Here is a 57,671-nt window from a genome sequence, read left to right as displayed (position 1 = left end):
CCCGGTGCCGGCCGTGCCGAGGAGGCGGTCCAGGGCGGCGTCGACGTCGGCGACCGTCAGGGTGGGTTCGTCGGCCGGGTCCCCCATGGCCGACCGCATCCCGCTCCAGCCCACTCCCACCCGTCCCTGCCGCGGTTTTGCGATGAGCAGGCCGACTGCAGTGGCAATCTCCCCGGGTTCAAGCCGGCGCAGCAGGCCGGCGAGTGCCTCGACCTTGGCGAGCCGGGAGCGTGTGGATGCGACAGCATCAGTGGTTTTCACGAGCTCGTCGAGCAGCATGGCACCAGTCTGCCATGGGCAGGCAGGGCGTCCGGCGGCTGTCCGCCGAGGCGCCGTCCCGGTTCCGGACAGGGTGCAGTCCCGGCTCTGGACAGGGTCCGGGCGGAGTTCCACAATGGGCGGGTGGGCATCATCGTCGCAAACCTGTTCATGACCCTCGACGGCGTCTACCAGGCTCCCGGCGGCCGCGAGGAGGACACCGAGGCCGGTTTCGCCTTCGGCGGCTGGCAGTTGCCGGTGTCCGATGACGAGTCTGAAGCGGACATCGAGGCCGGGATCGGCCGCATGGACGCCCTCCTGCTTGGCCGGAAGACCTACGACATCTTTGCCGCGTACTGGCCGCACCAGTCAGGCGACATCGGCGGCGCGCTGAACCGGGTGCCCAAATTCGTGGTCTCCGGATCGCTGACCGACCCCGGCTGGGCCGGCACCACCGTACTGCCGGACGCCGAGGCAGCGGGCAGGCTCCGCGAGGAGTACGGGGAAGTGCACATGTTCGGCAGCGGCGTCCTCATCCGTTCCCTGCTGCAGGCGGACGTGCTGGACCGACTCCGCATCTGGCTCTATCCGCTCACCCTCGGGCAGGGCAAGCGGCTCTTCGACGCCGGGACCATTCCCGCCACCTTCCGCCTCGCCGAACCGGCACGCTCCTTTCCGAAAGGGGCGGTGTCGCTGGTCTACGAGCGTGCGGGCGGAGTCGAGACCCAGGACATGCCGGGAACCTGATGGGAAGGGTTATCGCATCCATCACCACCTCAGTGGACGGCTTCATCACCGGTCCTGACGACGGGCCGCGCTACGGCCTGGGCAGGGGCGGCGAACGCCTGCACTACTGGGTGATGGGCGGCCCCTGGACCTACGACGGCGGGCACGAGTTTGCCATGCACGGGCCGGACAAGGAGTTCTACGACGAACTCGTGGCAGGCACCGGAGCGGGAATCGTTGGCAGGGGCATGAACGACGCCGCAGGCGCCTGGGCGGGACCAACCCCTTCCCGGGGCCGCTCGTCGTGCTCACGCACCGCCTGGCGGACCAACCTCCACCGGAGTCCGGGTTCACGTTCGTTGCGGGGCTGGACGAGGCACTGGAGCGGGCGGCCGCTGCGTCCGGAGGCAAGGACGTCTCTGTTGGCGGCGGCGCTGACGTGATCCGGCAGGCTCTGGCAGCCGGCCGGGTGGATGAGCTGGTGCTCTCCACCGCCCCGGTGCTCCTCGGCGCGGGAAAGCGGCTGTTCGACGGCTTCGACCGGGACGTCAATCTTGAGATCCTGCAGACCGTCAGCTCGCCATTCGCCACGCACGTGCGCTACGCGGTACGGAAATAGGCGACAAAAACCGGCCCAGCAGATGCCGGGCCGGTTTTTGTGTGCGCGGGCCAAGGGCCCACACGGGCGAGGGACCCAAGTCGAGCGAAGCGGGATTTGGGAGCCGGTGGGGATTTAGTGGCTGTGACCTGCGTGCTCGTCTTCCTCAGCGGCCTTCTCCACAACCAGGGTCTCGGTGGTGAGGACCAGGGCAGCGATGGAGGCTGCGTTGCGCAGGGCGGCGCGGGTGACCTTGACGGGGTCGATGACTCCGGCAGCGATCAGGTCCTCGTACTCGCCCGACTTGGCGTTGAAGCCGCTGTTGGTTTCGAGCTCGGCGACCTTGGAGGTGATGACGTAGCCGTCGAAGCCGGCGTTCTGGGCGATCCAGCGCAGCGGCTGCACCAGTGCGCGGCGGACGATGCCCACAGCAGCGGCGGCGTCGCCTTCCAGCGCCTTCACGGCGGGGTCCTCATCCAGTGCCTTGAGGGCGTGGATCAGGGCGGAACCGCCACCGGCCACGATGCCTTCTTCGAGGGCAGCGCGGGTGGAGGACACGGCATCTTCGATGCGGTGCTTCTTTTCCTTCAGCTCAACCTCGGTGGCAGCACCCACCTTGATGACGCCGATGCCGCCGGCCAGCTTGGCCAGGCGCTCCTGGAGCTTTTCACGGTCCCAGTCGGAGTCGGTGCGGGCCAGCTCGGCACGCAGCTGCGCAACGCGTGCGGACACGTCCTCGGCTGAACCTGCGCCGTCCACGATGGTGGTGTTGTCCTTGGTGACCGTGATGCGACGGGCAGTACCCAGCACCTCCAGGCCAACCGTGTCCAGGCTCAGGCCCAGCTCCGGGGAGACAACCTGTGCACCGGTGAGGGTGGCGATGTCCTGCAGCATGGCCTTGCGGCGGTCACCGAAGCCCGGAGCCTTGACGGCAACGACGTTCAGGGTGCCGCGGATGCGGTTGACGATCAGCGTGGACAGGGCCTCGCCGTCGACGTCCTCGGCGATGATGAACAGCGGCTTGGAAGCCTGCAGCGCCTTCTCCAGCAGCGGCAGGAAGTCCTGCAGCGAGGAGATCTTGCCCTGGTTAATCAGGATGAGGGCGTCCTCGAGGACGGCTTCCTGGCGGTCCGCGTCCGTGATGAAGTACGGGGACAGGTAACCCTTGTCGAACTGCATGCCCTCGGTCAGGACCAGTTCGGTCTGCGTGGTGGAGGATTCCTCGATGGTGATCACACCATCCTTGCCCACCTTGCCGAAGGCCTCAGCCAGGAGCTCGCCGATTTCTTCGCTCTGTGCCGAGATGGCGGCGACGCTGGCGACCTGGGTGCCCTCGACGGGGCGAGCGTTCTCCAGCAGGCGGGCGGCGACGGCTTCAACCGAAACCTCGATGCCGCGCTTGATCTGGCCGGGAGCAGCGCCGGCAGCTACGTTGCGCAGGCCTTCCTTGACCAGTGCCTGGGCCAGGACCGTTGCGGTGGTGGTGCCGTCGCCGGCAACGTCGTTGGTCTTGGTGGCGACTTCCTTGGCCAGCTGGGCACCAAGGTTCTCGTACGGGTCGTCCAGTTCCACTTCGCGGGCGATGGTGACGCCGTCGTTCGTGATGGTGGGCGCTCCCCACTTCTTGTCCAGGACAACGTTGCGGCCGCGGGGGCCGAGCGTTACCTTGACGGTGTTGGCGAGCTTATCGATGCCGGCTTCAAGAGACCGGCGGGCAGCGTCGTTAAACGCAAGCTGCTTTGCCATGGTTTTGTCCTTTCAAGACAGAACCCCGCGCAGCTGGCCAGCAGAAGGCATGACCAGCGGCACGGGGATCCGGGAAGTTACTTTACGACGATCGCCAGGACGTCGCGGGCGGACAGCACGAGGTACTCGGTGCCGCCGGTCTTGACTTCGGTTCCACCGTACTTGGAGTAGATCACGACGTCGCCCACGGCTACGTCGACCGGTACGCGGTTGCCGTCTTCGAAGCGGCCGGGGCCTACTGCAACAACTTCGCCTTCCTGCGGCTTCTCCTGTGCGGAGTCCGGGATCACCAGGCCGGAAGCCGTGGTCTGCTCGGCTTCGAGCGGGCGGACAACAATACGATCCTCAAGAGGCTTAATCGAGACCGACACTCGGACCTCTCCTTTTCGTCAGCAAATTCGTGGACTTGGAAAGCTTTCCGCCCTGGCTGGCAACCGTCGTCGCGGTGCCGGCAGCAGCCTGGCTGGCAGCTCTTCATGTATTAGCACCCTCCTAGGGAGAGTGCTAATGAAGACTCTATGTCCGGGTTAGCACTCGGTCAAGGCGAGTGCCAGCGTTTCGTCTTCAGCGGACACATCCGCCCTGTACATTGAAGCGGTGCGAGCCGCCGTGTACCTGATCCTTGCGAACCTGTTCTGGGCCGGAAACTTCGTCGTGGGGCAGTCGGCCATGAAGACGATGGACCCGCTCCAGCTGACGTTCTGGCGCTGGGTCCTGGCCGCCGCACCGCTGCTCCTCCTGGCGCACTTCGTGGACAGGCCGGACTGGAAAGGGGTGCTGCGCCGCTGGCCGGTCCTGCTGCTGCTGAGCGTGCTGGGGATGAGCGGCTACACCCTGCTGCTGTACAGCGCGCTGCAGCACACCTCGGCCCTGAACGCGTCCCTGGTCACCGCCGCCAACCCGGCACTGATCATGGTGCTGGCTGTCGTCTTCCTTCGCGACCGGCCCCGCCCGGTGAGCTGGCTGGGCATCGGCCTGGGCCTGGCGGGGGTCGTCCTGGTGCTCACCGGCGGTGACCTGCAGCGGTTGCTGACCTTCTCCATCAACACCGGGGAACTGCTGATCCTGGCTGCCATCACGGTCTGGGGCTTCTACACGATCATCGCCCGCAGGCTGTCCCTGCCGGCCATCACGTCCACCGCGGTGCAGGTTGCACTGGCCGCCGTGGTCCTCGCCCCCGTGGCCGCGGTGGCAGGCGCGGGGCTGCCGTCCACTCCCGCGGAAAGCTGGTCGCTGGCGTTCATCGCGGTGTTCCCGTCGCTGGGCTCCTACCTGCTGTGGAACCTGGCCCTGAAACGGACCACCGCCGCGAACGCGGGCAACTACCTGAACCTGATCGCCGTCTTCACCGCGGTCATCACGGTGCTGCTGGGCCAGCCCATCACCCTCGCGCAGGTAACGGGCGGCATCCTGGTGATATCAGGCGTACTGCTCACCAGCGCCGGGCAGCAGCCTCAGCGGCCCAGGTCCTCGAAATCCACTTCCTCGCCGCCGTCGGAATCCCGCGTCCCCTGATTCCTGCCCCGGTACAGCACCGCGGCAGCGCCGGCCGCGGCCAACAGCGAGGCGACCAGGAACACGATGCTTCCGGTCCGTGCCCCGGTATACAGCCCGCGGATATCTCGGGCCTCCTGGGTATCGTCCTCGATGTTGTTGCCGCCTACCGAGTAGACGGTGGCGTTGAACGAGTCCAGGAAAAAGATGATCACCAGCAGCGCCAGGCAAACAACGGCCACCACCGACGCCGCGATCAGCGCCGGGCGGGCGTACCTGCAGGACCCCGGTCCGTGGGCTGCTGTTCTCCGGACTGCTGGGGGCCTGCGCTGTCTTCCATGCTTTCAACCCTATCGGCATCCCGCAGGACGCTCCTCCACTAGGCTGGAACGCATGCCCAACGCTCCCCAGGACCAGATCGCGCCGCTGCTCACCCCGGAAGGCTGGGACCTGCTGGCCTCACTGGGTCCATACCGGGAGGACGCGTCGTTCGAGCTGAATTCCGCGCTGCGCAAGGCGGGGCACTCCCCCGAGCTGGTGTCCGCCGTCCTAACCCAGTCGCGGCTCCGCACCAGGGCCGAGGCCAAGTTCGGCGAGTTTGCCAGCCAGATGCTGTTCACCCAGGCCGGGCTGGAGCAGGCCACCCGCCTGAACGTTGCAGCCCGCCACGCGCAGCGGTTCGCCGAAGCGGGCGTCAGCCACGTGGCAGACCTGGGCTGCGGGCTCGGCGCTGATTCCCTTGCACTGGCGTCGCTTGACCTCACGGTCACCGCGGTGGAACAGGACGAGACAACTGCCGCCTGCGCCACCGTAAACCTCATCCCCTTCCCGAACGCCACCGTGGTCCACGCGGACGCCACCGCCGTCCCGCTGGACGGGATCGACGGCGTGTGGCTGGACCCCGCCCGCCGGGTCACCTCCACCTCCGGCACCACGCGCATCTGGGACCCCGAGGCCTTTTCGCCGCCGCTGTCCTTCGTGGAGTCCCTTGCGGAGTCGGGCATGGCCGTGGGCGTGAAGATGGGCCCGGGCATGCCGCATGAATCCGTGCCGCAGGGCTGCGAAGCCCAGTGGGTGTCCGTGAACGGGGACGTCACCGAGGTGGCGCTGTGGTTCAATGCCGTGCGCCGCGCCGACGTCCGCCGCTCAGCACTGGTGCTGGGGCCAAACGGAGCAGCCGAGCTGGCCAGCGCCGCGGATTTCGGTGCCGGACCGGCGGCACCGGTGGGTCCCGTGGCGGGCTACCTTTACGAACCGGACGGCGCCGTGATCCGGGCGGGCCTCGTGGCCGACGTCGCGCAGGAGCTCGGCGGCCACCTGGTGGACGAGCACATCGCGTACATCTGCGCCCCCGCACTGGCGGACACCCCGTTCGCGCGTGCCTACAAAGTGCTGGATGTCATGCCCTACAACGTCAAGGCGCTCAAGGCCTGGGTCAAGCAGGAAGGCATCACGGTGCTGGACATCAAGAAGCGCGGCACTGCCGTCACCCCGGAGGAACTGCGGAAGCAGCTGCTGCCCGGCGGCAGGAATGCCGGTAAGAAGGGCGCCGGAAAAACAGCCACCCTGGTCCTGACCCGCATCGGGGAGGACCGGGTGGCCATCGTGGTGGAGCCGGTGGCAACCGGCACCTGAGCCGGCCGGCTATCAAGCACTGCGGGCTACTGGGCCCGCATGAACTCCTCGGCGGCCCGCACTTGTTCCGGGGTGGGCCGCACGCCCGTATAGAGCACGAACTGTTCCAGCGCCTGGATGGTGGCCACCTCCGCCCCGGTGATCACCGGCTTGCCTGCGGCGCGGGCCGCCCGGATCAGCGGGGTTTCGGCGGGCAGCGCCACCACGTCGAAGACGATCCTGGCGCTGTCGATGGCTTCGGCGGGGAACGCCAGCGTTTCGGCGTCCGCCCCGCCGGCCATGCCAAGGGGGGTGACGTTGATGATCAGGTCCGCCGTGCCGCCGTCGAGCGCTGCCCGCCATTGGAAGCCGTACTGGCCGGCGAGCGCGCGCCCGGTGGCCTCGTTCCGCGCGATCACCGTGACGTCCTTGAAGCCGGCGTCCCGGAGTGCCGCCACGGTGGCCTTGGCCATGCCGCCGGCGCCCTGAACCAGGACGGAGTACTTTGTGGGCACGGAATTGCTGGCGAGCAGCTGCTCGATGGCGGTGTAGTCGGTGTTGTAGGCCTTGAGGTGGCCGTCCGTGTTCACGATGGTGTTCACCGAATCGATGGCCTTCGCGGAGGGGTCCATCTCGTCAACAAGGGCGATGACGTCCTCCTTGTACGGCATGGAGATGGCGCAGCCGCGGATGCCCAGCCCGCGGACCCGGCGATGGCCTGCTCCAGGTTGGTGGGGGCGAACGCCTTGTAGATCCAATTGAGCTCGAGCTGGTCATACAGGTGGTTGTGGAACCTGGTCCCGTTGTTGCTGGGACGGGCCGAGAGCGAGATGCAGAGAGTCATGTCTTTATTCAGAATGGGCACCTGACTATTAAACGCGCTCAGGCGGGGCAGCCGGTTCCGGCAGGGACATTCCCGACGGCGGCGGGCAGCTTTCCGGGTGCCGGCGCCTTCCTGCCAGCACGGCGGCGAGGGCGTCGAAGGCGGCGTCACTGCGGCCGTAGAGCGCCAGCCGGACCGGCGCCGGGGAGGCCTGCAGCGTCCACGGGGCGTCCAGCGCCACCTCGATGTCTCCGCCGGCGGGCTTCCCGCCGTACCCGATGAGGTTGACCAGCGGCCCGGTTCCCACGCTGAGTCCTGCCCGGGCGGCGGCGGCCTCGAACCGTTCCTTGTCCCCGGTCCTCCGCCGGCCACCCGGACAGCCCCCGGAACAAGCGGCCCGCCGCACGGACCGGACACCACTGTTACGGCCGAGGCCGAGACCCGGGCCGAAACCGGTGCAGCGCTGCCCGCCGGCGCGGCTGCGGGTGAACCCCGCCGGCCCTGCCAGGTCATCATGGTGGCCACGCGCCGGGCGGCCTCATCCAGCCGCTCCGCGGGAAGGGACCCGGACTTCACGGCCTCGACGATGGCGGCGTGGGCCTGTCCGACGTCGGCGGGCATCAGCAGCAGGTCGGCGCCGGCGGCCAGCGCCATCACGGCGGCTTTGCCGCCGGGATACTGTTTGGTCACCGCACCCATGTTCAGCGCGTCCGTCACCGCCACACCCTCGAAGCCCAGCCCCCGCAGGGCTGCGTAGGTGGGGCAGAGAGCGACGCCGGGACGCCCGGTTCCAGCGCCGGCACGGCAATGTGCCCGGTCATCACCATCGGGGTTCCGGCGGCGATGGCAGCCTGGAAGGGCTTCCAGTCCCGCGCGCGGAGCTCCTCCAGGCCGGCGGGCTGGACCGGCAGGCTCAGGTGCGAGTCCGCGGTCACGGATCCGTGCCCGGGGAAGTGCTTCACCGCGGGCAGGACTCCGGCGGCGAGCATGCCCTGCGAGAACGCCGTCCCGTGCACGGCGGCGGCCGCCGGGTCCGCGGACATGGACCTCGCCCCGATGGTGGGGTCCGTCGGCCCCATGGTCACATCCGTGTCCGGCGCGAAGTCAACGTTGAAGCCCAGCCCCGCCAGTTCCCCGGCCAGTCCCTGCCCAGCCTCGCGGGTCAGCCCTTCGCTGCCCGCGGCACCGTAGCTCATGGGTGCGGGCCACTCGGTCAAGGGAGGGCCGAGCCGCGCCACCAGGCCACCTTCCTGGTCTACCCCGATCATCCCGGGCCAGGGGTCGCCGTCGGCCGCTGTGGCCTGGGCCAGCCGCTGGTTGATGGCGCCCATGCGGGCCAGGTCCACCTTCCCCTGCGGGTCGCGGGGAACGTTGTCACCCATGATGATGGATCCGCCCAGGTGCAGCCGCTCAATGGTGCCGGCATGCGCCTCCGCATTGGTGCCCTGGAAGAACGGCATCAGTACCTGGCCGGCCTTTTCCTCAGGCGTCATGCCCGCCACAGCCGCGGCGGCGGCGTCCTGGTCGCGCTGTTCCGGGCCCCAGCCCAGGGGCCGGGAACCGGGGTCGGGTGCGGGGGACGCCGTGGCGGGCGCCGTCGTCGGACCCGCTGGCGCCGACGGTGACACGGTGGCGGACGGTGCCGAGGTGGAAGGTGCCGACGACGGTACAGGGCCGGGTGCGGCGGTGCAGGAGGCCAGTGCTACGACAGAAACTGCGGCTAAGAGTGGGAGGATTTTGTGTGGACTGTCACGCAGGCGTTGAAACGGGGACATCATTACTAGGCTACCCCTGAGCTATAGACTTGAAACACCCGTTCGCCTGCCGTGAGCGGCGCCCGCCCGCACCGGACAGTAAGGACACGCGTGAAGATTGACTTCGCTTCATCGAGGCAGTCAACCCTCGGTGTCGAATGGGAACTCGCGCTGGTGGACGGCAAAACCGGTGAGCTCGCATCCGTCGCCAATGAGGTGCTGCGCGGTGTGGTGGACCGCCATCCGGAACTGAACGAGGACGACGAGCACCCGCACATCAAGCAGGAACTGCTGCTGAACACGGTGGAACTCGTCACCGGAATCTGCGAGACGGCCGCCGAGGCGAAAGAGGACCTGAGCCGGTCCCTTGCCGCCGTCCGGGAGATCACCGACCCATGGGCGTGGAACTGTTCTGCGCCGGCAGCCACCCGTTCAGCCCGCCGCAGCTGCAGCCGGTGACCGACAAGGCCCGCTACGCCAAGCTGATCGACCGCACCCAGTGGTGGGGCCGGCAAATGGTGATTTACGGCGTGCATGTGCACGTGGGGCTGGACCGGCGGAGCAAAGTCCTGCCGGTGCTGGACGGGCTGGTCAACTACTTCCCGCACTTCCAGGCACTGTCCGCGTCCAGCCCGTTCTGGGGCGGCGAGGACACCGGGTATGCGTCCCAGCGTGCCCTGATGTTCCAGCAGCTGCCCACGGCGGGCCTGCCGTTCCAGTTCCCGTCCTGGGAGGAATACGAGTCGTACGTCCAGGACATGTTCACCACGGGCGTGATCGACACCCTCTCCGAGATCCGCTGGGATATCCGGCCCGTGCCGAACCTGGGCACCATCGAAATGCGCATCTGCGACGGCCTGGCAACCCTGGAGGAAGTGGGCGCCATCGCCGCGCTCACCCAGTGCCTGGTGGACGAGTTTCCACCATTCTGGACAACGGCGGCAGCATTCCCACCATGCCGCCGTGGCATGTCCAGGAGAACAAGTGGCGGGCCGCCCGCTACGGCATGGACGCCATCATCATCCTGGACGCCGCCGGCAAGGAGCAGCTGGTGACCGACCATCTGCTGGAAACCCTGAACCGGCTGGAACCGGTGGCAGCGAAGCTGCGCTGCTCGGATGAACTGGCGGACGTTGAAAAGATCATCCGCCGCGGGGCCGGCTACCAGCGCCAGCGCCGGGTGGCAGCCGAACACGGCGGGGATCTCCAGGCCGTTGTCCTGGACCTGGTCAAGCAGATGCGGAACGGCCCCACCGCCTGACCCGATGCCCCAGGCAAAACCCCTTGCTCTATCAGTTGTGGTCCCTAAAACCCGGGTTTAGGGACCACAACTGATAGAGCAAGTGATGCTTTTAGGCCGGGAGGGACACCGAGGTCACCGGCAGGGACGAGTCCGGGGCGAAGCCGATCCCGCTGGGGGCGATCCCCGCCATCACTAGCTGCGCGCCAAGGGCGGCCACCATGGCCCCGTTGTCCGTGCAAAGATCCAGCGGCGGCACGTGGAGCCTGATGCCGGCCGAGGCACAGCGCTGCCCGGTCAGCTCCCGGAGCCGTGAGTTGGCCGCCACCCCGCCGCCCAGCAGGACGTCCTTGATGCCGTGTTCCCGGCAGGCCAGCACGGCCTTGGACGAGATGATGTCCACCACGGCTTCCTGGAACGCTGCGGCGATGTCCGCCACCGGGATCTCCCCGCCGCGGGCCTCGAACTGCTCGACGCAGCGGGCCACGGCGGTTTTCAGGCCGCTGAAGGACCAGTCGTAGCGGTGCGGGCCCGGCTCGTCCGCGGTGCCCATGTACTTGGGCTGGCTGAGGCCGCGGGGGAAGCGGATCGCCTTGGGGTTGCCGGTGCGGGCCACCTTGTCGATGACCGGGCCGCCGGGGTAGCCCAGGCCCAGGATGCGGGCCACCTTGTCGTAGGCCTCCCCCGCTGCGTCATCGATGGTGGAGCCCAGCAGGACCACGTCGTCGGTGATGCTGTTGATTTTCAGGATCTCGGTGTGGCCGCCGGACACCAGCAGCGCGCCAAGGTTCTCCGGCAGCTGCGGCGCCTTGCCGTCCTTGCCGTCCAGCAGTCCCACACCCACGTGCGCCACCAGGTGGTTGATGGCGTACAGCGGTTTGCCCGTGGCCACGGCCAGGGCCTTGGCGGCGCAGACCCCCACCATCAGGGCGCCGGCGAGGCCGGGCCCGGAGGTGACGGCGATGGCGTCCACCTCGTGCAGGGTGACTCCGGCGTCGGACAGCGCCTGTTCCAGCGTCGGAACGAAAGCGTCCAGGTGCGCCCGGGAGGCGATCTCGGGGATGACGCCGCCGAAGCGGACGTGCTCGTCCATGGACGAGGAGACGGTGTTGGTCAGGAGGGTGGTGCCCCGGACGACGCCGACGCCGGTCTCGTCGCAGGACGACTCGATGCCCAGGACCAGTGGCTGGGTGCGGTTCATGGCTGGTTTCCTTCGTGTGTTTCCTCGTCGCCCATGAGCTGGAGCCGCATGATCAGGGCGTCGACGCCGTCGCGGTAGTAGCGGGGGCGGACGTGGATCTGCTCGAATCCGAAGCGCAGGTACAGGCGCTGCGCCCGCGGATTGTCCGCGCGCACCTCCAGGAGGACGTCCGCCGCGTTGCGGCGGCGTGCCTCGTCGATGAGGCCGGTCAGCAGTGTGCTGCCGATGCCGCGCCCCTCGTAGCCGGGTACGACGGCGATGGTCTGGACGTCCGCGATGGGCTCGATGCACATGAGCCCGGCGTAGCCCACGATGCCCTCTTCGCTTTCGGCCACGAAGTACCGGCGGGTCTCCGGCTGGGCCAGCTCGTCATAGAACATCTGCAGCGGCCACGCATCCACCGGGAAGAGGCGCTGTTCCAGGACGCTGACGGCGATCACGTCGTCTACCGTCATGTCACGCACGATGATGCCGTCCAAGCGGGGATCCGAGGCTGCGCTCACAGGGCCCTCTTTCGGGTCCGGGGACCTGGGCATCGGATTCCCGGAGGTACAGCGGCGTGGAGTCCAGGAGGCCGTTGCCGGCGGCCAGCCGGGCCAGCGCGAACTGGCCCAGGTACAGGGCGTCCGGCTGTTCCTGCACGAAATCCGGGTCCGCCTGCAGGGTGTCCGCGTAGAGTCCGGCCCCGGCGCCGAAGGCCGGCAGGTCCGGCAGGTCCGCGGCGATGCCCACGTGCGGGCCGTCCTCGAGCCGCGGCAGCTGCCCCTCAGCCAGGGTGTAGCGGGCCCAGTAGACCTCCTTGCGGCGGGCGTCCGTCACCACCAGGAATCGGCCGGGGCAGCTGTGGATTCCGCCACCTCCAGGGCCACGGCGTCCAGGCTCATCAGCCCGTGCAGCGGCTTGCCCAGACGAACGCGAGTGTGCGCGCCGTCGCGATGCCGGACCTGAGGCCGGTGAAGGGACCGGGCCCGACACCCACTACCAGGGCGTCGATGTCCTGTCCCGTGACGCCGGCTGCGGCAAGCATGTCCTCGATGCCCGGCGCCAGCACCTCGGCGTGGCTGCGGGTGTCCTCGGTGGAGAAGCTGGCCACCACGCCCTCCAGCGCGTCATCGGAGACGAGCGCGGCGCTGGCCACGGCGGAGGTATCGATTGCAAGGATCAGCATCAATTGTTCCCTTCGGCGGTGCCCAGCCCGGGCGGGGCCGGCCAGCGCGGGCCGTATCCGCGCATGACGATGGTGCGCGGCTCGTCCGTGTCGTCTGTGTCGAAGTCCAGGCCCTCCGCGGTGGAGGGTCCCGCGGCAGCCAGCCCGATGGCGCGGTGCAGGTCGATTTCCAGCCGGCTTTCGCTCAGGTGCTCCACCCGGTCGTGCCCCCATTCCACCACCGTCACGGACGAGTCCATGGTGTTCTCCAGGTCGATGTCGTCAATCTCCGCGGCCGAGCCGAGGCGGTAGGCGTCCACGTGGACCAGGTCCGGGCCGCCGGGCCGGGGGCCTTCGGGCAGGTTGGGGTGGATGCGGACCAGGACGAACGTGGGCGAGATGATGCCGGCGCGGACGCCCAGCCCCTCTCCCAGGCCCTGCGTGAAGGTGGTCTTGCCGGCACCCAGCTCGCCGGAAAGCACCAGCAGGTCCCCGGCCTCCAGCAGCCCGGCAAGGCGGGCGCCTAGCTCGTGGGTCTGGTCCGCCGTCGCCGCGGTGAAGGTCTTCTCCCAGTTGGGCAGAGTGCCCTGTTCGACGGCGGTCACGCGGCTCCCCCGGTCTGCAGGGCGGCCGCGTGCCGGCCCCCGGACGTGTCCTGTTCGTTGATGAAGCGCCGCGGCACCCGGGGGCTGATCCGGGTCACGATCTCGTAGTTGATGGTTCCGGCGGCGCGGGCCCAGTCGTCGGCGGTGGGGCCGCCGTCGTCACCGCTGCCGAACAGGACGGCTTCCGCGCCCAGCAGCGCGGCACCGGCGGGACCGGTGTCGCCAAGGTCGATCACCATCTGGTCCATCGCGATCCTGCCCACCACGGGGTAGGTATGGCCGGCCACGCGGACGGGGCCGCCGGTGGCGATGCGGGGAATGCCGTCGGCATAGCCCACCGGAATCAGAGCCAGGGTGCTGCGGCCGGTGGTGTGGTAGCGGAGGCCGTAGGAGACGCCCTGGCCGTCCGGTACCTCCTTGCACTGGGACACGCGGGTCCGGAATGTCATGGCCGGCCGGAGCCCGAGTTCCGCGGAGGTCTGGCCTTCAAAGGGTGAGAGCCCGTAAATACCCAGGCCGGTGCGGACCAGGTCGAAGTGGGTGTCCGGCCGGGACAGCGTGGCGGGGGTGTTGGCAAGGTGGCGGACCTCCGGGTCCACCCCGGCGTCCTCGGCAACGGCCAGTGCCTCGCGGAAGGCTGCCAGTTGCTGGTCCGTTTCGGGCCGGTCGGGTTCATCGGCCACGGCCAGGTGGAGAAGATGCCCACCACCCGCAGCAGGCCCTGGTCCTGGTAGTCCATGGCCTCGCCCACCAGCTGGTCCCAGGTGTCGAGCGTGGCGCCGTTGCGGCCCAGGCCCGTATCGACTTTCAGATGCACCCGGGCCGGGCGTTCCTGCTCCCGGGCGGCCGCCACAATGCGGTCCAGTTCCCAGCCGGAGCAGCCGATATCGACGCCGGCGGCCACCGCCGCGCCGAAGTTGCTGTCCACCGTGTGCAGCCAGGCAAGCAGCGGGGCGTCGATGCCGGCGGCCCGCAGCGCCAGGGCCTCGGAGATGTGCGCCACCCCCAGCCAGGAGGCGCCGGCTTCGATGGCTGCGCGGGCCACGGGAACGGCGCCGTGGCCGTACGCGTCGGCTTTGACGACTGCCATGACCTTCGCGGGGGAGGCGGCGGCAGCGAGCCGGCGGACGTTGTGCCGGATGGCGTCCAGATCGATCACGGCGGACCGCTCGTGGTGCGGGTCCGGTCCGGGGGCACCGCTGAATTCACCGGTTGTTGCGGGGTAAGTCACCTTAGTGATTCTAGTGCGGGCGGTTCCGGCCGAATAATCACGCGGACCGCGAGGGTTTCCGGAACGCGTTGGCGCGCCGGGGCACCTGCCGGTGCGCCGCCGTCGGGCGCTAAGCGTCCGAGAGGTGTGCGATGGTGGCCGCCGCCCGGCGCTGGGCAGCGAGCGGGACGTCCTGGACGATCTCCGCCAGGAACCCGAAGCGGCGCAGCCACTGGCTCATCTGCCGCTCCGGCCGCGCGTTGGCACGCTTCCACCAGTCGGCGATGTCCCCCCAGCCGGGGGCGGCGAGCGAGCCGCCCACTTCCTGCACCGCCAGCGAGGCGCACAGGTTCGCAAACCGTAGCCGGTTCCCCAGCGGCCAGCCGGCGAGGCTGCCCACGATGAACGCGGCGTCAAAGCAGTCACCGGCGCCGGTGGGATCGTAGGCCTTGACGGGGAGGGACGGCACCCACTCCTCCTCCCCCGTTTCCGAGTCCACCGCCATCGCACCCTGCGGGCCGAGCGTCACCACGGCAACCGGGACCCGGTCCGCCAGCGCGTACAGCGCCGTCCACGGATCGTCCTTGCCGGTGAAAGCCATGGCCTCCCGCTGGTTGGGCAGGAACGCGTGGAAATACTGCAGGTTCTCCAGCCGGACCGGCGCCCATTCCCCAGTGGGGTCCCAGCCGACGTCACCGAAGAGCTTGACGCCCGCCTGGTGCGCGGCCTTGGCCCAGGGCTCCACCTCCACGCCCACCTCCGCGATGCCGGCGAGCGCCGGCGGCGGCGTGCCGATCAGTTCGGAGGACGTTACCGGGGCGGCGTGGCCGTGCGTCACCATGGACCGGTCCTTTTCCACGCACAGGGAGACCGTCACCGGCGAATGCCAGCCGGGGACGCGCCGGGACAGGCTGAGGTCCACGTGTTCCTGGCTGGAGAGGATCTTCCAGTTGAAGTCCCCGTACCCGTCGTCGCCGAAGGCCGCCGCGAGGCCTGTCCGGAGTCCCAGCCGGGCCGCGGCGATGGCCTGGTTGGCAACGCCCCCGGGGCAGCTGCCCATGCCGTCGCTCCAGATTTCGGTGCCCGGTTCCGGGCCGTGCGGCAGCCCGGTGAAGATGATGTCCTGGAAGACGGTCCCGGCCAGGAGGACGTCGAACCCCGGCTCATCGGGCGACCGGACGGCAGCCAGGGGGTCGAACGGGCGGGCAGGAATGGCGTCCATGCCCGGCACGATACGCCCTGCCGCCGACATCCGGTAGGGGATGCCCGGCTTTCTGCGGTGATGCGGGAGGGCGCAGGCCTAGACTGCTGGGTATGCGGCTCCTCATTGTCGGCGGCGGCGGGTTCCGGGTGCCGCTGATCTACCGGGCACTGGCTTCCGGCCGTTTCGCCGGGCTGGTCAGCGAACTGGTTCTCTACGACGTCGACCCCTCCCGCCTGGCCGCCGTCACCGCCGTGCTCCGCAGCATGCCCGGACCGGGGCAGGCCCTCCGGTCCGTGCCACCACCAGCCTGCCGGACGCGTTGGCCGGAACGCAGATGGTGTTCGCGGCGGTCCGGCCGGGCGGCACCGCGGGCCGGGTGGCGGATGAGAAGGTGGCCCAGGACCTCGGGCTGCTGGGCCAGGAGACCACGGGCGCCGGCGGCATCTCCTACGCCCTGCGCACCATTCCGCACATGCTCGGGCTGGCCCGGCAGATGAGGGAACACAGCCCGGAGGCCTGGCTGATCAACTTCACCAACCCGGCCGGCATGGTCACCGAAGCGCTGGTTCCGGTGCTCGGTTCCAGGGTCATCGGAATCTGCGATTCGGCGGGCGGGCTGGTGCAGCGGGCGGCGCGGGCTGCTGGCGTGGCGCTGCCGGATGGCCGGCTCGACGGCGTGGGCTACTACGGGCTGAACCACCTGGGCTGGCTGTACCGGCTGGAGTCCGGCGGCCGCGACGTCCTGCCTGGCCTGCTCGCTGATCCCCGGGCGCTGCAGTCCTTCGAGGAGGGCCGGCTTTTTCCGCAGCCCTTCCTGGCCGGGCTGGGCGCGCTTCCCAACGAGTACCTCTACTACTATTACCGGCTGGACGACGCGCGGCGGGCGATGCGGGCCATGCCCGTCACGCGCGGGGAGTCCATCCACCTGCAGCAGCAGGAGCTGTATCCGCGGCTGGCTGCCGCCGGCACTGATGCGTACCGGCTGTGGGAAGAGGCGCGCCGCTCGCGCGAGGAGGGCTACCTGGCCGAGGCCCGGGCTAATGGCGAACAGCGGGACGAGGATGACCTGGCCGGCGGCGGCTATGAGCGCGTTGCGCTGGCAGCAATGCGCGCCCTGTCCGGCGCCGGGGACACCCAGCTGATCCTGAACACGCGCAACTCCGTGCCCGCCGCTTCCAACGCCGCTACGGCTGAAGCACCCGCTGCCCGTGCCGCCATTTCCGGGCTGCCGGCGGACGCCGTCGTCGAACTTCCCTGCACGGTGACCCCCGACGGCGCGCTGCCGCTGGCCCAGGCGGAACCGGGGAAAGAGCAGCTGGGGCTGCTCCGCCGGGTCAAGGAGGTGGAACGGCTCACGGTCCTGGCGGCAACGGAGGGCACCCGGGACGCTGCCCTGGCGGCGTTCGCGCGTCATCCCCTGGTTGATTCGCCGGACCTGGCCTCGGATCTGCTCGCCGGGTACGAACACGCCTTTCCTGCGCTGCGGAAATTGTGGGGCGGGGGCGCCGCCTGACACACAACGGCGGGCGTTAAGGGTAGGGAGTAGTGTTTTATCGAACGCCCAATGATCCGGCGCGCACAGTACGAGCCGGCGGCCGGAAGGAGGTCCCGTGGCATTGATCCGCAGGGTCGCTTTACTCTCCCTCCACACCTCCCCCATGGAGCAGCCGGGGTCCGGTGACGCGGGCGGCATGAACGTCTACATCCGCGAACTCGCGTCCGCCCTCGCCGAGGCAGGCGTTGAGGTGGAGATCTTCACCCGAGCCACCTCCGCAGGCCAGCCCGCCGTCGAGCACCCCGATCCCGGTGTCTGCGTGCACAACGTCCTGGCCGGGCCGCCCCGGAAGATTCCCAAGGAGGAACTTCCCGGACTCCTGCACCAGATGGTGGCCGAGATCGAACAGATCCGCCGCCGGCAGCCGCACGGCCGGTATGACGTCATCCACTCCCACTACTGGGTGTCCGGGATCGCCGGCCTGGAGCTGTCCGAGCTGTGGGGCGTTCCGCTGGTCCACACCATGCACACCATGGCCAAGGTGAAGAACCTGCTGCTGGAGTCCGGCGAGCAGCCCGAGCCGCGGCGGCGCGAGCTGGGCGAGCACCGGATTGTGGACGGGGCGGCGCGGCTGATCGCCAACACCAGTTCCGAGGCCGCGGAACTGGTGTCCCACTACGGCGCCACGTACGACCGGATCGACATCGCCCCGCCCGGCGTTGATCTGGGCACCTTCACGCCGGCGTTCCGGGCCCGGTCCCGGGCCAACCGGGGCATCGGTCCCGGCACCTTCCACCTCCTGTTCGCCGGCCGCATCCAGCGGCTGAAGGGCCCCCATGTCCTGGTCAAGGCCGCGGCCTTGCTGCGGCACCGGCGCCCGGACATCGACCTGCGGCTCACCATCCTGGGCTCCCTGAGCGGGAACAAGGAGTTCAACCTGCGCCGGTGGATCTCCGAAGCGGGAATGGACGACGTCGTCACGCAGCTTCCGCCGGTCAAGGCACCGGAGCTTGCTGAATGGTTCCGGGCGGCGGACGTTGTGGTGATGCCGTCCTTCAGCGAATCCTTCGGCCTGGTGGCGCTGGAAGCCCAGGCCTGCGGCACTCCGGTGGTGGCCACCCGGGTGGGCGGGCTCTCCCGGGCAATCTTCCACGGCCGCACCGGGCTGCTCGTTGACGGGCACCATGCCGCGGACTGGGCCGACGCCCTGGAGACCCTCTACGACGATCCCGCCACCCGGGAGGACATGGGGCGGGCCGCCGCCATCCGCGCCCAGAACTCCGGCTGGTCCCGCACCGCCGCCATCACGCTCGAAAGCTACCACGCCGCCGTCGAGCATCACGTGGGGCACCGGCTGGCGCCGGCCGTCCCGGCGTCCTGAGCTACCCCGGCGTCCTCGCGGGCACGGCGTCCTGACGGGCCCGGCGTCCTGAGGGACCTGGCGTCGTAAGGGGCCCGGCGTCCTGAGGGACCCCGGCGCGGCCGGGGCTTGGGCCGGCGTTCCCGGGGTACGTTACCTGTGACGCACAGGAAAGGACGATGATGTCTGGCTTCCCCTCCGACCTTGAAATAGCACGCGCCGCGCGGATCCGGCCGATTCCGGAAATAGCTGCCGCCGCGGGGATCAACGCCGACGCGGTGGAGCTCTACGGCCGGTTCAAAGCGAAGATCGACCCCGCCCGGCTGGACGCCCCGCCGCCGGCCGGGAAGGTGGTGCTGGTTTCGGCCATGTCCCCCACCCCCGCGGGCGAGGGGAAATCCACCACCACTGTCGGCCTCGCCGACTCGTTGGCCCGGGCCGGGCACAAAGTGATGATCGCGCTCCGGGAACCGTCGCTGGGACCCGTCCTGGGCATGAAGGGCGGCGCCACCGGCGGCGGGCTGTCCCAGGTCCTGCCCATGGATGAGATCAACCTGCACTTCACTGGCGACTTCCACGCGATCACGTCGGCCAACAACGCCCTGATGGCGCTGGTGGACAACCACATCTACCAGGGCAACGCCTTGAACATCGATCCCCGGCGGATGACCTTCAAACGGGTCCTGGACATGAACGACCGGGCTTTGCGTGAAGTGGTGATCGGACTCGGCGGGCCCTCCAGGGGGTTCCCCGGCAGGACGGTTTCGACATCACCGTGGCGTCCGAGATCATGGCCGTCTTCTGCCTGGCCTCGGACCTCACCGACCTCCGCGGGCGCCTGGGCAGGATCACGTTCGGCTATACCTACGACCGCGCTCCCGTGACCGTGGCCGACCTCGGCGTGCAGGGGGCACTCACACTGCTCCTGAAGGAAGCCATCAAGCCCAACCTGGTGCAGACCATCGCCGGCACGCCGGCCCTGGTCCACGGTGGTCCGTTTGCCAACATTGCGCACGGCTGCAACTCGCTCATCGCCACCCAGACTGCCCGGCGGCTGGCGGACATCGTGGTGACCGAGGCCGGCTTCGGCGCCGACCTGGGCGCCGAGAAGTTCATGGACATCAAGGCGCGGACCGCTGGTTTGGCACCGTCCGCCGTCGTGGTGGTGGCCACAGTGCGGGCGCTGAAGATGCAGGACGGGATGGCCAAGGACCAGCTGACCCGTTTGGACCTCGCAGCGCTCGAGGCCGGAGTGCCCAACCTGCGCCGGCATCTGCGGAACGTGGAGAAGTTCGGCGTTACTCCCATCGTGGCCATCAACAAATTCGGCCTTGATTCACAGGAGGAGCTGGACTGGCTGCTGGCGTGGTGCGCTGCCGAGGGGGTGCACGCTGCTGTCGCTGATGTGTGGGGGCGCGGCGGTGGCGGGGACGGCGGGGACGAGCTCGCGGCCCTCGTCGCACGCGTGGTGGCGGGGCCGAACAATTTCCGGCACCTGTACCCGCTGGAGCTGTCTGTGGAGGACAAGATCCGGACCATCGTGCAGGAGATCTACGGGGCGGACGGCGTCGACTTTTCCGTGCCGGCCCTGAAGCGGCTGGCCGACATCGAGCGGAACGGCTGGTCCGGGCTGCCGGTGTGCATGGCGAAGACCCAGTACTCCTTCACCGACGACGCCTCCCGGCTCGGCGCCCCGAAGGGTTTCACCATCCACGTGCGTGACCTGCTGCCCAAGACCGGCGCGGGTTTCATTGTGGCGCTCACGGGTGCGGTGATGACCATGCCCGGCCTCCCGGCCGTCCCCGCGGCCCTGCGCATGGACGTGGACGACGCCGGCAACCCGGTCGGCCTCACCTAACCCCGCCTCCCCCGTTGCTCTATCAGTTGTGGTCCCTAAAGCAGGGGTTTGGGGACCACAACTGATAGAGCAACAGGGGGTGTGGATAAGTTCTGCGAGGGTTGGCCGCCCCGGGTAAGAATGTTTCGCATGCGCCCCGTGCAACCGTTACCCGTTCACCTCAGGTCTGCTCCGTTCACTGTCCTCGAGGCGCGTGCGGCGAGCCTGAGCCCAGGGAGGCTCCGCTCATCGGACCTCGCATCCGGTGGACGTCTGCTGTATATGCCGTCGGGTTGGGAGTTTGAGTTGCCTGCCATGGCGCGGGCCCTGTCGGCTGCGACCCCCGGTGCCTGGATTTCCCACCTCACCGCAGCTGTCCTTTTCGGTTTGTGGCTTCCTGCCTGGTTTCAGGACTGCCGTGAGCTGCACCTGAGCAAGCCCAGAGCACTGCCACCAGTGCGCCGTGAGGGCGTGGTGGGCCATACCGTACTTGCTTTCGCGGACGAGGTGGTGTTCTGGGAGGGCACTTGGATTTCCACTCCAGCGCGAACGTGGCTTGACCTGGCCCGGCTTGTTCCGCTTGAGGACCTTGTTGCTGTCGGTGACCAATTGGTTCGCCAGCCGCGGCCCGGATTGGAAGTACGGGCGGAGCCTTGGTCCAGTCTTCCGGAGCTGCAGCGGATGCTGACCCGGCACCCGAAGCTGCAGGGCATCGTCAAGGCACGCGCCGCCGTCCACCTTATTCGCGCTGGCGCGGACTCTGCCCCTGAGACGTTTTTGCGGCTGGCTCTGACGGAGGCGGGACTGCCGGAGCCCGAATTGCAGATGCGTATCGTGCAGGATGACCCCTATTCACCTGCCGCCGATATGGGTTACCGCCGGCAGCGCGTTGCCATACAGTACGACGGCGGCCATCACCTGACACGGGAACAGCAGTCACGCGACAATCGGCGGGATGCATATTTTCACTCAGCCGGGTGGAAGTACTTCAAGTTCAATGCCGACGACCTGGCCCAGAACTTCCGCCGTGCCGTAGGGCAGGTCCGCGCCGCCCTCCGCGAGCCTTAAACAGCGTTGCTCTATCACTCTTGGTCCCCAAACCGGGGTTTTAGGGACCAAAAGTGATAGAGCAACGGAAGGGGTTAGCGCTCCAGGTCGCCGCGGATGAAGGCTTCCACCTTTTCGCGGGCGAGGTCGTCGTTGAACTGCTCCGGCGGCGACTTCATGAAGTAGCTCGAGGCGGAGAGCAGCGGACCGCCGATGCCGCGGTCCAGGCCGATCTTGGCGGCGCGGATGGCGTCGATGATCACGCCGGCGGAGTTGGGCGAGTCCCAGACCTCCAGCTTGTACTCCAGCGAGACGGGGGCGTCACCGAAGTTGCGGCCCTCGAGGCGGACGAAAGCCCACTTGCGGTCGTCGAGCCACTGGACGTAGTCGGACGGTCCGATGTGGACGTCCTTCGCTGCCAGCTCGGCCTCGACGTTGGAGGTGACGGCCTGGGTCTTCGAGATCTTCTTGGACTCCAGGCGGTCGCGTTCCAGCATGTTCTTGAAGTCCATGTTGCCGCCGACGTTCAGCTGGTACGTGCGGTCCAGGGTGACGCCGCGGTCCTCGAACAGCTTGGCCATGACGCGGTGCGTGATGGTGGCACCGATCTGGCTCTTGATGTCGTCACCCACGATCGGCACACCGGCAGCGGTGAACTTGTCAGCCCACTCCTTGGTGCCGGCGATGAAGACGGGCAGGGCGTTGACGAAGGCGACGCCGGCGTCGATGGCAGCCTGGGCGTAGAACTCGGCAGCATCCTGGGAACCGACGGGCAGGTAGCAGACCAGGACGTCAACCTTGGCGTCCTTGAGGGCCTGGACCACGTCCACGGGCTCTTCGGTGGACTCCTCAATGGTCTCGAGGTAGTACTTGCCCAGGCCGTCCAGGGTGTGGCCGCGCTGGACGGTAACGCCGGTGGGCGGCACGTCGGCGATCTTGATGGTGTTGTTTTCGCTGGCCAGGATGGCGTCGGCCAGGTCGTGCCCGACCTTCTTGCCGTCGACGTCGAACGCGGCGACGAATTCAACATCACCCACGTGGTACTGGCCGAACTCAACGTGCATCAGGCCCGGGATGGTGGTGTTGGGGTCGGCATCCTTGTAGTACTGGACGCCCTGGACCAGCGAAGCGGCGCAGTTGCCTACGCCGACGATGGCAACACGGATCGGATGTGAAGACACGGAACTCCTTTGAGGACAAAACGTCAGCCGGCCGGGGTGCGTCGGGGAGGATCGCGACGGCGGCCGGCTGGTACGGCGCCGCGCGGCGCCTTTTCATAGTACCCAACAGCGCGGGACGGGGCATTGTTCCCCCGTCCCGCGCTTCAACAATCAGGAAACCGGCTGCTTCCACAGGTTGATGTCCGATTCGACGGCAAATTCGTCGATCGCTGTCAGCTCCTCGGACGTAAAGTCCAGGTCGTCGATGGCGGCCAGTGAGTCCTCCAGCTGGCGGACGCTGGACGCGCCGATGAGCGCAGACGTGACCGGGGAGCCCTTGGGCTGGTCGCGCAGGATCCAGGCGATGGCCATCTGCGCCAGGGACTGTCCCCGGCCTTCGGCGATGGCGTGGAGCCCGCGGATCCGGTCCAGTTTCTCGTCAGTGATGGCATCCTCCGACAGGAAGCGGGCCTTGGCTGCGCGGGAGTCGGCGGGAATGCCGTTGAGGTACCGGTTGGTCAGCATGCCCTGGGCCAGGGGCGAGAAGGCAATGGACCCGGCGCCCACCTGGTCGAGGACCTCGTACAGGTTGGGCGAACCGTCCTCGGTCCAGCGGTTCAGCATGGAGTAGCTGGGCTGATGGATCAGCAGCGGCGTCCCCAGTTCCTTCAGGATCCGTGCGGCCTCGATGGTCTGCTCCGGCGTGTAGGAGGAGATACCGGCGTAGAGGGCCTTTCCGGAGCGGACGGCGTGGTCCAGGGCCCCCATGGTCTCCTCCATCGGGGTTTCCGGATCGGGCCGGTGGCTGTAGAAGATGTCCACGTAGTCCAGGCCCATCCGCTGCAGGGACTGGTCCAGGCTGGAGATGAGGTATTTGCGGGACCCCCATTCGCCGTAGGGCCCGGGCCACATGTAGTACCCGGCCTTGGTGGAGATGACCAGCTCGTCACGGTAGGGCTTGAAGTCGTCCTGCAGGTGCCGGCCGAAGTTGGTCTCGGCGGAGCCGTCCGGCGGGCCGTAGTTGTTGGCAAGGTCGAAGTGGTTGACGCCGAGGTCGAACGCGCGGCGGAGGATGGCGCGCTGTTCGTCAAAGCGCTTGTCGTCAACGAAGTTGTGCCACAGGCCCAGCGAGATGGCTGGAAGCTTCAGGCCGCTGCGGCCGACGCGTCGGTAGGGCATGGAATCGTAGCGGTCCCCCGCTGCAGAAAAAGTCATACATTCCATCCTGCCAGCTGTGACCCCGGTAACAGGACAACGATGGAAAGTTACGCCGCGGGCTGACAACAGCCGGCCCGCGGCGCCACTTCAGTCCATCACTCAGGACTTCAGGATTGCTGCGCTCCACGGCGCCAGGGCCAGAGCCTCGCCCTCCAGGCCGGTCGCCTCATCCGTGGCCAGCAGGACGGACCCGGCGGCGCCGTCCAGCCGGATCTTGGCGTCGGAGAAGTTGATCAGCACCTCGACGCTGCCGCGGCGGAACCGCAGCCAGCGCTCGTCGTCGTCGAACGCCACATCCGTTTCCGTGAACCCCAGCCCGGCCAGCTCGGTATGCTGGCGCCGCAGGGCGGTCAGCTGCCGGTACAGGTCCAGCAGCCGCGAGTGGTCGCCGGTGGCGGCCTCGTCCCAGTCCAGCCTGGACCGGCGGAAGGTTTCCGGATCCTGGGGATCGGGCACGACGGCGGGATCCCACCCATGCGCTCGAACTCCCTGATGCGCCCTTCCGCGGTGGCCTTGCCGAGCTCGGGTTCCGGGTGCGACGTGAAGAACTGCCACGGCGTGGAGGCACCCCATTCCTCCCCCATGAACAGCATGGGGGTGAACGGCGAGGTGAGCGTGAGCACGGCGGCCACAGCCAGCTGCCCGTAGGACAGCGACTGCGAGAGCCTGTCCCCCGTGGCCCGGTTGCCGATCTGGTCGTGGTTCTGGTTGCAGACCACCAGCGCCGCGGGGTGCACCAGTGCGGTGTTGATGGGCCTGCCGTGGTGCCGGCCGCGGAAGCTGGAGTAGCTGCCGTCGTGCAGGAACCCGTCCTTCAGCACCTTGGCGAGCACGGCCAGGGAGTCGAAGTCGGAGTAGTACCCGGTGGTTTCGCCGCTGACGTTCACGTGGACGGCGTGGTGGAAGTCGTCGCTCCACTGCCCCGCCAGCCCGTAGCCGTTGGCATCCCGCGGGTAGAGCAGGCGCGGGTTGTTCAGGTCCGATTCGGCGATGAGCGTCTTGGGCAGCCCCGTTTCCGCGGCCACGGCATCGCCCAGGGCGCCGAGTTCCTCGAGGAGGTGCACGGCGCGCTCGTCCCGGAAGGCGTGCACGGCGTCCAGTCGGAGCCCGTCCACGTGGTAGTCCCGCAGCCACAGGGCGGCGTTCTCCAAAATGTATTCGCGCACCACGTCCGAGCCGGCACCGTCCAGGTTCAGGGAATCGCCCCAGGTGTTGGCGTCCCCCTGCTTCAGGTAGGGGCCGAACTTGGGCAGGTAGTTGCCGCTGGGTCCGAGGTGGTTGTAGACCACGTCCTGGATGACGCCCAGCCCGGCCGCGTGGGCGGCGTCCACGAACCGCTGGTACGCGGCCGGCCCGCCGTAGCCCTCGTGGACGGAGTACCACTGCACGCCGTCGTAGCCCCAGTTGTGGGTTCCGTTGAACCCGTTGACGGGCAGCAGTTCCACGAAGTCGATGCCCAGCCCGGCCAGGTAGCCCAGCTTTTCCGCCGCGGCGTCCAGGGTCCCGGCAGGCGTGAAGGTGCCCACGTGGAGCTCGTAGATTACCGAGCCTGTCAGGTCCTTGCCGCGCCAGCCGGAGTCCTGCCAGGCGTAGGAGGCGGGATCGATGTCCTGGACAGCTCATGGACGCCCGACGGCAGCCGGCGGGACCGGGGGTCGGGCAGGGGCTTGCTGTCCCCGTCCAGCAGGTAGCCGTAGTCCACCTCGCCCTGGGCGGGGCGCCGGGGGCGGTCCACCACCCTCCGGAGCCGGGCGCCGTCTCCTTTTTCTGCATCGCGTACTCCCGGCCATCGGCCAGCAGGACCACGGACCCGGCCTCCGGCGCCCACACATCGAAGCGTTCGGGACCGTCATTGACGAGGGTCATGCCTTCTCTCCATCCACCGGAACCAGCAAAGCCACGGGGTAGGTACCCAGGACATCCGCCACCAAAACGGGTCCGGGCCCGAAGGCGGTGCCGGTGAGTTCGTCACGCATCGGAGCGCGAAGTTCGACGGCGGTGTCCCGCCAGCCGCCGCCGGCTTCCAGTCCGGCGGGAAGCCGGGTGGCCAGGGTCACCGCTCCGGGCGACGTTTCCGACGTGCCGCGGGAAAACGCCAGCAGATGGCGGGCTGCGGCGCCGGAGGCAGTCACCGGGGTGTAGCCCTGGAACAGTTCCGGCCGGTCCCTGCGCAGGCGGAGTGCCCGCGCGGTGGCCAGGAGCTTGCTGGCTTCCGTCCCGGCGTCCGGCAACGTCCCGCCGTCGATCCTTGCCAGTTCTTCGCGGCGGAGCGCAAAGTCGACGGGCCGCCGGTTGTCCGGGTCCGTCAAGGACCGCTCCCAGAACTCGCTGCCCTGGTAGACGTCCGGCACGCCGGGCATGGTGAGCTGGACGAGTTTTGCCGACAGTGAGTTGGAGGCGGCATAGGCGTCGATCCGCGCCACGAACTCCGCCACGGCCTGGTTGACCCGGGGGTTATCGAACGCCGCGTCCACGGCCGCCTTCACCGCGGACTCAAAGTCCTCGTTGGGCTCCGTCCACGTGGTGGAGTTGCCGGCCTCGCGGGCGGCCTTTTCGGCGTACCCCTGGAGCCGTTCCCGGCTGGCGGGCCAGGCGCCGACGATGGCCTGCCAGAGCAGGTTCTCGTACGGGCCGTCCGGCACCGGCGCCAGCTCGCGCAGGGTGTCCAGCGTGGCGGTCCACTCCTGCGGCAGCTCGGCGATCACGGAGATCCGGGCCCGCGCGTCCTCGCTGCGCTTGGTGTCGTGCGTGGACATGGTGGTCATCGACAGCGGCAGGTCCTGCTGCCGACGGCGCATCCGGTGGTGGAATTCGTCCGGCGTAACCGCGAACTCGGTGGGTTCGGCACCCACCTCGGTCAGGGTTCCCAAACGGGTGTAGCGGTAGAACGCGGTGTCCTCCACGCCCTTGGCCATCACCATGCCGGAGGTCTGCTGGAACCGGACCGCAATCGGGTTTGAGGGGTCCAGCAGCAGCGGCAGGAGGGTTCCCACGGCAACGGCGAGATCCGGCCGGTGTTCGGCCGCGGACTCGCACGCTTCCTTGAGGACCTCGGCGCCGGTGGGCAGGTAGGTGCGGTAGACCGGGAAGGAGGCGATGATCTCCGCGATGGCATCCGCCGCCTGGTCCTGGGCAGGCCGTAGGATTCCGGCACCAGCCGGGCCAGGCGCAGCACCTCGGAACGCAGGATGCCGTCGGCGATCATGCGCTTGGTTCCGCGGATCATCCGGGCATAGTCTGCCGGTTCCGGTGCCCCGCGCAGGTCCGCGTCCAGCCGGTCCAGCGCAGATTGCCCGGCGGGGTCCACAAACACGCGGTCCACGTCAGCCAGGGCGTCGTAGCCGGTGGTGCCTTCGCAGGCGAAGTCGCCGGGCAGGACCTCGCCCGGCTCAAGGATTTTCTCCACCAGGACATAAGCCCCACCGGTCAGGTCCTTGAGCCAGCGGAGGTACCCGGCCGGATCGGCCAGCCCGTCCGGGTGGTCCACCCGGAGTCCGTCCACCAGTCCCTCACGGAACCAGCGGCCCACCTCGGCATGGGCTTCCTCGAAGACCTTGGGGTCCTCGACCCGGATGCCCGCCAGGGTGGTGACGGCGAAGAAGCGGCGGTAGTTGAGCTCGGCATCCGCGCGGCGCCAGCCCATCAGCTCGTAGTGCTGCCGGCTGTGGACCTCCTGCGGGGAGTCGCCCTCCGTGTAGGTGCCCGGAGCAAGCGGGAAGCGGTGGTCGTAGTAGCGGAGCTCGCCGTCCACCACTTCCAGCTCGTCCAGGTCCTCATCAGAACCGAGCATGGGCAGCCGGATCTTGCCGCCGCCGAGGTCCCAGTCGACGTCGAACGCTTCCGCGTACGGTGAGCCGCGGCCCTCCCGGAGCAGCGACCACCACCAGGGGTTCTGCGGCGGTGAGGCAACCCCCACGTGGTTGGGCACGATGTCCACCAGGACGCCCATGCCGTGCTCGCGGGCCGCCGTGGACAGTGCCAGCAGTCCCTCCGGGCCGCCGCGGGCGGGGTCGACGGCGGACGGGTCGGTCACGTCGTAGCCGTGGTCCGAGCCCTGCTCCGCGGTGAGGATGGGTGAAAGGTACACCCAGTCCACACCCAGCGATTTCAGGTACGGAACCTGCTCGGCGGCATCAAACAGCGTGAAACTGCTGCGGATCTGCAGCCGGTACGTGGATGCGGGGGCCCTCACTTTGTCGCAGCCTTCCGCTCCCCCACCTTGGTGGTCTTTCCGGGTTCCGCCACGGCGGGGGTGCTGATGGTTTCCGTCTCGCTGCTGGACGTCTGGGTCAGCGCGGCCAGGGATGCGGCTACGGAGTGGTCCGGCTCGACTTCCTCAACGGTGTGGGCGCGCAGGACAACCAGGGACTTGGCTTCAACCGGCAGCGGCTGCCCGGCCGGAACCGGTTCAGTGTCGGCGTTCTGCCCGGCAGTGTCAATGATGATGTCCCAGGCCGGCGCGTACTCGTCGGACGGCAGCGTGAACTTAACAGTGTCATCGTGGGCGTTGAAGAACAGCAGGAAGCTCACGTCGGTGATCCTGCGTCCACGGGTGTCCTTGCCCTGGATGCCGTCCCCGTTCAGGAAGACGCCCACGGAGCGGCCGAACCCGCTGTCCCAGGCCTCGGGTTTCATCGTTTCGCCGGAGGGGTCCAGCCATACGATGTCCGGCAGCCGTTCGCCTTCTCCCCGCAGGACGGGCCGTCCGTCGAAGAACCGGCTGCGGCGGAAGGTGGGATGCTTGGCGCGGAGCGCGTTCACTGCGGCAGTGAACTCGATCAGCGGCTGGTCGATGCTGTCCCAGTTGATCCAGGTCAGCTCGGAGTCCTGGCAGTAGCCGTTGTTGTTGCCCTTCTGGGTGCGGCCCAGCTCGTCACCGTGCAGGAGCATGGGCACGCCCTGGGACAGGAGCAGCGAGGCGATGAAGTTCCGTTGCTGGCGCGCACGCAGCGCCAGCACCTTCGGATCGTCCGTGGGACCTTCGGCACCGCAGTTCCAGGACCGGTTGTGGGACTCGCCGTCGTTGTTGCCCTCGCCGTTGGCCTCGTTGTGCTTCTCGTTGTAGGACACCAGGTCCGCGAGCGTGAAGCCGTCGTGGGCCGTGACGAAGTTAATGGAGGCGACAGGGCGGCGGCCGGAGTGCTCGTAGAGGTCCGCCGACCCGGTGATGCGGGAGGCGAACTCGCCAAGCGTGGCGGGCTCGCCGCGCCAGAAGTCGCGGACGGTGTCGCGGTACTTCCCGTTCCATTCAGTCCACTGTGGCGGGAAGTTGCCCACCTGGTAGCCGCCGGGTCCAACGTCCCAGGGCTCGGCGATGAGCTTGACCTGGGAAACTACCGGGTCCTGCTGGATGAGTTCGAAGAAGGTGGACAGCTTGTCCACGTCATAGAATTCGCGGGCCAGGGTGGAAGCGAGGTCGAAGCGGAAGCCGTCAACGTGCATCTCGGTGACCCAGTAGCGCAGCGAGTCCATGATCAGCTGCAGGGAGTGCGGGTGCCGGACGTTCAGCGAGTTGCCGGTTCCGGTGTAGTCCATGTAGTGCTTTTCGTCGCCCTCCATCAACCGGTAGTAGGCGGCGTTGTCGATGCCCTTGAAGGACAGCGCGGGGCCCAGGTGGTTGCCTTCGGCGGTGTGGTTGTAGACCACGTCAAGGATGACTTCGATGCCCGCCTTGTGCAGCGAGCGGACCATGGCCTTGAAGTCCTGGACCTGCATGCCGGTATCGCCGGTGGAGCTGTAGGTGTTCTGGGGCGCGAAGAAGCCGATGGTGTTGTAGCCCCAGTAGTTGTTCAGGCCCTTGTCCTCAAGGGTGCCGTCATTGACGAACTGGTGGACCGGCATGAGCTCGATGGCGGTCACGCCGAGCTTCTGCAGGTGGGAGATGACGGCGGGATGCGCCACGCCGGCGTAGGTTCCGCGCTGTTCCTCGGGCACGTCCGGGTGCAGCTGGGTGAGGCCCTTGACATGGGCCTCGTAGATGACGGACTGGTGGTAGGGGATGCGCAGCTGCTGGTCGCCCTCCCAGTCGAAGAACGGGTTGATGACGACGCCCATCATCATGTGCTTGGCGGAATCCGCGTTATTGATGGAGTCAGGCTCGCCCAGGTTGTATGTGAACAGCGCCGGGTCCCAGTCGATCTGGCCGTGGATGGCCTTGGCGTAGGGGTCCAGCAGGAGCTTGTTCGGGTTGAACCGGTTGCCCGAGGCGGGGTCGTAGGTTCCGTGCACGCGGTAGCCGTACTTCTGGCCGGGCTGGACCTGCGGGATGTAGCAGTGCCAGACGTAGCCGTCCACTTCGTCCAGCGTGATGCGGGTTTCCTTGCCGTCGTCGTCGAAGAGGCACAGTTCCACTTTTTCTGCTCGTTCGCTGAACAGGGCGAAGTTGGTGCCGGTGCCGTTGTAGGTGGCGCCAAGCGGATAAGCCGATCCAGGCCAGACTTCCATAATGCTCCTCATCGTAGGTCGGCAGCGGTACCAACCGCCCCCAGCTGCCGGTGCGAACTATGCCTACCGTAGCGGGTGGCTGTGACTTTTACGTTTCGGGCCACCCGGATTGCTAAGCATGCTGACTTTACCCCAGACGCCGGGAATCGCGCTGGCGATTACGCCAGCAGTGATCGGGCCTCCCGAGTTGGCGTCCGACGCCGCCCTCCCTGCTTTGCCGTGCAGGGCGGCTCCCAGCGCGGCAAGGGCAGCCCACCGGCCGTCACCGTCAACGGCGAGTTCGTTCAAATGTTCGACGCCGGGACCCGCCTGGGCGAGCAGCGCACCGATGACGCCGGCGAGGACGTCGCCGCTGCCGGCGGTGGCGAGCCAGGGTGTGCCGTCCGCCTGGCTGTAGGCGTCGCCGGAGGGTGCGGCCACCAGGGTGGAGGCGCCTTTGAGCAGGACGGTGGCGCCGGTGCGGGCGGCTGCGTTCCGGGCGGCTTCCAGTGTTGCCGCTTCGATGGCGGCGCGGTCTTCGGTTCCGCCAAGGCGCTGCAGCAGCGTGGCGAGCTCGCCGGCGTGCGGGGTGAGGACCACGTGCGGGGCGAGCCGGTCCGGAAGGGCCGGCAGGGCGCCGGCGTCGGCCACGGTGGGGAGTCCGGAGTCAAGGGCATCCCGGGCCCGCGCCAGCTGATCGTGGTCGTCGGGGCCCAGCCCGGAACCGACCAGCCACGCCTGCACCCGGTTCTCGGCCACCGAGCCGGTGCTGCACACCACTTCAGGGCAGGCCTGGCGCACCAGGTCCGCCACCTCGGGCGGGCCCAGGTACCGCACCATCCCCACGCCCGCGGCAAGCGCGCCACGGCAGGCCAGCACGGCGGCTCCGGGGTAGGTCGCGGATCCCGCCACGACACCCAGGACGCCGCGCGAGTATTTGTGGGCCCGCCGGGCGGGGCGGGGCAGGAGTCCGGCGATGTCCGCCGCTTCCAGCCGGCGCACGGAGGGGCGGGGAAAGTTGTCTTCGATGCCGATGGGCACCACGTGGAGCCGGCCGGCATAGTCCGCCCCGGGGTCGGCCAGCAGCCCGGTCTTGGCGGCTCCGAACGTGACGGTCAGGTCGGCCGTCAGCACGGGTTCCACAGCCGCGCCGGTATCGGCGTCCACGCCGCTGGGCAGGTCGCAGGCCACCACGAATCCGTGCCCGGCCTGCCGGCGTGCCTCCACAAGGGCCTTTACCAGGCCGGCAGCACTCCCCCCGCAGCCCGCCTTTGGCGCCCGTTCCCAGGATGGCGTCAATCACGACGTCGGCACGTGCGGTTTCCGCCGCCAGTTCGCCGGGTGCCGCGCCGGCGAGGTCATGGGTACGTCCGCCGGCGCGTTCAAAGGCGGCCAGGGCCTGCGGGTGTCCGGCCCCTGACGTGAGGACCGCCGTCGTACGCATCCCTCGGGCCGCGAGGAAGGCGGCGGCGTACAGCCCGTCACCGCCGTTGTTGCCCTTGCCGGCGAGCACCACCAGGCGCGCGCCGTAAATGCGGCGGCCGCGGGCACGGAGTTCGGTGATGATGGCGTTGGCAAGCCCGTGGGCGGCGCGCTGCATCAGGACGTCGCCCAGCCCGGCCGCCAGGAGGGGTTCCTCGGCGGCCCGGACCTGCGTTCCGGTGAAGGCGCTGATCATCCGGTCACCTGGGGCCGGGCGCGGGGCAGGATCAGCCCTCGGCCAGGACAGTGGCGGTGGCTATCCCGCCGTCGTGGCTGATGGAGAGGTGCCAGCGCTTGACGCCCTTGGCCTCGGCGACGGCCAGCACGGTGCCCTTGACCTGGACGGTGGGCCCGTTGTGGTCCAGGCCGATCCAGCAGTCCTGCCAGTTCATGCCGGCGGGCGCACCCAGGACCTTGGCCACGGCTTCCTTGGCGGCGAACCGGGCGGCCAGGGACCGGATGTTCAGTTCCCGCTCCGCGGGGACGAACAATCGGTCCCGGAGTGCCGGTGTGCGCTCCAGCTGGCGGCCGAACCGCTCGATGTCAACGACGTCTACCCCAATGCCTACGATCATGGCACTACTCTACGGTGACGCTCTTGGCCAGGTTGCGAGGCTGGTCCACGTCGTAGCCCTTGGCCGCGGCGAGTTCCGCGGCGAAGATCTGCAGCGGGACGGTGGTCAGCAGCGGCATCAGCAGGGTGGGCGTCTCCGGAACGTAGAAGACGTGCTCGGCGTAGGCCTTGACTGCCTCGTCGCCTTCCTCGGCGATGACCAGGGTGCGGGCGCCGCGGGCGCGGACTTCCTGGATGTTGGAGACCACCTTGGCGTGCAGCGAGTCGCGGCCGCGCGGGGACGGGACCACCACGAACACCGGCTGGCCCTCGTCGATCAGGGCGATGGGGCCGTGCTTGAGCTCGCCGGCGGCGAAGCCCTCGGCGTGGATGTAGGCGATTTCCTTCAGCTTCAACGCACCCTCGAGCGCCACCGGGTAGCCCACGTGCCGGCCGAGGAACAGCACGGACTTCTCGTTGGCCATGCTCCGGCAAGTTCACGCAGGGGTCCGGCGTTGTCCAGGATCTTCTGGATCTTCGCGGGGATCTTGTTCAGGTCTGCGAGGACGTCCTTGATCTGGCCCGAGAAGATGTTGCCGCGCAGCTGGGCCAGGTACAGGCCCAGCAGGTACGCGGCCGTGATCTGGGCCAGGAACGCCTTGGTGGAGGCGACGGCGATCTCCGGGCCGGCGTGCGTGTACAGCACGGCGTCGGACTCGCGCGGGATGGTGGAGCCGTTGGTGTTGCAGATGGAAATGGTCTTCGCACCCTGTTCCCGGGCGTAGCGGACGGCCATCAGCGTGTCCATGGTCTCGCCGGACTGGCTGATGGACACCACCAGGGTGTTCTCGTCCAGGATCGGGTCGCGGTAGCGGAACTCATGCGCCAGCTCCACCTCGGTGGGGATCCGGCACCAGTTCTCGATCGCGTACTTCGCCACCGTGCCCGCATACGCGGCGGTGCCGCAGGCCAGCACGATGATCTTGTTGACCTGCTTCAGGCGTTCAACATCGATCCGCAGCTCGTCAAGGGTCAGCTTGCCGTTGATGTCCGAGCGGCCCAGCAGGGTCTGCGCCACGGCGTCGGGCTGGTCATGGATTTCCTTCTCCATGAACGAGCTGAAACCGCCCTTTTCAGCAGAGGCCGGGTCCCAGTCCACGTGGTATTCCTTGCCCGCGGCCGGGTTGCCGTAAAAGTCCGTGATCTCCACCGTGTCCGCGGTGATCGTGACAATCTGGTCCTGGCCCAGCTCCACCGCGCGGCGGGTGTAGTCGATGAACCCGGACACGTCCGAGCCCAGGAAGTTCTCGCCCTCGCCCAGGCCGACCACCAGCGGTGAGTTGCGGCGCGCGGCCACCACCACGTCGGGCTGGTCAGCGTGCACGGCCAGGAGGGTGAAGGCCCCCTCAAGGCGCTGGCAGGCGAGCTCCATGGCCCGGGTCAGGCCGCCGTCGGACGTATTACCGCCCAGCTTGTTGCGGAAGATGTCCCCCAGCAGCGCGGCCGCCACCTCGGTGTCGGTCTCGGAGAGGAACTCCACACCCTTGTCCAGCAGCTCGAGCTTGAGCTCGGCGAAGTTCTCGATGATGCCGTTGTGGATCACGGCGAGCTTGCCGCCGTCGGCCAGGTGCGGGTGCGCGTTCCGGTCGGTCGGGCCGCCGTGCGTGGCCCAGCGGGTGTGGCCGATCCCGGTCACGGTCTCCGGCAGCGGCCGGGCCTCCAGCTCCGCGATCAGGTTGCTCAGCTTCCCGGACTTCTTCCGGAACTCGATGCTGCCCTGGGACACCACCGCCACCCCGGCGGAGTCGTAGCCCCGGTACTCCAGGCGGCGCAGCCCCTCCAGGACAACATCCAACGCGCTGTGACCGGCAATTACGCCGTCAACCCGACGGCCCACATATCCCACGATTCCACACATACGCTAAAGACTATCGGCTGGGAGCCGTAGCTTTAAAACGCGAGGCCAGGCCGCCAAGGACTCCTATGTTGCGGGCGGGCGGCGCTCCGTACATGTGCCTGCATTTCGCTATGTGCCGGGGGCGGGGCAGAATCACTAGCGTGACTTTGCAACGCAACGAGGCGAATGGAGAGGGTGTCTCCCCGTTCGTGGAGCTGGACCGGCAGACCTGGTCCAGGCTGGCAGCCCAGATGGAACAGCCTCTTAACGAGGAGGATATTGTCCGCCTGCGCGGCCTCGGCGATCCCCTGGACATGACCGAGATCCGCGAGGTCTACCTGCCCCTGTCCCGGCTGCTGCACCTGTATGTGGAGGCGGCGGGGCAATTGCACGCGGCCACCACCACGTTCCTGGGCGAGCAGACCCAGCGGACCCCGTTTGTGATCGGTGTGGCGGGGTCGGTGGCGGTAGGCAAGTCCACTATTGCCCGTGTGCTGCGGGAGATGCTGCGCCGCTGGCCCGGCACCCCCAACGTTGAGCTGATCACCACGGACGGGTTCCTGTATCCGCTGGCCGAGCTGAAGCGCCGGCAGCTGCTGGACCGGAAGGGCTTCCCGGAGTCCTATGACCGGCGCGCGCTGCTGCGGTTCGTGAGCGAGATCAAGGGCGGGGCCGAGGAGGTCCGGGCGCCCTGGTACTCGCACGTCACGTACGACATTGTGCCGGACAAGGAAGTGGTGGTCCGCCGGCCGGATGTGCTGATCGTGGAGGGCCTGAACGTGCTGGCCCCGGCGCGGCCGCGGCATGACGGCCGGCAGGGCCTGGCGCTGAGTGACTTCTTTGACTTCTCCATCTATGTGGATGCCAAGACGTCCCACATCGAGGAATGGTACGTGGACCGGTTCCGGAAGCTGCGGAGCACCGCGTTCGCGCAGCCGGAATCCTACTTCCACCGGTACGCCAGCCTGTCCGACGACGAGGCGGAGAGCACGGCCCGGGACATCTGGAAGCGGATCAACGAGCCCAACCTGGAGGAGAACGTCCTTCCCACCCGAGGCCGGGCGCAGCTGGTGCTCACCAAAGAGGCCGACCATACGGTCCGCCGCATGCTGCTCCGGAAGGTGTAGCACAGGTGTGCCACGACTGCTCCGCACCGGTGTCGAGCCGGCGGAGCTTTGCCCGCTTCCTCGCAGCGGGGGCCGGGCTGACTGTCCTGGCAGCCTGCTCGCCGGAGGCACCCAAGGCGGCGGCGCCGTCGTCGACTGCTCCTTCCGCCTCCTCCTCCCCTGTGTCACCTTCGCCGGTGGCCGCCACCGCAGCGCCCATTACGACGGCGGAGGCCGCCACGGTGCCTCCCGCGCCATCGCCCTCGGCAGCGTTGCCGCGGCAGTTCTCGCTGACGGACCCGGCGAGCCCGTGGCTGATCGTGAACAAGTACCGTCCGCTGGTCCCTGCAGACTATGCGCCGGCTGATCTGGTGAGCCCCGCCGTCGCGATGACCGCGTCCGGTGAGGCGTCGCTGCTGAACAGTACGACGGCGGCCGCCGCCGAGGCGATGTTCGCGGCTGCCGCGCGGGACGGCGTGGCCATGGTGCTGGCGAGCGGCTATCGGTCGTACGCCACGCAGGTGGCCACGTACAACAGCTATGTGGCGGCGCGGGGCCAGGCGGACGCCGACACCGCCAGCGCGCGCCCGGGCTATTCGGAGCACCAGACGGGGTGGGCGTTCGACATTGCGGACGGCACCGGGGCCTGCGGGTTCCAGCCTTGCTTCGCGGACCAGCCCGCGGCCGTGTGGGCCAAGGCGAACGGGCACCGGTTCGGGTTCGTGGTGCGCTACCCGTGGATGTTCCACCCCATCACGGGGTACTACTACGAGCCGTGGCACCTGCGGTACATCGGCGTCGAGGCGGCCACTGATATGGCTTCCAAGGGCATCTTCACGGTGGAGGAGTACTTCGGCGTGGAGGCGGCGCCGGGGTACCTGTAAGTCCATGCACTAGCGTGGAAGCCATGCTGACTGGATTCAAGAATTTCATCATGAAGGGCAACGTGGTTGACCTTGCCGTCGCCGTTGTCATCGGCACCGCCTTCGGGTCGGTTGTGACGGCGCTGGTGAACAAGGTGCTGATGCCCTTTGTCGCCGCGGTGGTCGGTTCGCCGAACTTTGACAGCTTCGCAAGGGTTGACCTCAACGGCAACGCCATCGAGTTCGGCGTCCTGCTGACGGCCATCGTCAATTTCCTGCTGATCTCGGCCGCCATCTACTTCGTGGTGGTCATGCCGATGAACCTGATGATCGAGCGCCGCAACCGGCGGCTGGGGATCGGCCAGGACGTGAAGAAGGAGTCGGCGGAGGACCCGCAGATTGCCCTGCTGACCGAGATCCGTGATGCGCTGAAGAGCCGGGCCTCCTGAGCTGCCAAACAAAAGTGGCCCGTCTCCTTGCGGAGGCGGGCCACGTTTTGTTTGCTGCCGTTTACTCGCTGACGAGTTCCAGCGCCAGTTCGGTGCGGACAACCTGGGCCAGGTGCTCGGCGATGGACTGGGCGGTTTCCTCGTCGCCGGCTTCCACCATGACGCGGACCACGGGCTCGGTGCCGGAGGGGCGGAGCAGGACGCGGCCGGTGTCGCCGAGGGTGGCCTCCGCGGTGGCGACGGCCTGCGCGAGGACCTCGCTGCTGCCTACGCGGGTGCGGTCCACGCCCCTGACATTGATGAGGACCTGCGGAAGCTTGGTCATCACGGTGGCCAGCTCCTTGAGCGGCTTTTTGGTCAGGGCAACTTGGGCGGCCAGCTGCAGGCCGGTGAGGAGTCCGTCGCCGGTGGTGGCGTAGTCGGAGAAGATGACGTGGCCGGACTGTTCGCCGCCGAGGTTGAAGCCACCCTCGCGCATGCCTTCGAGGACGTAGCGGTCCCCCACAGCCGTTTCGCGGATGCGGATGCCGGCCTCCCGCAGTGCAATTTTGAGACCTAGGTTGCTCATGACGGTGGCCACCAGGACGTCGTCCTTCAGCTTGCCTGAGTCTTTCAACGCGACGGCGAGGATGGCCATAATCTGGTCGCCGTCCACCTCGTTGCCCTCATGGTCCACGGCGAGGCAGCGGTCGGCGTCGCCGTCGTGGGCGATGCCGAGGTCGGCGCCGTGCTTCACTACGGCTTCCTTGAGCGGGCCGAGGTGGGTGGAGCCGACGCCGTCGTTGATGTTCAGCCCGTCCGGCTCCGCGCCGATGACGATGACGTTGGCGCCGGCGTCCTTGAAGACCTGCGGGGAGCAGCCGCTGGCGGCGCCGTGAGCGCAGTCCAGGACCACGGTGAGTCCGTTGAGGTTGTGCGGCAGCGTGCCCAGGAGGTGGACGATGTAGCGGTCCTCGGCGTCGGAGAAGCGCTGGATGCGTCCCACGTCGGCGCCGGTGGGACGGACGGCCTCGTTGGCCATCTGCGCCTCGATGGCGTCCTCCACGTCGTCGGGGAGTTTCTGGCCGCCGCGGGCGAAGAACTTGATGCCGTTGTCCGGTGCGGGGTTGTGCGAAGCGGAGATCATGACGCCGAAGTCGGCATTCAGGTCCGCCACCAGATAGGCCGCAGCCGGGGTGGGGAGGACCCCGGCGTCATAGACGTCGACGCCGGAGCTGGAGAGGCCGGCCTCCACCGCTGCGGCGATGAATTCTCCGCTGGCACGGGGGTCACGGGCCACCACGGCCCGGGGCCGGGAGCCGTTGGAGTTGCGGTCATGGCCGAGCACGACCGCGGCCGCCTGGGCCAGCTGCATGGCCAGCTCTGCTGTCAGCAGGCCGTTGGCCAGCCCCCGGACACCGTCAGTTCCAAATAATCTAGACACCGGTCAAGTCTAGAGGATGGGGGTGCCGGGGCTGCATCTGAAGCCTCGTCCGCACGAACTGAGCTTATCTTGAGCGTGGTCTGAGGGTTTCCGGATATGCTCACGCCAGCAAAAGCTGATTCATGACTAATTTGGGGGTTTCATGCCAGCTTCCGGCAGGCAATTAGCAAGCCTTACGGGGCTCCGTTTCTTTGCAGCCTTGGCGGTAGTCATGTATCACTTACATCTGTACTTCACGCCAATTGCCGAGAACTTGAATCTCTTCGCCTACGGCTACACAGGTGTCAGCTTCTTTTTTTATTCTCTCAGGTTTTGTGCTTTCTTGGTCTCACCGGGACGACGCTTCCCCGGGTACCTTCTACTGGCATCGGATAGCCCGAATCTGGCCTCTTCACCTGCTAACAACAGTTCTAGCTGTTTTCACTCCGACTCTTCCAAGATCTTCGGCACATGAATGGTGGACCGCCGCCTTTGTTCTGTCGTTGACTCAGGCGTGGGTTCCGGCCAGTCCCTTCTTGAACGCCTTCAATGGCGTTTCGTGGTCTTTGTCTTGCGAGGCGTTTTTCTACCTGGTGTTTCCGCTGTTGCACAAGCGGCTTGCAACCTCCGGTCTGGCCGCCCGAACAATCATCGTCGTCCCAACAGCGATGCTCCTACTAGCAATAAGCCTGACGTCCGTTTCATCAATGACTACGGCAGACTATCTTCTAGGAACTGCGCCACTGTACCGGCTTGGCGAATTCGTACTCGGGATATCTCTCGCCAGACTCATTAAGACTGGCTGTCATCTCCCTTTCGGCTCCCTGCAAGCAGCGATCCTTGTAGGCATCTCGCACGTCGGACTCCTTGTTTGGACTGGCCTCAACGGGCCTGTAGGGGTCCTGTTTGCCAACCTAATCATGGTCCCGGGTTTCCTTGCACTCATCTACGCTTGCACAAAGGCTGACCTCGCGGGTAGGTCCGGACTCCTTGGTTCCCAAGTATTGGTCCGGCTCGGTCAATGGTCCTATGCCCTATATCTAATCCATGAACTTGTGATCAGAGTCGCACGACCCTATGCCGATTTCACGGGTGAAGCAACTGTCCTCGCTGCTTTTGTCATCCTCATGTCTATTTCCTTGTCAGGACTGCTCCACGAGTTCGTAGAGAAGCCAGCCGAACGATGGCTGCGGCGACTTCGCCAAACATACACATGGCGGCGACAAGTACTACACCCGTAAACAGCGACACTTACTACCTTTCGAGTGGCCCCAGATACAGGACTACTTGGATTCTGTCCTCGAGTACCTGTCTTTGCTGGAAAGCCTCGCCATGCCTATTTCGCCACCCCTACGATCCATGCATGACACCTAGCTATGGGGGCTTGGCGCTCGAAATTGTAGTACCGGTCTACAACGAAGAAGCGGTACTCGAAAGAAGCATCACAAGGCTCGCCGAATATCTCACGCACGAAATGCCGTCGACGTGGAGAATCACCATCGCCGATAATGCAAGCACCGATCGGACTCCGGTGATTGCCGCTCGACTTAGCGAGCACATGCCGAACGTCAATTACCGCCGGCTTGAGGTCAAGGGCCGCGGGCTCGCCCTGAGAGATGCGTGGGGCGCTTCGGAGGCAAAAGTCCTGGCCTACCTGGACGTTGACCTGTCCACGGATCTGGCTGCCCTGCCGCCGTTGGTTGCACCTTTGCTTTCGGGGCATTCCGACATTTCCATTGGCACCCGGCTAGGCCAGAACTCGAGGGTAAGCCGCGGTCCAAAGCGCGAGTTCATCTCACGGTCCTACAATTTCCTGCTCCGCCGGACCATGCAGGTGCGTTTTTCCGACGCCCAGTGCGGCTTCAAAGCAATTCGGGCGGACGTAGCCAAACGGCTTCTCCCGCACGTGGAGGACGATGGCTGGTTTTTCGACACGGAGCTCCTGATTATCGCCGAACGGTCCGGACTCCGAATTCATGAAATTCCCGTGGATTGGATTGATGACCCCGATAGCCGGGTCAATATCAAACAAACCGCAATTGATGACCTGCGCGGCATGGTCCGGGTGGCCGGATCTTTAGTAAAAGGCGTGATCCCGGTCCAGGCCATTTATGCCGAACTCGGACGGCGGCCAATAGTGCCCGTCGACCGGCCGAGCTTCTTCGGGCAGGTTCTGCGCTTTGGCGTGGTGGGGGTCTTCTCCACATTGGCCTTCGCGCTGCTGTACCTGGTACTTCAGGGGCCCTTCGGAGCCCAGGAGGCCAACTTCCTCGCACTGCTCATGACTGCTGTTGGCAATACTGCCGCCAACCGGCGGTTCACCTTTGGCATCAGCGGCCCGGAGAAACTTTTCACCCAGCAGTTCCAGGGACTCATAGTATTCATGCTGGCGTGGTGCATTACGTCTTCTTCGTTGGTGGTCCTGCACGCTGCCAACCCCGACGCCGCGCCAAACATGGAACTGCTGACGCTGACAGCTGCCAACATCCTCGCCACGTTGATGAGGTTCATTCTCCTGCGCCTCTGGGTCTTCCGGGTACGGCGTAGTGGTGAGCGGGCTGCGGTTCGCGCGCTGCGCCCCGCTGGGGAGTCTGTGCGGTGAGTGTTGCCGAGGCTAGCCGGGCGGCGGCTCCTGCCCACCAGCCCTCTGCCGGCCGGGCAGTTCCTTGGGAAAAGATCGGTTTAGCCGTCCTGCTCACAGCAACAGCAGCATCATTCCTGGTGGGGCTGGACCGCAACGGCTGGGCAAACCCCTACTACTCAGCCGCCGCACAGGCCGGATCACAGGACTGGAAAGCGTTCTTCTACGGCTCCCTCGACGCCGGAAACCTCATCACAGTCGACAAGCCGCCACTGAGCATCTGGATCATGTCCCTCTCAGTCCGGCTTTTCGGGTTGAACTCCTGGGCCATCCTCGTTCCCCAAGCCCTCATGGGCGTGGCCACCACCTGGCTGATCTACAAAATCATCCGGCGCAGCCACCCCGCCGCGCCGGCACTCCTCGGCGGACTCATCTACGCAACCACTCCCGTCGTAGTCCTCATGTCCCGCTACAACAACCCCGAACCGCTCATGGGGCTGCTGACCGTCACCGCCGTCTACTTCGTCGTCCGGGCCATCGAAGACAACCGCTGGACCTGGTACCTGCTCAGCGGCACCGCCCTCGGCCTAGCCTTCATGGCCAAACAAATCCAAGCCTTCATCCCCATCCCAGCCCTCATCCTCGCCGTCCTGCTCCTGGGCGCAGGGACACTGGCATCCAGGCTCCTTCGCCTCCTGGGCTCACTCACCGCCCTCATCATCAGCGGCGGCTGGTGGATGGCAATCGTCGAACTCACCCCACCGGCAAACCGCCCCTACATCGGCGGATCAGCAACAAACAGCATCCTCGAACTCACCCTCGACTACAACGGACTCGCCCGGTTCCTGCGTTTCACGGCTGACCCGCAAACTGGAAAGGCAACTGCAATACAGGACCCTGCCGTTGACTATGACGGGGGCTTCGGCAGGCTGTTCAACGCGAACTTCGCACCCGAAGGCGCTTGGCTTCTTTTCACGGGGTTGCTGTGCTCACTTGCGCTTATATCACTTGCTGGCAGATCAGCACAAACGCGAAAAGCCAACGCATTACTGGTCGTGGGCGTCACCTGGCTCCTCACCGCCTATGCAGTTCTCAGCTTCATGGGGACGATGACGCACACGTACTACGTCTTCTCGCTGGCAGCACCCATTGCCGCCGTCGTGGCTATGGGGATTCACCTGCTGTGGTCGGAGAGGCAGCGGCTTGTCCCGAGATTAATTGGTGCCATTCTGATCGCCGGAACCATATACGTAGCCGCCAGGATCTTTCAATACAGCAACGCTTGGGGTGTTTGGCCTTTAGTAACGACATGTGTGGGCGCATTGGCGGTGGTTGGCTGGATGCTGGCCAGAACACGACAACAAAGCGTCGCTACTCTGGCCCTGGTGTCCTTTGCTTTGATGCTGGGCCCCTTGGGCGCAGATGCAGTCACGCTGTCCATGAATCACGCGGGCACGAATCCACTGTCCGGCCCGGTTGGGAACAATCCACAAACGCTGTCTGCGCACTTGACTGCGGCCAGACAGGGTGATCCGCCGCTGGCCAGACACCTGGGTTTCGGCGTAGAACCTTCTCCGGTCGTTACGTCACTTCTTCAGGATACGTCTGCGGCGACATGGGCAGCAGCAACCTATACAGCCCAAAACGCCGCTCAATACCAGCTTGCGTCTGGCCGACCAGTCATTGCGCTGGGAGGTTGGCTGGGCGACGACCCGGCACCTAGTCTGGAGCAGTTCAAAGCCCTTGTACATAAGAACCGCATTGCCTACTTCATTTGGCAACAGCCGGTCGTAGACGGTGTACCGCTGGGCGACAATACTCGTGCGATCACGGTCTGGGTCCACGAAAACTTCGAGGGGGAGATGGTGGATGGGGTCAGGATCTACAACCTTAGGAAGTAGCAAGGCAGAAGCACTGAATCACGGTGCAACAATGAGTATTTCACGCTGGGAGAAATGGTGTCTGGCGGGGATTCTGTCGACTGCTGCCATGTTCTACACATGGGCTCTCGATGCCAACGGCTGGGCAAATGCTTACTATTCAGCCGCGGTGCAGTCAGGGCTTCAAGATCCGGCTGCCTTCTTCTTCGGATCCGCCGATGCAGGAAATTCAATCACCGTCGATAAACCGCCTCTTAGTCTTTGGCTCATGGGGCTATCCGTCCGACTATTTGGGTTGAGCACCTGGAGTGTCCTGCTTCCTCAAGCAGCAGCCACGTTGGTGGGCGCTTTCCTTACTTACCTTTTGTCTAGACGCTACCTACCGGCTCCTATTGCGTTATTTTCCACCGCACTGTTTGCCTTTACGCCGATCACCGTCCTACTGGCTCGCTATAACAACCCAGACCCACTAATGGTGCTTCTGATGCTCGCGGCACTTCTAGCTGGAATTAAGGCTACCGAATCGGGTAAGGCGCGCTTTCTATACCTTGCGGCAGTGTTTCTATCCCTCGGATTTCTGACTAAACAACTGCAAGCCTTTCTTATTCTCCCTTCACTCATCGCGTCGTTCTGCATTTTCTCGCTCGTAACATGGCGTCGGCGACTCATGACTCTAGGTGCTGCCGGGATGCTCCTCACGTTGGGTTCACTTGCATGGCCATTGATAATTGACGCAATAAAGCCGAACTCACGCCCTTATGTCGGCGGGTCCTCCACCAACAGCATGCTAGAGCTCACATTGGGATATAACGGTCTCGATCGAGTACTTAAGAGGGAGAATGACCCGTGGACGGCACTGCTCCCTGAAGGCATGAGGAGTGTCGAAACCGATGCAGGAGTCTTCCGGCTATTCAATGCCAACTACGGTCAGGAAATAGGCTGGCTCCTGTTACCAGCCTTGCTGTCGGGCTTTGCCGTACTAGGCGCCGTGGCAAGGAAACGGTACACGCGCGCAAAATCCGTCTTCGCCCTTGCCGTTGCCTCTTGGCTGGTAATTACCTATCTCGTACTCAGTTTCATGGGTAGCAGTTTTCACTCCTACTACACGGCCGCCTTGGCTGCCCCGGTGGCGCTGTGTCTCGGCCTCGGCTTGGAGCTTGCCTTGGCACCCGGCAAATCAAAACTGTTCCGGATCGCGATCTTTTCCTCGCTGCTTCTAAGCGCAATATTCTCCCGCGCTATGTGGCAAATCAGCGATGCGTACCCGGAGTGGCTGGGGCAAACACTGCTTTATGCGGAACTTCTAGCAGGGGCCTTGATTCTAATTCCTGCACCGCGGGACTGGGTCCGCCCCGCGGCGACATGGTTGGCGGTGGGCAGCCTGACTGTCGGGCCCATATTCTGCTCCACTCTGACCATAAACACTCCCCAGTTTGGCTCCAACCCGTTGTCGGGAGGCATCGCCACCAACCCCAATACCTTGAGTCGATTCTTGACTGGCGCGAAGTCTCTTGATCCGGCATGGGCTACGGGTCTAGCCATCGGCAAGACCCCCAGTCCGGCAATGGAACAACTTCTCAAAGAGTCCAGCCCTTCGTGCACCTGGGCTGCTGCTACCTATCCCGGCCAGACAGCCGCCAGGTTTCAGTTGGGGGCTGGCAGGCCAGTCATGCCCCTAGGCGGGTTCGCCGCCACCGATCCCAGTCCAACCCTCGAACGCTTTCAGGAGTGGGTATCGAAAGGAAAGATTTGCTTTCTAGTCGTTCAACCTGAACAACTAAAGGTTCCGGGAAATAGTTCGCAACTTCTTGCGATCCAACAGTGGGTACATACAAATTTCGAGGAGGAAATAGTTGACAGCAGTATCGTTTACGACCTACAGAAAAAACCCTGTTTGTTGAATAGCGCCTTAAATGTTCTGCGGCCCTACGGAGACGGGCACGGAAAGGACGTGGGTGAGTTGCGATGCAGATAGGGAAAGCAGTCAATCCTGGGCCAATCAGGGTTGTCCCACCCGACGAGTGGTCCACCCTGCCCGTACAGCCCGCAGCGGGTTATTGGTGGCGCATGACCCGACGCCTCATCATTGGCGTTTTCATTGCGATGGGAATTCTCGTTACTGTGGCATTTGCGTCCTTGGCTGACAGGTCTATAGCGCAGTTGGTGCCACCAGTACTCACGGCGTTATTGGTTCAATGTGCCGCCGGTGTTGTCCTCTCTATTATCGCGGCGCGGCCGTACAGGAAGGAACGGCGCCTCGGGTACACGACCTGGCCTTCGGGCAAGGAGCTCAACAAGCGTTTATGATCGACTGCCCTGCTCATGGCAGGTCGCCACACGAAACGGGTGGTCGTTGGCCTGCTGCTTTTGCATACAGGTGGCGGTAGTTCGCCAAGGAGATGTGCGCGAGAACTTCGTCGTCGATGCTCCGGCAAGCCTGACGCATCGAACTCACCCCCAGGCCGTAGTAATCTCTCGTCGAGGCATTAGGGAGGTTGTGACTTGCACTGCTCATAGGTAAATGAAACGCCCCACCCGTCATCTATACCCCGTTGCCCGGGGGTGGTTCTGGGAACTGAAGCTCCTCCCGCTCAAGAGGAGGACCTGCCTGGATTCGCCTACGGTCCTCCCTCTCCGACTCCCCCAGTCTCGACAACCGTCTTCCTCCGGGCACAACGATGAAGGCAGTGCCGTGAACATGAGTAAACCAACCAGGCCGATGGCCCGATATATTCCGGGATTGTCTGCGTTGGGCCTAATGATCACAAGGAGAAGGATCGACAAGATCATGAGGATGTTGCCGAAGTAGAAGGGCCTAAACATAGCGAAGACGGCATCACGAGTGACGCTGCTGGATGCGCCTCTCATGCGAACCCCTAATTCTCGAGCCTTCTTGCGGACCCAGCAAGGAAGGTCTTTTCTCGTTTCACCATGTCCGGGACCTTAGAGACGACTGCAATCAGAAAACGAACATAGAACCTGTGCCGAGTATGAAAAGGTACCCATGAGTGTCAGGAAGTCGACAGGTATTGCTCTCATCGGCACGGCCCTGAGACCGGGCCGATGGCGGCATTACCTGTTTAGAGGACGATCCAGGACACTGCCGTATAGCGCGGTATAGTCACAATGCGACGTTTGAACGCAGCTTTTGTCCTCGCTGGGCCGTAAGCAAAAAGAAGCCCGCCCCGCCAATGGCGGGACGGGCTTCTGTGCAAGCGGGATTAGCGCTTGGAGTACTGCTGGGCCTTGCGGGCCTTCTTGAGACCGGCCTTCTTACGCTCGATGACACGGGCGTCGCGGGAGAGGTAACCGGCCTTCTTCAGCGTGGCGCGGTTGTTCTCGACGTCGATCTCGTTCAGCGAACGGGCGATGCCGAGGCGCAGGGCACCGGCCTGGCCGGAGATGCCGCCGCCGTGGATGCGGGCGATAACATCGTAGGCGCCTTCGAGATCAAGGATCTTGAAGGGCTCGTTGACGTCCTGCTGGTGCAGCTTGTTCGGGAAGTAGTTCGCCAGCTCGCGGCCGTTGATGGTCCACTTGCCGGTACCGGGCACAACGCGGACGCGTGCAACGGCTTCCTTGCGGCGGCCAACAGCTGCGCCGGCAACGGTCAGGGCCGGGCGCTCCTTCTTGGGAGCGGCTTCGGCAGCCGAGCTCTCAGAGGTGTAGCTGGTCAGGTTTTCCTCGGCCTCAACGGCCTCGGTGGTCAGTTCTTCGTTCTGAGCCACGATTCTCCTTGTATTAAGTAAGTTGTTTGGTGGCCAGGACTACTGGGCGACCTGGGTGATTTCGAAAGTCTTGGGCTGCTGGGCGGCGTGCGGGTGCTCAGCACCGCGGTACACCTTCAGCTTGCCGAGCTGCTGGGCAGCCAGGGAGTTCTTCGGGAGCATGCCCTTGATGGCCTTCTCCACGGCGCGGACCGGGTTGGATTCCAGCAGTTCCGCGTAGTTGACGGAGGTCAGGCCGCCCGGGTAGCCGGAGTGGCGGTAAGCACGCTTCTGCTCCAGCTTGGCGCCGGTCAGGGCTACCTTTTCAGCGTTGATGATGATGACGAAGTCGCCCATGTCCATGTGGGATGCATAGGTGGCCTTGTGCTTGCCGCGCAGCAGGATTGCGGTCTGGCTTGCAAGACGACCAAGGACAACGTCTGTGGCGTCAATGACGTGCCACTGGCGGTTGATATCGCCGGGCTTCGGGGTGTACGTACGCACGGTGTTTGCCTCGTTCTTGTTCTGGCGTTCTTGTTTAGGTGTCACTAGCTCGTGCACCTACTGTCTGCGCGCTACCGGAACAGAGGTGAGGGCTCCATGTAACCAGTCATCCTGTGGTTCCGAATGTGACCGTTGAGTAGTCATCCTGCAACCGGATTCTCAAGCGGGCACGCACCATCGGAATAGGACACGCACAACGACTACCAAGATTAGCGCGTCAGGGGGTTCAGGGTCAAAATGGGTTAGCCGGACGGCACACCAGGTCCGTCGGACTGACGAACGCAGGGGGTCGCGGTGCTGGATACAGGTTATGACGGTTTCGCCGACTGGCTGGTCGTCGTAGGTATCGGGCTCCTGGGCATCGCCCTCTCCCCCGCCGCCGAGGTGCTGATAGCAAAACGACTACCTCGGCTGGGCGGCCTACCTACCCTTCCCATGCGAATCACGACGGCGTCACTCACCGGGATTGCGTGCGCAGCCTTTGCTATACGGTTTGAAATTGGACCGGGCTTGCCAGCGTTTATATTCCTTGCTGTTTTAGGGGTGCAACTCGCCAGGATTGACGTCGCGCACCATTTGCTGCCCAACCCGCTTGTCTTGACGCTACTGACAGGTGGTTTACTCCTATTTCTATTATCCGCCTTATCTGCGCAACAGACGAACGACCTCCTGCGCGGGGTACTCGGAGCCGTCATCCTATTTGCCGGCTACCTCATTTTGGGCCTGATCTCGCCGGGCGGCATAGGAATGGGCGACGTGAAGCTCGCCGCACCCGTAGGCCTCTACCTCGGGTACCTAGGTTGGAGCCAACTGCTATACGGCGGCCTGCTGGGGTTCATCCTCAATGGCATAGGCACTGTTCTCATTCTAAGTAGAAAAGGCCCGAAAAAGGCGACAGAAGTGGCACATGGACCCGCCATGCTGGGCGCTCTGGCTGCTGTCACGCTCCTTCTTTCGTAAGCACCGCGGAAGAGTCCCTTGCCCTTCCCCCGGCCCACTCCGCCGCCGCCATAAGTAGTAGCCACCACTACTCACATCACTTTCTGAGTACTGCACGAACTCTTCGAGTACGTACTTTTGTTATGTCCTGAAAAAGTCGAGTACCACTACGCATTGTTGCTCCTCGCCCCTAAATGACAATCTCGTCTTAGCGAAGTCCAGCCGCTAAAGATTTATGGGGCAGCTGGAAATTCGTTGAAATAAATATCAGTCCATTTCACCGAATTAAAGGAAATTACAATGACTTCTCTCATGGTCTCGATGATGGCTTTTGTTGCCGGCGTCAAGGATCGCTTCACTTCCGAGAAGGGCGCCACGGCGACAGAATATTCACTTCTGGTCGCCTTCATCGCGCTCCTCATCATCATCGGCGTCACCGCCTTCGGAACTGCACTGAACAACTGGTTCTCCACTCTCGGTTCCCGCGTCGGCACTTGGTAAGTCCCCATGGCCGGGAGGTGCGCCGCCTCTAGATGAAGTTGGGTTCGCGGCGCACCTTTCAACTAGGCGGCGGATATGCCACGCGTCTCCGCCGCCGAAGCTTCGACCAAAGACCCCGTAGTGCGCTCAGCCGCCGCAACCGCGTCGGCAGCTTTCAGAAAAGGACTCAAGAAATGACACCATTCATGGTCTCCGTGCTTGCCTTCGTTGCCGGCGTCAAGGACCGCATCGCATCAGAGAAGGGTGCAACGGCAACGGAGTACTCGCTCCTAGTTGCCTTCATTGCACTTCTCATCATTATCGGCGTCACCGCCTTTGGAACCGCGTTGAACAACTGGTTCTCAACCCTCGGTTCCACCGTCGGCACCTGGTAAGCCACCAACCCTCCGGATGTGCCGTGCGGCACCGTACGGCACATCCGGTCTCCATCGATCTCGGGGGATCCGTTGAAGAAGACCCGCAAAGAAAACACGGACGAAAAAAGCCGTGGCGCCATAGCTGTGGAGTTCGCACTAGTTGCTCCCGTGTTGCTGGCACTTGTCATCGGCATCGTCGAATTCGCCAACGCCTACAACGCTCAAATTTCGGTGACCCAAGCGGCCCGTGAAGCGGCCAGGACGATGGCAGTGAAGAACAGTCAAACGGACGCCAAAGCGGCGGCCGTTGCTGGCGCTCCGGGGTTAACTCAGGAGCTTTTTCCTATGCATTTAGCCCCGCAACCTGCGCAGCCGACACAACTGCAAAGGTGACCATCACCTACCCGGCCTCAACATTGACCGGGCTTTTCGGCAGTTCTGTCACCCTCACCGGAGTAGGAGCAATGCGATGCAACGGCTAGCAACCAAGGCCAGCGAGAATGAGCGAGGAGCTGCAGGCGTCCTGGTTGCCGTCATGATGGTCGTCCTGATTGGGGCCGGCGCCCTCGCCGTTGATACCGGTCAAATCTACGCCGAGCGAGCCCAGCTGCAGAATGCCGCCGACGCGGGGGCACTCGCGGGGGCAGACCTTTGCTCGGTTTCCGCAGGGTGTACACAGGCCCAAGCGGATGCCGTTGCCGCTGCCCTGGCCAACAGCAACTCGAATGACAACAGCTCTACTGTCCAGTCCGTGGATCTTTCCGTCCCTGGAGAGGTCTCTGTAACCACTTCTACAAAGGATGGGACCACTAGTGCCGGCTTCCTGAGCAAGATGTTCGCGAGCGCCTTGAATGCTCCCCCGGCCACGGTCGGGGCGACTGCCACAGCCAAATGGCTGTACCCAACCAAGGGCATTACGGTCCTGCCGCTCACGTTTGCTCCATGTGAATTCAAGGATGACGGGTTGCCCCACAAGATTCTTATTCAGGGCGGGGCCCTGGACTGCAACGGACTAAATCCTTCAAATCAGATCATCCCTGGTGGCTTCGCCTGGCTGAATCCCGACAGCTCCACAGGGTGCAATGTGACGGCTGAGGTCGGGGAATGGAGCGAAACCAGCGCCGGTGCCGCTGTACCGAACGGCTGTATTGACCTCTTCAATCCGTCCATCAACCCATCGCTGGCGAACTCAACCGTAGCCCTGCCCGTCTACAAGTACACCTGCAGCGGGATGCCTGCTTCAGAATTCGGGACATGCCTCGGAAGCTCAGTCCAGTACTACATCGAGAAATGGGCCGGCTTTGAAATCAAGGCCTGGAACTTGTCTGGTCAGGCCAAGTACGACCCAACCAACGTTTTCGGCGGCAGTGAGAAGGGCCTCTACGGCACCTTCGTAGGTTACTCCGCAGATCCCAGCCTCTTCACAGGAGGCTCCACCACACCCACCGGCAACGTCGTTGTCCTTGGGCTGATCAAATAAGCATCATCTAAGGGGAAGATAGTGAAAGCACGCCTACTGGGAGGCATCGCCGCGCTCGTTATTGCAATAACCGGCACTGTCCTTCTGATCACTTACGTACAAAGCGCCGATGCCCGAGCTATGGCAGGCACGGAAACGGCCGAAGTCTTCGTGGTGCAGACCGCGATAGCCGCGGGAACTCCGGTTGGTGAAATAGGAGCTTCCGTCGCCAAGAAGCCGCTGCCGAAATCGACAATCAGTAGTGACAGCGTCACGGATCTGGCGGATCTCGGTGACAAGGTAACCGCCGTATCTCTGGTTCCCGGGGAACAACTCCTCTCCAGCCGCTTGGTGGAACCAGCTTCCTTCCTTGGGCCCTCCCGAGTCGCTGTGCCCGACGGCATGCAGGAGATTTCGCTCAAGCTGCCCATCGAACGAGTAGTCGGCGGCAAGATCGCCGCCGGCGACACTGTGGGCGTTTTCATCTCGCTCACTGAAACCAATGGCTCTGGAGAAAATGCCACGCAGTCCGCAGGCACGCAGCTCACCTTCCACAAGGTACTTGTGACTGCTGCCCAGTTCAGCAACGGCAGCCCGGCACAAACAGATGCCCCCAAGGAAGGCGAGTCCGACGGCGCCCTTAGCTCCGGTGAAGGCCAGAGCGACGGGACCTATCTCATCACCCTGGCGCGGAATTCCGTAGAGGCAGAGCGACTGGTTTACGCCGCGGAATTTGGCCGGATCTATCTTTCCAAGGAACCCAGCGAAGCTACCGAGGGTAACACCGGTGTAGTGGACAAGACAAAGGTATTCCGATGAGCCGCTTCGTACTGATCACGCCAAATACAGAATTTGAGCGCCGCGTCCGCATGGCTACGGCCGGCATGGCAGGTTCCCTCCAGTTCTTCCAGGCGGACTACCTGCCCCAGGGGCCGGAGGAGGTGCTGAAGCAGCTCCTTGGTGAACCACCTGAGGTATTCATTCTCGGCCCCGGCCTTCCCGCTGATGACGCATTGAAGTTTGCAGCAGTCATGGATCTGCAGTACCCCGAGATCAGCATGATCCTCGTAGCCGGCGAATCATCGGAAGTTGCGGTTCAGGCGATGAGGGCTGGTATTCGTGACCTTCTGGATCCCGCTGCCGATGTGGATCACATCCGGATCATTGCGGAGCGGGCCAGCCTCGCGTCAGCGGGGCGACGCCGCGGCCTGGCCCCGAGCAGCTCGGAACATCACGAACATGCTGCCGGCGGCCGCATTATCGCCGTCATTTCCCCTAAGGGAGGCGTCGGCAAGACCACTGTGGCCACCAACATCGCGGTGGGGCTCGGGAAAATTGCGCCCATGGGTGTGGTGATTGTGGACCTGGACCTGCAGTTCGGCGATGTTGCGAGCGGGCTCATGCTGGAGCCGGAACACACCATCACGGATGCGGTAGTAGGCGCTGCAAGTCAGGATTCCATGGTCCTGAAGACCTACCTCACCGTCCACCCCGGCGGCATCTATGCATTATGCGCGCCGAAGAATCCGGTTGAGATGGACAAGATCAGCGGCGAGCACGTCACCCACCTCCTGTCCCAGCTCCGCCAAGAGTTCCAGTACATCGTCGTCGACACGGCTCCGGGGCTTGGAGAACATGTTCTCGCCACTCTGGACCTGGCTTCTGACGCGGTGTGGATCTGCGGCATGGACGTTCCCAGCATCCGGGGGCTGCGGACCGGCAACCAGGTTCTGTCAGAGCTGAATTTGCTTCCTGAAACCCGGCATGTGGTGCTCAACATGGCAGACCGCCGCAGCGGCCTATCGGTTCAGGACGTGGAGGCCACCATCGGGGCACCAGTGGACATTGTTCTTCCACGTTCACGCACCCTGCCCTTCTCAACCAACAAGGGCGTCCCGCTTCTTCAGGATGGCAGCCGGGATCCTGCTACGAAGGGCTTGCGCCAGCTTGTTGAGCGCTTCAAGCCCAACTGGGAAGCAAGACCACATAAGAAGTTGCATCGAAGGGCGGTTGTCCAGTGAATCTCTCCAGAAGGCTCGAAAAGGTGCGGGGCACCGAAGCATCCACGCCGTTCACCGAAACAGCGGAGCAGCAGAGCCCGTTCATGCCGCTGAACTCCCCTGCCGAACCTGCAACTCTTGGCCGCATCCATGAGGCAAAGACGGCAGAGTCGGTTCACGCCGCGGAAGTCATTGAACTGGCGCCGACAGCCGCGGTGGCCAGCGGCGCCCTCAGCGCGCTCAAGGAACGCGCCAGCCAGGCCCTTTATGAGCGTCTGGGGGCAAGGATCACCGATTCCTCACTTGAGGAGGCCGAGCTCCATCAGTACGTCAAAGACGAACTGAAGATTGTGGTCGATGAAGAACAGGTTCCCCTGACATCCGCCGAGCGGCAGCGGCTGATCCGGGAAATTATCGACGATGTCCTGGGGCATGGACCCATCCAGCGCTTCCTCGACGACCCCTCCATTACGGAAGTCATGGTGAACCGGTTTGACCAGGTTTACGTGGAAAGGGCCGGCAAGCTCACGCTAACGGACACCAAGTTTGCGTCCGACGAAGCACTGCGGCGGGTCATCGAACGGATCGTCTCGAAGGTCGGACGCCGCATCGACGAGTCATCGCCGCTGGTGGACGCCCGCCTGGCCGACGGTTCACGTGTCAATGCCATCATCCCACCGCTCGCAGTTAATGGCCCGGCCCTGACAATCCGCAAATTTGGCGGTGACGCACTGACCGTCGACAAGCTCATCGCTTTTGGCAGCCTGTCTCCGGAGATGGCGGAACTCCTCCAGGCCTGCGTCTTTGCGCGAATGAACATCATCGTGTCCGGCGGCACCGGTACAGGTAAAACGACACTGCTCAATGCACTTTCGTCCTTCATTCCTGCCTCCGACAGGATCGTCACCATCGAGGATGCAGTTGAACTCCAGCTGCAGCAGGACCACGTGGTGCGGCTCGAAAGCCGGCCGGCAAACATTGAGGGCAAGGGCGAGGTCGCAATCCGGGACCTCGTGCGAAACTCCCTCCGTATGCGTCCTGACCGCATAGTAGTCGGCGAAGTCCGCGGCGGCGAGTGCTTGGACATGCTGCAGGCCATGAACACCGGCCATGACGGATCGCTCTCCACCGTCCACGCCAACTCACCCCGTGACGCCATTGCCCGTCTGGAAACGCTGGTTCTGATGGCCGGAATGGACCTTCCCCTTCGCGCCGTAAGGGAGCAAGTCGCCTCAGCTGTAAATCTGATCGTCCATATTTCAAGGCTTCGGGACGGGACCCGCCGCGTCACCCACATCACGGAAGTGCAGGGCATGGAAGGCGACATCGTCACGCTCCAGGACGCCTTCGTATTCGACTATGCGGCCGGTGTTGACGCAAACGGACGGTTCCTTGGCAAGCCGATTCCTACAGGTGTGCGGCCCCGGTTCACCGACCGCTTCCATGAGCTTGGCATCCGCGTCTCACCCCATATCTTCGGGGCTGACCCTGCCAGGGGCCGGTAACGATGGCTGCCGACGCTCCCACCCTTTTTTATGGGCGGCCTGTTCCTCGTCTACTTGTCGCTTGCCCTCTTCTTTGTGTTTGTTTGGAAGGGCAAGGCGGGCGTCCCGCTTACCCGGAGGCGTCCCGACGTCGTCCAGCACTCATCCAGCCTTACCCGACTGACCAACCAGGCGGTAGGGGTCTTGAACCGGAGGCTGAAGAACCGCCCCACCGGCATCTTCAGCCGGGAAAAGCTGGAACAGGCGGGCCTCAACAAGGAACCGGGCGACTACCTTCTGATGGCCGGGGCGATCACGTTGGTGTCGACCGTAATGGCTTTCTTCCTGGGCGGTCTCGGCATCAGCATCCTGGCCCTCATCGGAACGCCTTTCCTCCTGATCCTCGTTCTCAACTTCCTCATTTCCAGACGCCGCAAGACCTTCGACTCCCAGGTGCCCGATACCCTGCAGATGTTCTCCGGCGGCCTCCGGGCCGGCCACAGCCTCCTCAGGGCTATCGACGCCGCCGCACAGGAGAACGAGGGGCCGATGGCCGAGGAACTCAGCCGCATCGTTAATGAGACAAGGATCGGCCGGGACCTGGGCGAATCGATGGCGGATGTGTCGCGGAGGACTGCAAGCGAGGACTTTTATTGGATAGCCCAGGCCATCGAGATCCACCGCGAAGTGGGCGGTGACCTCGCTGAGGTTCTGGACCACGTGGGTGAGACAATCCGCGATCGAAACCAGGTGAAGGGGCAGGTCAGGGCACTGAGTGCGGAAGGACGCATCTCAGCACTGGTTCTCATGGCCTTGCCAATCCTGATGTTCATCGGTCTGGTGGTGTTCAACCCGACTTACGCGCGGGTCTTTACCACCACCTTTGTTGGGTTCGTCATGATTGGGGCTGCCATCGCACTCCTCTCCGTCGGCGGGCTTTGGCTCAGCCGCATTATCAAGCCGAAGTACTAGGGGGAGACAACATGCAACCAATAGCCTTAGCTGCCATATTGGCCATCATCGTGCCCATCTCCGGCATGGTCTGGCTTTCCTTCACCGGAGACCGGGCAGGGTTACGGCGCATCAAGGCCAATCTCGGTGGTCGCCCGAGCCAGGCCATGCAATCACTGAATGTCACTCAACAACTGTCCGACCTCTCCAAGCGGGTCATGCCACGGGGGTATGAAGCATGGCTCGACAAACAGCTGTCAGGGGCAGGCCGGCCAAAACAATGGCCTCTGGCCAGGATAATCATGGTGAAACCCATGCTCGCTTTCGCGGGTGCACTTCTGGGCCTGCTGATCTTCATGGGCGCACCGTCCGGCGGAAGGTTCGTGGTCGCGGTCTTTATCGTTGCCCTGGCCTACTTCATCCCTGACCTCCTCCTGCGGAACTTCGCACAGAAGCGGCGGGAAGCAATCAGGCTGGAACTGCCCAACGCATTGGACCAAATGCTGATCTCGGTGCAAGCGGGGCTTGGCTTCGAAACTGCAATGGGACGCGCTGGAGAGAACGGCCGCGAACCCCTGGCCGATGAACTGATCCGCACCCTGCAGGACATCCAGGTGGGCCGTTCACGGAAGGAAGCCTACCTGGCCCTTTCAGAACGGGTGGATGTTCCCGCGGTGCGAACCTTCGTTCGGGCTGTGGTACAGGCCGACACTTACGGCATCGCTATCGCCGGAGTCCTGAAGACACAGGCGAAGGACATGCGCATCAAGCGCCGGCAGATGGCAGAGGAGCATGCCATGAAGATGCCCGTAAAGATGCTGTTTCCACTCATCTTCTTCATCCTGCCCACATTGTTCATCGTGCTGCTGGGTCCCGCAGTGCTGCAGATCATGTCCGTGTTCTCATAGGAGCCACAATGCTCACCCATCTGATACCGATCTTGTTCCGCAGCTCACAGGCACTCAAGACCTTCCTGAACGACCAACGCGGAGCTACGGCGACGGAATACGGAATCCTGGTTTCGTTCCTGGCAATGGCACTGGTCTTTGGGGTGACAGCTTTTGGACAAGCTCTGAACCTTCACTACCAAGGTTTGGCAGCCTCTCTCAGCGCTGCACTGGGTATCCCCTAGCTCCAGCTTCACCTCCAGCGCGCCACCCGGCGCCCCATAGACCGGACCCCCTCGGCACCCAGAACCGAGGGGGTCCGTTTGTGTGCCGACACCACAGGGATTCCCAGCATCAGCGCAGCGAAAACCCAGCAAAAGCGCAGGAAAAGTGCGGGAGTGAAAGCGTTTGCGCAGGATGCTCCAAGATCCGGCTTTTGAGCCAATTCCGGTTGCTAACTTCGTTTCAGTGCTGGTGCAGGACCAGCCAATCCGTCTCGCACAGGAGTCTCAAATGCTTTCTCTCTACACCAACCTCATGGCCCGCCTCCGCACCGAAGAGAAGGGCGCCACCGCCGTCGAATACGGCATCATGGTCGCCCTCATCGCCGTCGTCATCATCGTTGCTGTCAGCACCCTCGGCGGCCAGCTGGGCACCATGTTCAGCGGCGTATCTACCGATATCGCCAACCCGCAGACCACCGCCGTCCCCACCGCCACCCCGTAGCCCTTTCCCCCGAGCGCGGTTCCGGCCCCCCATATCGGAACCGCACCCCCAACAAGGCCCAAGAAGAACCAGCAATTCCAGGAGGAGGTGCAGCAGGTGGCACACGATTCGGAGCGCGGAGCAGCCGCCGTCGAATTCGCGATCCTGTTGCCCCTCCTCCTGATGCTGGTTCTGGGCACCATCGAGTTCGGCCGCGCCTACAACGCCCAGATCACGCTCACCAACGCAGCGCGCGACGGCGTCCGGGTCATGGCCATCGCCAACGATCCGGCCGGCGCCAAAACTGCAGCAATAAACGCTGCGGCCTCGGTCAGCAGCATCCCCGCTTCAGACATCAGCCTCAGCACCACGGCCTGCAGCACCGGGAACAGGTGACCCTCACCATCAAATACAACTTGTCCACCATCACCGGCATCGCCGGACCGTTTCCGATGACGGGCAAAGGAGTCATGCTGTGCGGCGGGTAAGCGGCCGGGACCACGCGGAGAAAGGCGCCGTCAGCGTCATCGTCGCCCTCCTCCTGGTGACGCTCCTCGGCTTCACGGCCATCGCCGTCGACGTCGGGGTCATCTACTCGGAACGCGCACAGCTGCAAAGCGGCGCGGACGCCTCCGCCATCGCCCTCGCACAGAAATGCGCCAGGGACGCCACGGACGCACAATGTTCGACGACGTCCACCCTCGCCGGGAGCCTCGCCAACCAGAACGCCTTGGACGGCATGAGCAAGGTCCACAGCATCCAGCTGGACAAGACCGCCCGGACGGTCAGCGTCACCACCAGCGCCAAGGAAATCGGCGGGAAAGACAACTCTGTCTCGCTCTTCTTCGCCAACGCGATCGGCATCCCCTCCAAGGAGGTGGGCGCCCGATCCTCGGCAGCGTGGGGCAGCCCCAAGGCGGGCCGCACCGCGTTCCCGCTGGCGTTCTCCATCTGCCAGGTCAAGGACAACATCGGCGGCGCGCTCCAGCTCCTCCAGGAACACGGCAAGAACGCCAACGCCGACTGCAACTACGGCCCGTCCGGCGCCGCGGTCCAGGGCGGCTTCGGCTGGCTGGTCCAGGACGCCGGCAAGTGCGGCGGCACCATCGACCTCGCCGTCAGCGAGGGCGGCAGCGACCCCGGCAACAACGCCCCGGGCAACTGCTCCACGGAGCTCAACCGCTGGGCCAGCGAAATGGCGGCCGGCAGGGACGTCATCGTCCTGCTTCCCGTGTTCGACAAGGTCACCGGAACCGGTGCAGGCGCCATCTACGGAATGGTGTCCTTCGCTGCCTTCAAGGTCACGGGATGGAAATTCAGCGGCGACAGCACCCTCCCGTACACCTTCCAGAACCGTGCCTCAACCACCACCGGCGTCACCTCCGCCACCGAATGCCGCGGTGAATGCCGCGGCATCATCGGCAAATTCGTCAAGTACGTCTCCCTCGCGGACGGCTACACGCTCGGCCCGGTGGACCAGTACGGCGCCACCATCGCGCGCCTCACCCTTTGAACACGCCCCACGAACCCACGGAGTAACACAGTGAAGTCTCGCCTGCTCGCCGGAACGGCCGCCGTCGCCCTGGCGCTCGTGGGGGCAATCCTCATCATCTTCTACGCCAACGGCGCCGACCAGCGAGCCCTGGCCTCCACAGAGCCCCGCAACGTCCTCGTGGTGAAGGAAGCCATCCCCGCCGGCACCCCGGTCAATGACATGGCCGCCAGCCTGGTCATCGAAAAGGTACCCGCCGCCGGTGTATCCGACACCGCCCTCAGCGCTCTGGACGGCAAGGCCGGCACGGTGG

General features: G+C 65.3%; 45 protein-coding genes and 12 pseudogenes (2 of these 57 only partly in view). 32 read left to right on the top strand and 25 right to left on the bottom strand.

What is annotated here, in order from left to right; genetic code table 11:
* On the bottom strand, positions 1 to 279 hold the beginning of the coding sequence (locus tag ACPEE0_RS05695; RefSeq protein WP_424574124.1) for an ATP-dependent DNA ligase. The gene continues 1,245 nt to the left of window position 1, outside the view; the window shows 279 of its 1,524 coding nt (coding positions 1–279); its start codon is at positions 277 to 279; the stop codon falls past the left edge of the window.
* Between the two features lie 123 nt (positions 280 to 402).
* On the opposite strand from ACPEE0_RS05695, the gene ACPEE0_RS05690 reads away from it, so the two are divergent.
* From ACPEE0_RS05690 to ACPEE0_RS05680, 3 genes are read left to right on the top strand one after another with little or no spacing between them, the layout of a single operon-like run.
* Positions 403 to 1,005 carry a dihydrofolate reductase family protein gene (locus ACPEE0_RS05690; RefSeq protein ID WP_424574123.1) on the top strand — a complete coding sequence of 201 codons (603 nt, stop codon included), beginning with the start codon at positions 403 to 405 and terminating at the stop codon, positions 1,003 to 1,005.
* Positions 1,005 to 1,427 (top strand): hypothetical protein, encoded by a 423-nt coding sequence (locus ACPEE0_RS05685; RefSeq protein ID WP_424575330.1) that lies wholly within the window; start codon positions 1,005 to 1,007, stop codon positions 1,425 to 1,427. The genes ACPEE0_RS05690 and ACPEE0_RS05685 overlap by 1 nt, the downstream gene beginning before the upstream one ends.
* Positions 1,352 to 1,603, top strand: a complete 252-nt coding sequence (locus ACPEE0_RS05680) for a dihydrofolate reductase family protein (protein WP_424575245.1) — start codon at positions 1,352 to 1,354, stop codon at positions 1,601 to 1,603. Before ACPEE0_RS05685 ends, ACPEE0_RS05680 begins: the two co-directional genes overlap by 76 nt.
* A 114-nt stretch (positions 1,604 to 1,717) precedes the next feature.
* Here ACPEE0_RS05680 and groL read toward each other — a convergent pair whose 3' ends face one another.
* Positions 1,718 to 3,328 (bottom strand): chaperonin GroEL, encoded by a 1,611-nt coding sequence (gene groL, locus ACPEE0_RS05675; protein WP_424574122.1) that lies wholly within the window; start codon positions 3,326 to 3,328, stop codon positions 1,718 to 1,720.
* A 77-nt stretch (positions 3,329 to 3,405) separates the two neighbouring features.
* Positions 3,406 to 3,699, bottom strand: coding sequence for a co-chaperone GroES (gene groES / locus ACPEE0_RS05670; RefSeq protein WP_003805290.1), 294 nt, complete (start codon positions 3,697 to 3,699; stop codon positions 3,406 to 3,408).
* A 226-nt stretch (positions 3,700 to 3,925) separates the two neighbouring features.
* Between groES and ACPEE0_RS05665 the strand changes: the two genes are divergently transcribed.
* Positions 3,926 to 4,843, top strand: coding sequence for a DMT family transporter (locus tag ACPEE0_RS05665; RefSeq protein ID WP_035752113.1), 918 nt, complete (start codon positions 3,926 to 3,928; stop codon positions 4,841 to 4,843).
* Here the strand turns inward: ACPEE0_RS05665 and ACPEE0_RS05660 are convergent.
* Positions 4,783 to 5,067 carry a hypothetical protein gene (locus ACPEE0_RS05660; protein WP_424574121.1) on the bottom strand — a complete coding sequence of 95 codons (285 nt, stop codon included), beginning with the start codon at positions 5,065 to 5,067 and terminating at the stop codon, positions 4,783 to 4,785. The two genes, ACPEE0_RS05665 and ACPEE0_RS05660, sit on opposite strands and share 61 nt — an antisense overlap.
* 148 nt (positions 5,068 to 5,215) lie before the next feature.
* On the opposite strand from ACPEE0_RS05660, the gene ACPEE0_RS05655 reads away from it, so the two are divergent.
* Complete coding sequence (locus ACPEE0_RS05655; protein WP_354175223.1) at positions 5,216 to 6,457, top strand: class I SAM-dependent methyltransferase; 1,242 nt, start codon at positions 5,216 to 5,218, stop codon at positions 6,455 to 6,457.
* 26 nt (positions 6,458 to 6,483) lie between these two features.
* Here ACPEE0_RS05655 and ACPEE0_RS05650 read toward each other — a convergent pair.
* The 4 genes and pseudogenes from ACPEE0_RS05650 to ACPEE0_RS05635 form a co-directional block, all read right to left on the bottom strand.
* Positions 6,484 to 7,280: pseudogene (locus ACPEE0_RS05650) on the bottom strand (shikimate 5-dehydrogenase).
* Between the two features lie 28 nt (positions 7,281 to 7,308).
* Positions 7,309 to 7,566: a hypothetical protein gene (locus ACPEE0_RS05645; protein ID WP_424575329.1), complete on the bottom strand. Its 258-nt coding sequence runs from the start codon at positions 7,564 to 7,566 to the stop codon at positions 7,309 to 7,311.
* Positions 7,567 to 7,835: 269 nt separating this feature from the next.
* A pseudogene (locus ACPEE0_RS05640) lies at positions 7,836 to 7,958 on the bottom strand (hypothetical protein); the annotation flags it as partial.
* A 14-nt stretch (positions 7,959 to 7,972) separates the two neighbouring features.
* On the bottom strand, positions 7,973 to 8,887 hold the full coding sequence (locus ACPEE0_RS05635) for a glycoside hydrolase family 3 N-terminal domain-containing protein (protein ID WP_424574120.1): 915 nt from the start codon (positions 8,885 to 8,887) through the stop codon (positions 7,973 to 7,975).
* A 237-nt stretch (positions 8,888 to 9,124) separates the two neighbouring features.
* Between ACPEE0_RS05635 and ACPEE0_RS05630 the strand changes: the two are divergent.
* A pseudogene (locus tag ACPEE0_RS05630) lies at positions 9,125 to 10,274 on the top strand (glutamate--cysteine ligase).
* Between the two features lie 91 nt (positions 10,275 to 10,365).
* Here ACPEE0_RS05630 and tsaD read toward each other — a convergent pair.
* The 6 genes and pseudogenes from tsaD to ACPEE0_RS05600 all read right to left on the bottom strand — a co-directional run bounded on the left by tsaD (position 10,366) and on the right by ACPEE0_RS05600 (position 15,638).
* Positions 10,366 to 11,454 carry a tRNA (adenosine(37)-N6)-threonylcarbamoyltransferase complex transferase subunit TsaD gene (gene tsaD, locus ACPEE0_RS05625; protein WP_407709763.1) on the bottom strand — a complete coding sequence of 363 codons (1,089 nt, stop codon included), beginning with the start codon at positions 11,452 to 11,454 and terminating at the stop codon, positions 10,366 to 10,368.
* The gene (rimI, locus tag ACPEE0_RS05620) at positions 11,451 to 11,909 is read right to left on the bottom strand and encodes a ribosomal protein S18-alanine N-acetyltransferase (RefSeq protein ID WP_052014048.1); all 459 of its coding nucleotides are present in this window, start codon (positions 11,907 to 11,909) and stop codon (positions 11,451 to 11,453) included. The genes tsaD and rimI overlap by 4 nt, the downstream gene beginning before the upstream one ends.
* Position 11,910: 1 nt before the next feature.
* Positions 11,911 to 12,622: pseudogene (tsaB, locus tag ACPEE0_RS05615) on the bottom strand (tRNA (adenosine(37)-N6)-threonylcarbamoyltransferase complex dimerization subunit type 1 TsaB).
* Positions 12,622 to 13,206, bottom strand: coding sequence for a tRNA (adenosine(37)-N6)-threonylcarbamoyltransferase complex ATPase subunit type 1 TsaE (gene tsaE, locus ACPEE0_RS05610; protein WP_424574119.1), 585 nt, complete (start codon positions 13,204 to 13,206; stop codon positions 12,622 to 12,624). Before tsaE ends, tsaB begins: the two are co-directional and overlap by 1 nt.
* Positions 13,203 to 14,437: pseudogene (alr, locus tag ACPEE0_RS05605) on the bottom strand (alanine racemase). The gene tsaE and the pseudogene alr overlap by 4 nt, the downstream one beginning before the upstream one ends.
* A 109-nt stretch (positions 14,438 to 14,546) precedes the next feature.
* Positions 14,547 to 15,638, bottom strand: coding sequence for a carbohydrate kinase family protein (locus ACPEE0_RS05600; RefSeq protein ID WP_035752135.1), 1,092 nt, complete (start codon positions 15,636 to 15,638; stop codon positions 14,547 to 14,549).
* Between the two features lie 92 nt (positions 15,639 to 15,730).
* Between ACPEE0_RS05600 and ACPEE0_RS05595 the strand changes: the two are divergent.
* From ACPEE0_RS05595 to ACPEE0_RS05580, 4 genes and pseudogenes are all read left to right on the top strand, one after another.
* Positions 15,731 to 17,133, top strand: a pseudogene (locus ACPEE0_RS05595) (6-phospho-beta-glucosidase).
* Positions 17,134 to 17,230: 97 nt separating this feature from the next.
* The gene (gene mshA / locus ACPEE0_RS05590) at positions 17,231 to 18,496 is read left to right on the top strand and encodes a D-inositol-3-phosphate glycosyltransferase (RefSeq protein ID WP_424574118.1); all 1,266 of its coding nucleotides are present in this window, start codon (positions 17,231 to 17,233) and stop codon (positions 18,494 to 18,496) included.
* 158 nt (positions 18,497 to 18,654) lie between these two features.
* Positions 18,655 to 20,333 (top strand): annotated as a pseudogene (locus ACPEE0_RS05585) (formate--tetrahydrofolate ligase).
* A 129-nt stretch (positions 20,334 to 20,462) separates the two neighbouring features.
* Positions 20,463 to 21,380, top strand: a complete 918-nt coding sequence (locus tag ACPEE0_RS05580) for a DUF559 domain-containing protein (RefSeq protein ID WP_424574117.1) — start codon at positions 20,463 to 20,465, stop codon at positions 21,378 to 21,380.
* A gap of 74 nt (positions 21,381 to 21,454) precedes the next feature.
* On the opposite strand, the gene ACPEE0_RS05575 is transcribed toward ACPEE0_RS05580, so the two are convergent.
* The 8 genes and pseudogenes from ACPEE0_RS05575 to glmS form a co-directional block, all read right to left on the bottom strand.
* Positions 21,455 to 22,540, bottom strand: a complete 1,086-nt coding sequence (locus ACPEE0_RS05575) for an inositol-3-phosphate synthase (protein ID WP_009357035.1) — start codon at positions 22,538 to 22,540, stop codon at positions 21,455 to 21,457.
* Between the two features lie 150 nt (positions 22,541 to 22,690).
* Positions 22,691 to 23,734, bottom strand: coding sequence for an L-glyceraldehyde 3-phosphate reductase (gene mgrA / locus ACPEE0_RS05570; protein WP_424574116.1), 1,044 nt, complete (start codon positions 23,732 to 23,734; stop codon positions 22,691 to 22,693).
* 102 nt (positions 23,735 to 23,836) lie between these two features.
* A pseudogene (gene treZ, locus ACPEE0_RS05565) lies at positions 23,837 to 25,603 on the bottom strand (malto-oligosyltrehalose trehalohydrolase).
* Positions 25,600 to 27,929, bottom strand: a pseudogene (gene treY, locus ACPEE0_RS05560) (malto-oligosyltrehalose synthase). Before treY ends, treZ begins: the two co-directional pseudogenes overlap by 4 nt.
* Complete coding sequence (glgX, locus tag ACPEE0_RS05555) at positions 27,926 to 30,181, bottom strand: glycogen debranching protein GlgX (RefSeq protein WP_424574115.1); 2,256 nt, start codon at positions 30,179 to 30,181, stop codon at positions 27,926 to 27,928. The pseudogene treY and the gene glgX overlap by 4 nt, the downstream one beginning before the upstream one ends.
* 63 nt (positions 30,182 to 30,244) lie before the next feature.
* Positions 30,245 to 31,838, bottom strand: a pseudogene (locus ACPEE0_RS05550) (NAD(P)H-hydrate dehydratase).
* Positions 31,839 to 31,869: 31 nt separating this feature from the next.
* Positions 31,870 to 32,217, bottom strand: coding sequence for a holo-ACP synthase (locus ACPEE0_RS05545; RefSeq protein ID WP_424574114.1), 348 nt, complete (start codon positions 32,215 to 32,217; stop codon positions 31,870 to 31,872).
* A gap of 4 nt (positions 32,218 to 32,221) precedes the next feature.
* Positions 32,222 to 34,113: pseudogene (glmS, locus tag ACPEE0_RS05540) on the bottom strand (glutamine--fructose-6-phosphate transaminase (isomerizing)).
* Between the two features lie 110 nt (positions 34,114 to 34,223).
* Between glmS and coaA the strand changes: the two are divergent.
* Genes coaA through mscL form a run of 3 tightly spaced genes read left to right on the top strand, consistent with a single transcriptional unit; the run spans position 34,224 to position 36,510 of the window.
* Positions 34,224 to 35,219 carry a type I pantothenate kinase gene (coaA, locus tag ACPEE0_RS05535; RefSeq protein WP_424575244.1) on the top strand — a complete coding sequence of 332 codons (996 nt, stop codon included), beginning with the start codon at positions 34,224 to 34,226 and terminating at the stop codon, positions 35,217 to 35,219.
* Positions 35,220 to 35,224: 5 nt separating this feature from the next.
* Positions 35,225 to 36,082: a M15 family metallopeptidase gene (locus ACPEE0_RS05530; protein WP_424574113.1), complete on the top strand. Its 858-nt coding sequence runs from the start codon at positions 35,225 to 35,227 to the stop codon at positions 36,080 to 36,082.
* Between the two features lie 23 nt (positions 36,083 to 36,105).
* The gene (mscL, locus tag ACPEE0_RS05525) at positions 36,106 to 36,510 is read left to right on the top strand and encodes a large conductance mechanosensitive channel protein MscL (RefSeq protein WP_424574112.1); all 405 of its coding nucleotides are present in this window, start codon (positions 36,106 to 36,108) and stop codon (positions 36,508 to 36,510) included.
* Between the two features lie 61 nt (positions 36,511 to 36,571).
* On the opposite strand, the gene glmM is transcribed toward mscL, so the two are convergent.
* A complete protein-coding gene (glmM, locus tag ACPEE0_RS05520) occupies positions 36,572 to 37,933 on the bottom strand; it encodes a phosphoglucosamine mutase (RefSeq protein ID WP_424574111.1) in 1,362 nt (453 codons plus the stop codon).
* A gap of 281 nt (positions 37,934 to 38,214) precedes the next feature.
* Between glmM and ACPEE0_RS05515 the strand changes: the two genes are divergently transcribed.
* From ACPEE0_RS05515 to ACPEE0_RS05500, 4 genes are all read left to right on the top strand, one after another.
* The gene (locus ACPEE0_RS05515; RefSeq protein ID WP_424574110.1) at positions 38,215 to 39,153 is read left to right on the top strand and encodes an acyltransferase family protein; all 939 of its coding nucleotides are present in this window, start codon (positions 38,215 to 38,217) and stop codon (positions 39,151 to 39,153) included.
* Positions 39,154 to 39,275: 122 nt separating this feature from the next.
* Positions 39,276 to 40,514, top strand: coding sequence for a glycosyltransferase (locus tag ACPEE0_RS05510; RefSeq protein WP_424574109.1), 1,239 nt, complete (start codon positions 39,276 to 39,278; stop codon positions 40,512 to 40,514).
* Positions 40,511 to 42,394, top strand: coding sequence for an ArnT family glycosyltransferase (locus ACPEE0_RS05505; protein ID WP_424574108.1), 1,884 nt, complete (start codon positions 40,511 to 40,513; stop codon positions 42,392 to 42,394). The genes ACPEE0_RS05510 and ACPEE0_RS05505 overlap by 4 nt, the downstream gene beginning before the upstream one ends.
* 31 nt (positions 42,395 to 42,425) lie before the next feature.
* Entirely contained in the window at positions 42,426 to 44,348 is a 1,923-nt protein-coding gene (locus ACPEE0_RS05500; protein WP_424574107.1) for an ArnT family glycosyltransferase, read from the top strand.
* A 1,246-nt stretch (positions 44,349 to 45,594) separates the two neighbouring features.
* Here the strand turns inward: ACPEE0_RS05500 and rpsI are convergent.
* On the bottom strand, positions 45,595 to 46,101 hold the full coding sequence (gene rpsI, locus ACPEE0_RS05495; protein ID WP_058266545.1) for a 30S ribosomal protein S9: 507 nt from the start codon (positions 46,099 to 46,101) through the stop codon (positions 45,595 to 45,597).
* Between the two features lie 39 nt (positions 46,102 to 46,140).
* Complete coding sequence (gene rplM, locus ACPEE0_RS05490) at positions 46,141 to 46,584, bottom strand: 50S ribosomal protein L13 (protein ID WP_009358699.1); 444 nt, start codon at positions 46,582 to 46,584, stop codon at positions 46,141 to 46,143.
* A gap of 294 nt (positions 46,585 to 46,878) precedes the next feature.
* Here rplM and ACPEE0_RS05485 point away from each other — a divergent pair, with 294 nt between their 5' ends.
* The 15 genes and pseudogenes from ACPEE0_RS05485 to cpaB (ACPEE0_RS05415) form a co-directional block, all read left to right on the top strand.
* Positions 46,879 to 47,544 (top strand): prepilin peptidase, encoded by a 666-nt coding sequence (locus ACPEE0_RS05485; protein WP_424574106.1) that lies wholly within the window; start codon positions 46,879 to 46,881, stop codon positions 47,542 to 47,544.
* Between the two features lie 279 nt (positions 47,545 to 47,823).
* Positions 47,824 to 48,024, top strand: coding sequence for a Flp family type IVb pilin (locus tag ACPEE0_RS05480; RefSeq protein ID WP_424574105.1), 201 nt, complete (start codon positions 47,824 to 47,826; stop codon positions 48,022 to 48,024).
* Positions 48,025 to 48,197: 173 nt separating this feature from the next.
* Entirely contained in the window at positions 48,198 to 48,398 is a 201-nt protein-coding gene (locus tag ACPEE0_RS05475) for a Flp family type IVb pilin (RefSeq protein WP_424574104.1), read from the top strand.
* A 72-nt stretch (positions 48,399 to 48,470) separates the two neighbouring features.
* Entirely contained in the window at positions 48,471 to 48,773 is a 303-nt protein-coding gene (locus ACPEE0_RS05470; RefSeq protein WP_424574103.1) for a TadE/TadG family type IV pilus assembly protein, read from the top strand.
* A gap of 76 nt (positions 48,774 to 48,849) precedes the next feature.
* Positions 48,850 to 49,860, top strand: coding sequence for a pilus assembly protein TadG-related protein (locus ACPEE0_RS05465; RefSeq protein WP_424574102.1), 1,011 nt, complete (start codon positions 48,850 to 48,852; stop codon positions 49,858 to 49,860).
* A 21-nt stretch (positions 49,861 to 49,881) separates the two neighbouring features.
* On the top strand, positions 49,882 to 50,658 hold the full coding sequence (gene cpaB / locus ACPEE0_RS05460; RefSeq protein WP_424574101.1) for a Flp pilus assembly protein CpaB: 777 nt from the start codon (positions 49,882 to 49,884) through the stop codon (positions 50,656 to 50,658).
* Complete coding sequence (locus tag ACPEE0_RS05455) at positions 50,655 to 51,860, top strand: AAA family ATPase (RefSeq protein ID WP_424574100.1); 1,206 nt, start codon at positions 50,655 to 50,657, stop codon at positions 51,858 to 51,860. The genes cpaB (ACPEE0_RS05460) and ACPEE0_RS05455 overlap by 4 nt, the downstream gene beginning before the upstream one ends.
* Complete coding sequence (locus ACPEE0_RS05450) at positions 51,857 to 53,344, top strand: CpaF family protein (protein ID WP_424574099.1); 1,488 nt, start codon at positions 51,857 to 51,859, stop codon at positions 53,342 to 53,344. Before ACPEE0_RS05455 ends, ACPEE0_RS05450 begins: the two co-directional genes overlap by 4 nt.
* A 30-nt stretch (positions 53,345 to 53,374) precedes the next feature.
* Positions 53,375 to 54,295, top strand: a complete 921-nt coding sequence (locus ACPEE0_RS05445) for a type II secretion system F family protein (protein ID WP_424574098.1) — start codon at positions 53,375 to 53,377, stop codon at positions 54,293 to 54,295.
* Positions 54,296 to 54,306: 11 nt separating this feature from the next.
* A complete protein-coding gene (locus ACPEE0_RS05440; protein WP_424575243.1) occupies positions 54,307 to 55,182 on the top strand; it encodes a type II secretion system F family protein in 876 nt (291 codons plus the stop codon).
* 8 nt (positions 55,183 to 55,190) lie between these two features.
* On the top strand, positions 55,191 to 55,406 hold the full coding sequence (locus ACPEE0_RS05435) for a Flp family type IVb pilin (RefSeq protein ID WP_424574097.1): 216 nt from the start codon (positions 55,191 to 55,193) through the stop codon (positions 55,404 to 55,406).
* Between the two features lie 268 nt (positions 55,407 to 55,674).
* Positions 55,675 to 55,887 (top strand): Flp family type IVb pilin, encoded by a 213-nt coding sequence (locus ACPEE0_RS05430; RefSeq protein WP_424574096.1) that lies wholly within the window; start codon positions 55,675 to 55,677, stop codon positions 55,885 to 55,887.
* 96 nt (positions 55,888 to 55,983) lie between these two features.
* Positions 55,984 to 56,354 (top strand): annotated as a pseudogene (locus ACPEE0_RS05425) (TadE/TadG family type IV pilus assembly protein).
* A complete protein-coding gene (locus ACPEE0_RS05420) occupies positions 56,342 to 57,379 on the top strand; it encodes a pilus assembly protein TadG-related protein (RefSeq protein ID WP_424574095.1) in 1,038 nt (345 codons plus the stop codon). The pseudogene ACPEE0_RS05425 and the gene ACPEE0_RS05420 overlap by 13 nt, the downstream one beginning before the upstream one ends.
* A gap of 30 nt (positions 57,380 to 57,409) precedes the next feature.
* Positions 57,410 to 57,671, top strand: partial view of a Flp pilus assembly protein CpaB gene (gene cpaB / locus ACPEE0_RS05415; protein ID WP_424574094.1) — the beginning only. 494 nt of this gene lie beyond the right edge of the window; only the first 262 of its 756 coding nucleotides appear in the window; it begins with the start codon at positions 57,410 to 57,412; its stop codon lies beyond the right edge, outside the window.

The sequence above is a fragment of the Arthrobacter sp. SD76 genome, from assembly GCF_049726125.1.
Taxonomy (GTDB): domain Bacteria; phylum Actinomycetota; class Actinomycetes; order Actinomycetales; family Micrococcaceae; genus Arthrobacter; species Arthrobacter nitrophenolicus.
The sequence above is the reverse complement of the archived record's forward strand: the minus strand, read 5'-3'. Positions and strand labels throughout refer to the sequence as shown.

Bases quoted from the DNA above. Each gene is read 5' to 3' on its own strand.
- glgX (WP_424574115.1), bottom strand. From the start codon at position 30,181: ATGGAAGTCTGGCCTGGATCGGCTTATCCGCTTGGCGCCACCTACAAC.
- ACPEE0_RS05445 (WP_424574098.1), top strand. From the start codon at position 53,375: ATGGGCGGCCTGTTCCTCGTCTACTTGTCGCTTGCCCTCTTCTTTGTG.
- ACPEE0_RS05510 (WP_424574109.1), top strand. From the start codon at position 39,276: ATGACACCTAGCTATGGGGGCTTGGCGCTCGAAATTGTAGTACCGGTC.
- mscL (WP_424574112.1), top strand. From the start codon at position 36,106: ATGCTGACTGGATTCAAGAATTTCATCATGAAGGGCAACGTGGTTGAC.
- ACPEE0_RS05430 (WP_424574096.1), top strand. From the start codon at position 55,675: ATGCTTTCTCTCTACACCAACCTCATGGCCCGCCTCCGCACCGAAGAG.
- coaA (WP_424575244.1), top strand. From the start codon at position 34,224: ATGTGCCGGGGGCGGGGCAGAATCACTAGCGTGACTTTGCAACGCAAC.
- groL (WP_424574122.1), bottom strand. From the start codon at position 3,328: ATGGCAAAGCAGCTTGCGTTTAACGACGCTGCCCGCCGGTCTCTTGAA.
- ACPEE0_RS05545 (WP_424574114.1), bottom strand. From the start codon at position 32,217: ATGATCGTAGGCATTGGGGTAGACGTCGTTGACATCGAGCGGTTCGGC.
- ACPEE0_RS05685 (WP_424575330.1), top strand. From the start codon at position 1,005: ATGGGAAGGGTTATCGCATCCATCACCACCTCAGTGGACGGCTTCATC.
- mgrA (WP_424574116.1), bottom strand. From the start codon at position 23,734: ATGACTTTTTCTGCAGCGGGGGACCGCTACGATTCCATGCCCTACCGA.
- ACPEE0_RS05480 (WP_424574105.1), top strand. From the start codon at position 47,824: ATGACTTCTCTCATGGTCTCGATGATGGCTTTTGTTGCCGGCGTCAAG.
- tsaD (WP_407709763.1), bottom strand. From the start codon at position 11,454: ATGAACCGCACCCAGCCACTGGTCCTGGGCATCGAGTCGTCCTGCGAC.
- ACPEE0_RS05455 (WP_424574100.1), top strand. From the start codon at position 50,655: ATGAGCCGCTTCGTACTGATCACGCCAAATACAGAATTTGAGCGCCGC.
- ACPEE0_RS05655 (WP_354175223.1), top strand. From the start codon at position 5,216: ATGCCCAACGCTCCCCAGGACCAGATCGCGCCGCTGCTCACCCCGGAA.
- ACPEE0_RS05500 (WP_424574107.1), top strand. From the start codon at position 42,426: ATGAGTATTTCACGCTGGGAGAAATGGTGTCTGGCGGGGATTCTGTCG.
- ACPEE0_RS05440 (WP_424575243.1), top strand. From the start codon at position 54,307: ATGCAACCAATAGCCTTAGCTGCCATATTGGCCATCATCGTGCCCATC.
- ACPEE0_RS05465 (WP_424574102.1), top strand. From the start codon at position 48,850: ATGCAACGGCTAGCAACCAAGGCCAGCGAGAATGAGCGAGGAGCTGCA.
- ACPEE0_RS05475 (WP_424574104.1), top strand. From the start codon at position 48,198: ATGACACCATTCATGGTCTCCGTGCTTGCCTTCGTTGCCGGCGTCAAG.
- ACPEE0_RS05435 (WP_424574097.1), top strand. From the start codon at position 55,191: ATGCTCACCCATCTGATACCGATCTTGTTCCGCAGCTCACAGGCACTC.
- ACPEE0_RS05600 (WP_035752135.1), bottom strand. From the start codon at position 15,638: ATGGACGCCATTCCTGCCCGCCCGTTCGACCCCCTGGCTGCCGTCCGG.
- ACPEE0_RS05580 (WP_424574117.1), top strand. From the start codon at position 20,463: ATGCGCCCCGTGCAACCGTTACCCGTTCACCTCAGGTCTGCTCCGTTC.
- rimI (WP_052014048.1), bottom strand. From the start codon at position 11,909: ATGACGGTAGACGACGTGATCGCCGTCAGCGTCCTGGAACAGCGCCTC.